General features: G+C 55.7%; 52 protein-coding genes (1 of these 52 running past the window's edge). 26 read left to right on the top strand and 26 right to left on the bottom strand.

Going from position 1 to position 57671, the window contains the following annotated elements; all coding sequences use genetic code 11:
- Positions 1–61: 61 nt before the first annotated feature.
- Positions 62–952, bottom strand: a complete 891-nt coding sequence (locus AC2FPW_RS00085; protein WP_480484611.1) for a LysR substrate-binding domain-containing protein — start codon at positions 950–952, stop codon at positions 62–64.
- 120 nt (positions 953–1072) lie between these two features.
- Here AC2FPW_RS00085 and AC2FPW_RS00090 point away from each other — a divergent pair, with 120 nt between their 5' ends.
- From AC2FPW_RS00090 to pbfA, 4 genes are all read left to right on the top strand, one after another.
- Positions 1073–2260 carry a 2-aminoethylphosphonate--pyruvate transaminase gene (locus AC2FPW_RS00090; protein WP_496812163.1) on the top strand — a complete coding sequence of 396 codons (1188 nt, stop codon included), beginning with the start codon at positions 1073–1075 and terminating at the stop codon, positions 2258–2260.
- 18 nt (positions 2261–2278) lie between these two features.
- Positions 2279–3523 (top strand): phosphonoacetate hydrolase, encoded by a 1245-nt coding sequence (gene phnA, locus AC2FPW_RS00095; protein WP_496812164.1) that lies wholly within the window; start codon positions 2279–2281, stop codon positions 3521–3523.
- 3 nt (positions 3524–3526) lie between these two features.
- Positions 3527–4990: a phosphonoacetaldehyde dehydrogenase gene (phnY, locus tag AC2FPW_RS00100; protein WP_480477695.1), complete on the top strand. Its 1464-nt coding sequence runs from the start codon at positions 3527–3529 to the stop codon at positions 4988–4990.
- Between the two features lie 106 nt (positions 4991–5096).
- On the top strand, positions 5097–6449 hold the full coding sequence (gene pbfA / locus AC2FPW_RS00105) for a (R)-1-hydroxy-2-aminoethylphosphonate ammonia-lyase (protein ID WP_496812165.1): 1353 nt from the start codon (positions 5097–5099) through the stop codon (positions 6447–6449).
- A gap of 709 nt (positions 6450–7158) precedes the next feature.
- Here pbfA and AC2FPW_RS00110 read toward each other — a convergent pair.
- The 11 genes from AC2FPW_RS00110 to AC2FPW_RS00160 form a co-directional block, all read right to left on the bottom strand.
- The gene (locus tag AC2FPW_RS00110) at positions 7159–9138 is read right to left on the bottom strand and encodes a bifunctional 2',3'-cyclic-nucleotide 2'-phosphodiesterase/3'-nucleotidase (protein ID WP_496812166.1); all 1980 of its coding nucleotides are present in this window, start codon (positions 9136–9138) and stop codon (positions 7159–7161) included.
- Between the two features lie 277 nt (positions 9139–9415).
- A complete protein-coding gene (locus AC2FPW_RS00115) occupies positions 9416–10519 on the bottom strand; it encodes a M24 family metallopeptidase (RefSeq protein ID WP_496812167.1) in 1104 nt (367 codons plus the stop codon).
- A gap of 173 nt (positions 10520–10692) precedes the next feature.
- Positions 10693–12543 carry an aminopeptidase P family protein gene (locus AC2FPW_RS00120; RefSeq protein ID WP_496812168.1) on the bottom strand — a complete coding sequence of 617 codons (1851 nt, stop codon included), beginning with the start codon at positions 12541–12543 and terminating at the stop codon, positions 10693–10695.
- Entirely contained in the window at positions 12482–13483 is a 1002-nt protein-coding gene (locus AC2FPW_RS00125; protein WP_496812169.1) for an ABC transporter ATP-binding protein, read from the bottom strand. The genes AC2FPW_RS00120 and AC2FPW_RS00125 overlap by 62 nt, the downstream gene beginning before the upstream one ends.
- Positions 13480–14475, bottom strand: a complete 996-nt coding sequence (locus AC2FPW_RS00130; protein WP_496812170.1) for an ABC transporter ATP-binding protein — start codon at positions 14473–14475, stop codon at positions 13480–13482. The genes AC2FPW_RS00125 and AC2FPW_RS00130 overlap by 4 nt, the downstream gene beginning before the upstream one ends.
- 10 nt (positions 14476–14485) lie before the next feature.
- Positions 14486–15244 carry an ABC transporter permease gene (locus AC2FPW_RS00135; RefSeq protein WP_496812171.1) on the bottom strand — a complete coding sequence of 253 codons (759 nt, stop codon included), beginning with the start codon at positions 15242–15244 and terminating at the stop codon, positions 14486–14488.
- A gap of 104 nt (positions 15245–15348) precedes the next feature.
- Positions 15349–16290, bottom strand: coding sequence for an ABC transporter permease (locus tag AC2FPW_RS00140; RefSeq protein ID WP_496812172.1), 942 nt, complete (start codon positions 16288–16290; stop codon positions 15349–15351).
- A 54-nt stretch (positions 16291–16344) separates the two neighbouring features.
- A complete protein-coding gene (locus tag AC2FPW_RS00145) occupies positions 16345–17931 on the bottom strand; it encodes an ABC transporter substrate-binding protein (protein ID WP_496812173.1) in 1587 nt (528 codons plus the stop codon).
- Between the two features lie 221 nt (positions 17932–18152).
- Positions 18153–18722: a helix-turn-helix domain-containing protein gene (locus tag AC2FPW_RS00150; RefSeq protein ID WP_480477671.1), complete on the bottom strand. Its 570-nt coding sequence runs from the start codon at positions 18720–18722 to the stop codon at positions 18153–18155.
- Positions 18723–19446: 724 nt separating this feature from the next.
- Positions 19447–20379 (bottom strand): phosphotransferase, encoded by a 933-nt coding sequence (locus tag AC2FPW_RS00155; RefSeq protein ID WP_496812174.1) that lies wholly within the window; start codon positions 20377–20379, stop codon positions 19447–19449.
- Between the two features lie 15 nt (positions 20380–20394).
- A complete protein-coding gene (locus AC2FPW_RS00160) occupies positions 20395–22818 on the bottom strand; it encodes a GcvT family protein (protein ID WP_496812175.1) in 2424 nt (807 codons plus the stop codon).
- A 146-nt stretch (positions 22819–22964) separates the two neighbouring features.
- Here AC2FPW_RS00160 and AC2FPW_RS00165 point away from each other — a divergent pair, with 146 nt between their 5' ends.
- On the top strand, positions 22965–23747 hold the full coding sequence (locus AC2FPW_RS00165; RefSeq protein WP_496812176.1) for a DeoR/GlpR family DNA-binding transcription regulator: 783 nt from the start codon (positions 22965–22967) through the stop codon (positions 23745–23747).
- Positions 23748–24209: 462 nt separating this feature from the next.
- On the opposite strand, the gene AC2FPW_RS00170 is transcribed toward AC2FPW_RS00165, so the two are convergent.
- The 7 genes from AC2FPW_RS00170 to pobA form a co-directional block, all read right to left on the bottom strand.
- Entirely contained in the window at positions 24210–25271 is a 1062-nt protein-coding gene (locus tag AC2FPW_RS00170) for a 3-carboxy-cis,cis-muconate cycloisomerase (protein WP_496812177.1), read from the bottom strand.
- 66 nt (positions 25272–25337) lie between these two features.
- Positions 25338–26159, bottom strand: coding sequence for a 3-oxoadipate:acetyl-CoA acetyltransferase (locus tag AC2FPW_RS00175; RefSeq protein ID WP_496812178.1), 822 nt, complete (start codon positions 26157–26159; stop codon positions 25338–25340).
- Between the two features lie 48 nt (positions 26160–26207).
- Positions 26208–26825 (bottom strand): protocatechuate 3,4-dioxygenase subunit alpha, encoded by a 618-nt coding sequence (gene pcaG / locus AC2FPW_RS00180; protein ID WP_480488799.1) that lies wholly within the window; start codon positions 26823–26825, stop codon positions 26208–26210.
- Positions 26826–26827: 2 nt separating this feature from the next.
- Positions 26828–27556 (bottom strand): protocatechuate 3,4-dioxygenase subunit beta, encoded by a 729-nt coding sequence (pcaH, locus tag AC2FPW_RS00185; protein WP_496812179.1) that lies wholly within the window; start codon positions 27554–27556, stop codon positions 26828–26830.
- Between the two features lie 52 nt (positions 27557–27608).
- Positions 27609–27986, bottom strand: a complete 378-nt coding sequence (gene pcaC, locus AC2FPW_RS00190; protein ID WP_496812180.1) for a 4-carboxymuconolactone decarboxylase — start codon at positions 27984–27986, stop codon at positions 27609–27611.
- Complete coding sequence (pcaD, locus tag AC2FPW_RS00195) at positions 27979–28767, bottom strand: 3-oxoadipate enol-lactonase (RefSeq protein WP_496812181.1); 789 nt, start codon at positions 28765–28767, stop codon at positions 27979–27981. The genes pcaC and pcaD overlap by 8 nt, the downstream gene beginning before the upstream one ends.
- On the bottom strand, positions 28767–29936 hold the full coding sequence (gene pobA / locus AC2FPW_RS00200) for a 4-hydroxybenzoate 3-monooxygenase (RefSeq protein WP_496812182.1): 1170 nt from the start codon (positions 29934–29936) through the stop codon (positions 28767–28769). The genes pcaD and pobA overlap by 1 nt, the downstream gene beginning before the upstream one ends.
- Before the next feature lie 97 nt (positions 29937–30033).
- Between pobA and pcaQ the strand changes: the two genes are divergently transcribed.
- From pcaQ to AC2FPW_RS00250, 10 genes are all read left to right on the top strand, one after another.
- Positions 30034–30975 (top strand): pca operon transcription factor PcaQ, encoded by a 942-nt coding sequence (pcaQ, locus tag AC2FPW_RS00205; protein ID WP_496812183.1) that lies wholly within the window; start codon positions 30034–30036, stop codon positions 30973–30975.
- 44 nt (positions 30976–31019) lie between these two features.
- Positions 31020–31727 carry a class II aldolase/adducin family protein gene (locus tag AC2FPW_RS00210; RefSeq protein ID WP_496812184.1) on the top strand — a complete coding sequence of 236 codons (708 nt, stop codon included), beginning with the start codon at positions 31020–31022 and terminating at the stop codon, positions 31725–31727.
- Between the two features lie 8 nt (positions 31728–31735).
- Positions 31736–31861 carry a hypothetical protein gene (locus AC2FPW_RS00215; RefSeq protein ID WP_496812185.1) on the top strand — a complete coding sequence of 42 codons (126 nt, stop codon included), beginning with the start codon at positions 31736–31738 and terminating at the stop codon, positions 31859–31861.
- 62 nt (positions 31862–31923) lie between these two features.
- Positions 31924–32949: a LacI family DNA-binding transcriptional regulator gene (locus AC2FPW_RS00220; RefSeq protein ID WP_480774344.1), complete on the top strand. Its 1026-nt coding sequence runs from the start codon at positions 31924–31926 to the stop codon at positions 32947–32949.
- Positions 32950–33042: 93 nt separating this feature from the next.
- Entirely contained in the window at positions 33043–34347 is a 1305-nt protein-coding gene (locus tag AC2FPW_RS00225; protein ID WP_496812186.1) for an ABC transporter substrate-binding protein, read from the top strand.
- A gap of 106 nt (positions 34348–34453) precedes the next feature.
- Complete coding sequence (locus tag AC2FPW_RS00230) at positions 34454–35320, top strand: carbohydrate ABC transporter permease (protein ID WP_496812187.1); 867 nt, start codon at positions 34454–34456, stop codon at positions 35318–35320.
- A gap of 12 nt (positions 35321–35332) precedes the next feature.
- Entirely contained in the window at positions 35333–36163 is an 831-nt protein-coding gene (locus AC2FPW_RS00235; protein ID WP_209506825.1) for a carbohydrate ABC transporter permease, read from the top strand.
- Positions 36164–36175: 12 nt separating this feature from the next.
- Positions 36176–37180, top strand: a complete 1005-nt coding sequence (locus tag AC2FPW_RS00240; protein ID WP_480588715.1) for an ABC transporter ATP-binding protein — start codon at positions 36176–36178, stop codon at positions 37178–37180.
- A complete protein-coding gene (locus AC2FPW_RS00245) occupies positions 37177–37950 on the top strand; it encodes an L-iditol 2-dehydrogenase (protein WP_496812188.1) in 774 nt (257 codons plus the stop codon). Before AC2FPW_RS00240 ends, AC2FPW_RS00245 begins: the two co-directional genes overlap by 4 nt.
- Positions 37950–39449, top strand: a complete 1500-nt coding sequence (locus AC2FPW_RS00250; RefSeq protein ID WP_496812189.1) for a mannitol dehydrogenase family protein — start codon at positions 37950–37952, stop codon at positions 39447–39449. Before AC2FPW_RS00245 ends, AC2FPW_RS00250 begins: the two co-directional genes overlap by 1 nt.
- 90 nt (positions 39450–39539) lie before the next feature.
- Here AC2FPW_RS00250 and AC2FPW_RS00255 read toward each other — a convergent pair whose 3' ends face one another.
- From AC2FPW_RS00255 to AC2FPW_RS00265, 3 genes are read right to left on the bottom strand one after another with little or no spacing between them, the layout of a single operon-like run.
- Positions 39540–40421, bottom strand: a complete 882-nt coding sequence (locus AC2FPW_RS00255) for a DMT family transporter (RefSeq protein ID WP_496812190.1) — start codon at positions 40419–40421, stop codon at positions 39540–39542.
- The gene (gene argE, locus AC2FPW_RS00260) at positions 40422–41579 is read right to left on the bottom strand and encodes an acetylornithine deacetylase (protein ID WP_496812191.1); all 1158 of its coding nucleotides are present in this window, start codon (positions 41577–41579) and stop codon (positions 40422–40424) included.
- 3 nt (positions 41580–41582) lie between these two features.
- Positions 41583–42794: a M24 family metallopeptidase gene (locus AC2FPW_RS00265; RefSeq protein WP_496812192.1), complete on the bottom strand. Its 1212-nt coding sequence runs from the start codon at positions 42792–42794 to the stop codon at positions 41583–41585.
- Positions 42795–43260: 466 nt separating this feature from the next.
- On the opposite strand from AC2FPW_RS00265, the gene AC2FPW_RS00270 reads away from it, so the two are divergent.
- The 7 genes from AC2FPW_RS00270 (at position 43261) to AC2FPW_RS00300 (ending at position 50530) form a co-directional block, all read left to right on the top strand.
- Entirely contained in the window at positions 43261–43635 is a 375-nt protein-coding gene (locus tag AC2FPW_RS00270; RefSeq protein ID WP_496812193.1) for a hypothetical protein, read from the top strand.
- A 304-nt stretch (positions 43636–43939) separates the two neighbouring features.
- Positions 43940–45523 (top strand): ABC transporter substrate-binding protein, encoded by a 1584-nt coding sequence (locus tag AC2FPW_RS00275; RefSeq protein WP_496812194.1) that lies wholly within the window; start codon positions 43940–43942, stop codon positions 45521–45523.
- A 68-nt stretch (positions 45524–45591) separates the two neighbouring features.
- Positions 45592–46686, top strand: coding sequence for a M24 family metallopeptidase (locus AC2FPW_RS00280; RefSeq protein ID WP_496812195.1), 1095 nt, complete (start codon positions 45592–45594; stop codon positions 46684–46686).
- A complete protein-coding gene (locus tag AC2FPW_RS00285; protein WP_496812196.1) occupies positions 46686–47693 on the top strand; it encodes an ABC transporter permease subunit in 1008 nt (335 codons plus the stop codon). Before AC2FPW_RS00280 ends, AC2FPW_RS00285 begins: the two co-directional genes overlap by 1 nt.
- A complete protein-coding gene (locus tag AC2FPW_RS00290) occupies positions 47693–48595 on the top strand; it encodes an ABC transporter permease subunit (RefSeq protein WP_496812197.1) in 903 nt (300 codons plus the stop codon). Before AC2FPW_RS00285 ends, AC2FPW_RS00290 begins: the two co-directional genes overlap by 1 nt.
- 4 nt (positions 48596–48599) lie before the next feature.
- Positions 48600–49577 (top strand): ABC transporter ATP-binding protein, encoded by a 978-nt coding sequence (locus tag AC2FPW_RS00295; RefSeq protein ID WP_496812198.1) that lies wholly within the window; start codon positions 48600–48602, stop codon positions 49575–49577.
- Positions 49574–50530 carry a dipeptide ABC transporter ATP-binding protein gene (locus tag AC2FPW_RS00300; RefSeq protein ID WP_496812199.1) on the top strand — a complete coding sequence of 319 codons (957 nt, stop codon included), beginning with the start codon at positions 49574–49576 and terminating at the stop codon, positions 50528–50530. Before AC2FPW_RS00295 ends, AC2FPW_RS00300 begins: the two co-directional genes overlap by 4 nt.
- Positions 50531–50603: 73 nt before the next feature.
- Here the strand turns inward: AC2FPW_RS00300 and AC2FPW_RS00305 are convergent, their stop codons facing one another.
- A complete protein-coding gene (locus AC2FPW_RS00305; RefSeq protein WP_480607278.1) occupies positions 50604–51374 on the bottom strand; it encodes a transporter substrate-binding domain-containing protein in 771 nt (256 codons plus the stop codon).
- 120 nt (positions 51375–51494) lie between these two features.
- On the opposite strand from AC2FPW_RS00305, the gene AC2FPW_RS00310 reads away from it, so the two are divergent.
- Genes AC2FPW_RS00310 through AC2FPW_RS00320 form a run of 3 tightly spaced genes read left to right on the top strand, consistent with a single transcriptional unit; the run spans position 51495 to position 53347 of the window.
- Positions 51495–52235, top strand: coding sequence for an amino acid ABC transporter ATP-binding protein (locus AC2FPW_RS00310; RefSeq protein WP_267365873.1), 741 nt, complete (start codon positions 51495–51497; stop codon positions 52233–52235).
- A gap of 9 nt (positions 52236–52244) precedes the next feature.
- Positions 52245–53000 carry an amino acid ABC transporter permease gene (locus tag AC2FPW_RS00315; protein WP_496812200.1) on the top strand — a complete coding sequence of 252 codons (756 nt, stop codon included), beginning with the start codon at positions 52245–52247 and terminating at the stop codon, positions 52998–53000.
- A gap of 11 nt (positions 53001–53011) precedes the next feature.
- A complete protein-coding gene (locus tag AC2FPW_RS00320; protein ID WP_496812201.1) occupies positions 53012–53347 on the top strand; it encodes a carboxymuconolactone decarboxylase family protein in 336 nt (111 codons plus the stop codon).
- Between the two features lie 31 nt (positions 53348–53378).
- On the opposite strand, the gene AC2FPW_RS00325 is transcribed toward AC2FPW_RS00320, so the two are convergent.
- Positions 53379–54311 carry a hydrogen peroxide-inducible genes activator gene (locus tag AC2FPW_RS00325; RefSeq protein ID WP_496812202.1) on the bottom strand — a complete coding sequence of 311 codons (933 nt, stop codon included), beginning with the start codon at positions 54309–54311 and terminating at the stop codon, positions 53379–53381.
- Between the two features lie 107 nt (positions 54312–54418).
- On the opposite strand from AC2FPW_RS00325, the gene katG reads away from it, so the two are divergent.
- The gene (gene katG / locus AC2FPW_RS00330; RefSeq protein WP_496812203.1) at positions 54419–56599 is read left to right on the top strand and encodes a catalase/peroxidase HPI; all 2181 of its coding nucleotides are present in this window, start codon (positions 54419–54421) and stop codon (positions 56597–56599) included.
- Between the two features lie 69 nt (positions 56600–56668).
- On the opposite strand, the gene AC2FPW_RS00335 is transcribed toward katG, so the two are convergent.
- Both AC2FPW_RS00335 and AC2FPW_RS00340 read right to left on the bottom strand, forming a co-directional pair.
- Entirely contained in the window at positions 56669–57511 is an 843-nt protein-coding gene (locus AC2FPW_RS00335) for a fumarylacetoacetate hydrolase family protein (RefSeq protein ID WP_480488846.1), read from the bottom strand.
- A gap of 18 nt (positions 57512–57529) precedes the next feature.
- On the bottom strand, positions 57530–57671 hold the end of the coding sequence (locus AC2FPW_RS00340) for an SDR family oxidoreductase (RefSeq protein ID WP_496812204.1). Its footprint extends 614 nt past the window's final position; 142 of the gene's 756 nt are visible here — the last part of the coding sequence; the start codon falls outside the window, past its right edge; the stop codon is at positions 57530–57532.

Here is a 57671-nt window from a genome sequence, read left to right on the forward strand (position 1 = left end):
GGCCCGCACACAGGCCTGGCGCAGCAGGTAATCCACAAAAAAAACTCAATATCCCCGCAGATCACATATCTGCGGGGGTTTCCTTCTCCTTATGCACCCGCTCCGCAAAATCCATAAACGCACGTATGATCTTGACGTCACGACGCTGGGAAAGGGAAATCATGCTCTCGCCCATTTGCAGATTTACGCCCTTCAACTTGATTTGCCGCAATCGATCATCGTGCCCATATTCCGCCTGAGAAACAAAACCGATACCTGCACCCGAGGCAACAAGTTCGCGAACGGCTTCTCGGCCTTCAGCAACAATCGCCGGGTTTAACCTGATACCTTGTTTCTCGGCGGCTTCTTCCAGTTTCTCGCGTGTTTTTGACCCGTGCTCTCTGAAAATCAGGGGCAACTCGGCCAGCTCTTCCAGGGTCAGGGTGGGTTTGGATGCCAAAAGCACACCCCGGGCAGCAAAGGCCACAATTTCAGTGGACCCCAAATTCAATACGTCCATGTCCTTGCCAGGAGACAGGCTGCCAACAACACCGATTTCCGCATTGTAAGACCGAAGCTCTTCCAGGATTTCTTCGGTGTTGCCGGATCGCACAGTGATCGTGATTTTCGGGTATTTCTTTTGGAACGAACCCAGAAAAGACGTCATGTGATGCGCTGAATCGGCAATAATCCTTAATTCACCATCGATCGCGGCTTTGGTTTCAGAGAGGTAATCCTCAATCTGATCTTCGATCTCGAAATATTGTTTTGTGAATCTGTAAAGCTGTTCGCCTTCGGGCGTCAGGTTCACGCGTTTTCGTTCACGCTGGAACAGCAGCAGGTCGTGATCCTGTTCCAGTTTTCGGACCTGCTCGGAAATCGCTGGCTGGGTCAGATACAAAGCCTCTGCCGCACGGGAAAATCCCCCATGTTTGGCCACGTAATGAAAGGCTTTCAACTGGCTGTGTCGCATGGCGGTTCCCTGTAGATGCGTTCATAGGCTGCGCTTATGATTAGATTGATAATTGCAATTTCACATATAGCAGGCGTTGCTGCAATTGTGTTCCTGAAAACGCTGTTCTGGAGCCTGGTAATGACGCCATCCAAACCAAAATTAGAGCAACCGCGCCTTGGTGAACCCTACCTTTTGACGCCCGGTCCTTTGACAACGTCCTACGCGGTCAAAGAGGCAATGTTACGTGACTGGGGTAGCTGGGACGATGATTTCCGCGCCATGACGCGCGAGGTGCGGTCTAGCCTGCTGAACCTGCTTGGCGAGGGTGCCGACGCGTTCGATTGCGTACCGATGCAAGGCAGCGGATCGTTTTCTGTCGAGGCGATGCTGGCATCCTTTATTCCGCGAGACGGAAAGGCGTTGGTATTGGCAAATGGTGCCTACGGGCAGCGTTCAGCACAAACGTTGCAGTACCTGGGTCGTGATCATGTTGTGTTGGACAAAGGCGATTACCTGCCGCCGAGGGGTGATGAGGTTGCGCGCATTCTCGCGGATGACCCGGACATCACGCATGTCGTCGCCATTCACTGCGAAACCAGCTCGGGCATCCTGAACCCGGTCGAAGAGATTTCGGAGGTCACATATGCCGCCGGGCGCAAGCTCTTGATTGACTCGATGTCCGCCTTTGGAGCGATTGAGCTCAAACCCACTGATATCCGTTACGAGGCCATGGTGTCTTCGGCGAACAAATGCATCGAGGGCGTTCCGGGTTTCGGGTTCATCGTGGCGCGCAAGACCGAGCTGGAAGCCGCAAAAGGCAACAGTCATTCGCTGTCTCTGGATGTGTATGCGCAGTGGGCGCATATGAACAAAACGGGACAGTGGCGGTTTACCCCGCCGACGCATGTGGTTGCGGCCTTCATCGAGGCACTTCGGGCGCACACTGCCGAAGGCGGTGTTGCAGGTCGCGGCGCCCGCTATACCCGCAACCGGGACGTCATGGTCGCGGGCATGCGGGAACTGGGTTTCGAAACACTGCTGGATAATCGTTGGTTGAGCCCGATCATCGTTACCTTCTTCTGCCCGGCTGATGAGAATTTCGTTTTCGATCAGTTCTACAACCGGATGAAGAAAAAAGGGTTCATTATCTACCCGGGCAAACTGACTGTCGTCGACAGTTTCCGCGTCGGTTGCATCGGCCAGATGGACGAAGATGTCATGCGTAAAGTTGTGATCGCTGCAAAAGAATCTCTGGAAGAAATGGGCGTGACAAGCGCTGCGCCTCCTCTCCGGGCACTGGAAGAACGCGCCAAGTTGGCCGCATAAAAATCAAGGAAAACACAGATGACCATTCAAACCCCTGTCAAAGCAAATGAGCGCGTCTACCCGACGCCCAAAGTGCCCGCAATTGCCATCTGCCTTGATGGATGTGAACCTGAATACCTCGACGTGGCGATTGCGAAAGGGCTGATGCCCAACCTCAAACGGATGCGGGAGGAAGGTACAGACCGTCTGGCGCATTCTGTTATTCCGTCGTTCACCAACCCCAACAATCTTTCGATTGCCACCGGGCGTCCGCCGATCGTGCATGGAATCTGCGGCAACTACCTTATCGATCCCGACACCGGTGAAGAGGTTATGATGAACGATGTCCGCTTCCTGCGCGCGCCGACCATCTTTTCGCAGTTCTATGATGCAGGTTTCCGCGTGGCGATGGTAACCGCCAAGGACAAGCTTCGCGCGCTGCTTGGTGCCGGGCTGAAGTTTGACGAGGGCAGGGCGGTTGCATTCTCTTCTGAGCGTTCGGGCGAAACAACGCTTGAGGAACATGGCATCGACAACGCCAGCAAGTGGCTGGGCATGGATGTGCCCGAGGTATACTCGGCCGAGCTGTCGGAATTCGTTTTTGCTGCAGGCGTCAAGCTGCTGAAAGAGTTCAAGCCCGACGTCATGTATTTGTCGACTACCGACTATATCCAGCACAAGTTTGCACCCGATCAAAAGGGCGCACTTGATTTCTACGCCATGTTCGACCGCTATCTGGGCGAGTTGGACGCATTGGGGGCCGCCATCGTGGTGACGGCTGATCATGGCATGAAGCCTAAGCACCTGGCAGATGGATCCCCTTCGGTCGTTTATGTGCAAGACCTGATGGACGAATGGCTGGGCAAGGATGCGGCACGAGTCATCCTTCCGATCACTGACCCCTATGTCGTGCATCATGGTGCACTGGGTTCGTTCGCGACCGCATATCTGCCGGATGGCGCGGATCAGAGCGACATCATTGCCAAACTCAAGGCGACCGACGGGATCACCCATGTGCTGACCAAGGCTCAGGCCATTGAACGGTTCGAATTGCCCGGTGACCGGATTGGCGACATTGTAATGGTTTCTGGCGAAAACATCTGCATCGGAACGTCCGAGCATCGCCACGATCTGGCAGCGCTCAAAGAGCCCCTGCGCAGCCATGGTGGTTTGACGGAACAAGAAGTTCCCTTCATCGTGAACCGTGTCATCGACCTGCCAAACCAACCCGTGCTGCGCAACTTTGATGCCTTTTTCTACGCAACTACAGCGGCGGCACAGTAAGCCATGAAAGACCAGACCATGTCGAAAATCGAAGTTCGTAACGAAGGAATGCGGATCGGTGGCGAAATCGTCTTTACCGATGAAACCATTCCTGTTCTTTACCCGTACACCAACGAGGTCGTGGGCCATGTTCCCGCTGGCACCGCAGAACACGCACGCAGGGCTTTCGAAATCGCGGCGAATTACAAACCTAAACTGACCCGGTACGAGCGCAGCCAGATTTTGCAGCGCGCAGGCGAGCTGATCGGCGAGAAACGCGATTACCTTGCAAAATGGCTGACGTTGGAGCTGGGCATCTGCCACCAGCATGCGATCTACGAAACCAAACGCGCACAGGATGTTTATCAGTTTGCGGCGGCTGAGGCGCTAAAGGACGATGGCGAGATCTTTTCCTGCGATCTGACCCACAATGGCAAAGCCCGCAAGATTTTCACCACCCGAGAGCCGGTGAAAGCAATCAGTGCGATCACTCCGTTCAATCACCCTTTGAATATGGTCAGCCACAAAATCGCGCCATCGATTGCGACCAACAATTGCATGGTTTGCAAACCTACCGAACTGACGCCGCTGACTGCGCTGACATTGGCCGACATACTTTATGAAGCAGGCCTGCCGCACGAGATGTTCCAGGTGGTGACCGGCTGGCCGGCTGACATTGGCGATGAGATGATCACCAATGAACATATCGACATCATCACCTTCACCGGGGGTGTGCCGGTGGGCAAGTTGATCGCTGAGAAAGGCGTCTACAAGCGGCAGGCGCTGGAACTTGGGGGTAACGATCCTCTGATCGTTCTGAATGACCTCAGCGATGCGGATTTGGACAAAGCCGCAACAATCGCAGTGGCGGGGGCTACCGGAAACTCCGGTCAGCGGTGTACGGCTGTCAAGCGCATCCTCGTGCAGGAAAGTGTGGCCGACAAGTTTGTGCCGCTGGTTCTGGAGAAGGCCAAGAAGATCAAATTCGGCGATCCGCAAGACCCCGAAACCGAGCTGGGGTGCGTGATCCACGACAAAGCCGCGGAGATATTCGAGAACCGCGTTCTGCAGGCTGAGAAAGAGGGTGCAGAAATCCTGTATCACCCGGGCCGTCAGGGCGCATTGCTGCCGCCTATCGTCGTCGACAAGGTTCCCCATGACAGCGAGCTGGTGATGGAAGAAACTTTCGGTCCTATCGTGCCGATCGTGCGCGTGCCAGACAACGACGAAGAGGTGATGGCGATATCGAATTCGACCGAGTTCGGCCTGTCTTCGGGGGTATGCACCAATGACCTGAACAGGGCCATCGCCTTTATCAACGGGTTGAATGTCGGCACCTGCAACATCTGGGAACAGCCGGGTTACCGCATTGAAATGTCACCCTTTGGCGGCATCAAGGACAGCGGAAACGGGGTGAAAGAGGGCGTTATCGAGGCGATGAAGTTCTTCACCAACGTCAAAACCTATTCGCTGCCCTGGCCCAACTAAACCTTGTGTCCTTTCCCCACAGACGGGAAGGACGCTTCAAATCCTCCCTGATACTGGCGGGCCTTTTGGGGCCCGCATCTTTTGATGACAGAAATGAGGAGCGGACATGCCACAGATTGTCCACACGGAAGGGGAATCAAACACATCCGAAGCGCGCAAGGCATGGTTGCGAAAGTCCATGGGGCCGAAGTCGGCACCTCTGCTCAAACGCGATGCGGATGTGTTCCTGCATCAATCTCTGTCATCACCCTGCGTCAGCACTATTGCAAAGGCCGAGGGGATCTGGATCGAGGATATGGAGGGTCGCCGGTACATGGATTTCCATGGCAACTCGGTGCACCACATAGGCTATGGGCACCCGCGTCTGATAGCCGCCATCAAAGCGCAACTTGATGATCTTCCTTTTGCACCCCGCCGCTTTACCAATGACCCGGCAGTGGATTTGGCAGAAAAACTGGCAGATATCGTGCCTGGCGATCTGGGGAAGATGCTCTTTACCACTGGCGGCTCTGACGCCAACGAGGTTGCCCTCAAAATCGCGCGTGCCGCGACCGGTCGGTTCAAAACAATCAGCTTCTGGGATGCCTTCCACGGTGCGGGCTTCGGCGCCGCAAGCGTCGGTGGCGAGGCGACGTTCCGCAGTCATATCGCGGGTCCCCTCTTGTCGGGCACTGAACATGTCGCGCCCTTCGCCTGCTACCGTTGCCCATACAATCACGCGGGACCGGAAACCTGCGGGTTGGCCTGCGCGAAAATGGTCGAATATGTTCTGGAGCGTGAAGGAGATGTGGCCGCAGTCATAGCCGAACCGATGCGCGCGGTGCCCTATGTACCACCGCCGGGGTTTTGGAAATCCGTGCGCGAGGCGTGCAATCGTCACGGCGCGCTTTTGATCATGGATGAGATCCCGACCGGCCTTGGCAAAACCGGCAGGATGTTCGCCTTTGAACATGACGAGATCATTCCCGACATTGTGACGCTTGGAAAAGCGCTTGGCGGTGGTATCCTGCCCATTGCCGCTTGTGTTGCCCGCAAACAATTGGATGTCTGCGGGGATTTTGCCATTGGTCATTACACACACGAAAAGAACCCGGTCACCGCGCGGGCCGCTTTGACAACACTTCAGATCATCGAAGATGAGGGGTTGGTTCATCGGTCGGCCACGCTGGGGGAGCACGCAATTGGTCGTCTGATGGACGAACTTCAGAACGTACCCACCGTCGGAGACATCCGGGGAAGGGGTTTGATGTTCGGGGTCGAAATCGTTGATGATCGCGTTGAAAAGATACCGGGCAATGCGCGTGCCGAACGGATTTACTACGCCTGTCTGGAGGCCGGTTTGAGCTATAAGATCAGTCAGGGATGCGTTCTGACACTGTCGCCGCCGCTGACCATCTCGCAATCGGATCTGGACCACGCAATCGACATTGTGATCGCTGCGATCAAGGCCGAGAGTTGACACGTCGGATCAGTCAAAACTCGGCAGTAAGTAAAAAGAGGCTAGCCGAGACAGCGACGAAGACCCCAAAGTGCGATGTAAGACAACGAGTCCGATGGCGCACGGCGTACAATAGAATTTGGATTTGGCCGATGGCGTTGTAATATCCAACTGCACTCAGGCTTCAAACGCTGACGAAAGTAACGGGAAAGACAAAATCTTCAATTCGGCCTCTGGTACAAATGAGACTGAACAAACTGACGGGATTACAGGAACTAAATATCAACAGAGCGGAGTCTTTCATGGTATCGAATGTCATTCAGAAACTGAAAGACCTGTTGTTGCTGTGCTTTACAGATCGCAGCCCGTCGTCTTTGCAAAAAACTGAGAAACAAGATGCCGTTCAGCAGGCGACTACTTTTTCCTGCCATAGGGTATTCAATCTCCCTTTGCCGCGAGATCTTTGAATACAGATTTCACCAACTTGCCCCTGCCTTCACCCATTCAGCTTCTTTGACAGAACTGGGAGCGCAGAAGCTCAGTTGGCGATCCAACGGTTCGCTAAGTTCTGTGACCTGCCGCCACGACGCTTGTCGGGAACGCGAATTGAAAATGTAGCATCTGCCTCTGCAGGGGCAGATGCCTTCGAGCTGTACGGGTGTTCAGCGCAAACCCGCCACCGAGTTACCAAGGTGGCGGGTCAGGTTATCGTTGCGACATTTCTTTCGGATCAGAGCTTAATGCGGAAGGCTGCGAAACCGTCAGCGCCTTCCCCGGCGTCCTCGATTGCCACACCTTTGACGTCGCCCATATAGTCGCGGGCTTTTGGACCCGTCTCGAACAACACCGTGGTGTCCTCCAACGGTGAAAACGACCAGTTGGCATCCGCTTTGGGATCGATTGTGCCCTGTTCGACAATGTAGCGAACAATGACGTCGCGGTTGGTGTCCGGTGCTTCGAACACGATCGTGTCGCCCATTGCGCCCGGGAACGCGCCACCACCGGATGCACGGTAATTGTTGGTGGCAATGATGAACTCCATGTCATCCGTAACAGGCGCGCCATTGAAGGCAAGGTTCACGATCCGTGCTGCGTCGGGGTTCACCTCTTCGCCCTTTGGTCCAAAGCGCGACGGTTGCGACAGGTCGATCTGATAGGTCACACCGTCCATCACGTCGAAATTGTACGACGGGAACTCGGGGTTCAGAAGGATCGCATCCTTGGACCCAGCTTCGACCTGATTGAACATACCGGCCGAGCGTTCCAGCCAGCCACGCACCTGCGCCCCGCTCACGCGAACAGCGCGGACCGTGTTTGGATAGAGGTACAGATCTGCCACGTTCTTGATGGCAACGTCCCCGACCGGGACATCGGTGTAATACTCTGGACCCCCTCGGCCACCAGCCTTGAACGGTGCTGCCGCAGACAGGATTGGCAGCCCTTCATGCTCGGTGCCTTTCAGCATGTCTTCGACATACCATTTCTGCGCGATCGAGACGATCTGCACGGACGGATCATCCGCGACCAACGCGAAATAGCTGTGCAGCGGGGCCGAGGTCTTGCCGACCGCGCGCCGAACATAGGCCAGCGTTTCGTCATGAGCTTTCGCAACCGATTCCAGAACCTTCTGATCATCTTCGACCAGAGCGGTGATCGATCGATCTTCGTTACGTTTGGATATCGGGCGCGCCTCGGAGGTTGTGGTAACGACGCGCCACTCATTGCCGTCCCGTTCCAAAAGCAGGTCCAGCAGGCCAAGATGCGACCCCCAGAAACCGCCCATGACGGCAGGTTTGCCCATCAGCGTGCCTTTTTCCACGTCGATCCCGGGGCGGTCAGCAAATGTCGGTGACGGGAAAACCAGGTGATTGTGGCCGGTGACCAGCGCGTCGATCCCGTCGACCCCTGCCAGAACCACCGATGCGTTTTCCATGCCGTCCTCATGATCGGCCCCCCCGATCCCCGAATGCGACAGGGCGATGATCAGGTCACATCCCTGTTCCTTCATCTCGGGTACATAGGCCTGAGCCGTCTCGACGATATCGCGGGCCTGAACATTGCCCTCCAGATGCCTGCGGTCCCAGTTCACGATTTGTGGCGGGGTAAAGCCGATGACACCGATCCTGATCGGATGTTTGGTGCCGTCGCCCATCTCGATTTCACGGTCGAGAATGGCATAGGCCTGAACAAGGGTCTTATCGTCACGCGGGTTCGCACCTTTTTCCTTGGCGACGTTGGCCAGAACAACAGGGAACTCGGCACCGGCCAAAGCCTTGTTCAGGAAATCCAGACCGTAGTTGAACTCGTGATTGCCCAGCGTCGCGGCATCATACCCGACCGTATTGAAGGCCGTGATGATGGGATGGCTGTCGCCGTCCTTCATGCCGCGCTCGTAAGCGATGTAGTCGCCCATCGGATTGCCTTGCAGAAAATCGCCGTTGTCCACCAAGATCGAGTTTGTCGCCTCAGATCGGATTTCGTTGATGATCGACGCTGTGCGGGACAGGCCCACCGTGTCGCGGGGTTTGTCCGCATAATAATCATAAGGGAACACATGGACATGGATGTCGGTGGTTTCCATGATGCGCAGATGCGCCTGATTATTGGCCGCCGCCACCGAAAACGGGTGCAGGGTAATTGCCGCCGCACCAGCGGTTGTCGTGGCAAGGAAGCGGCGTCGTGAAATTGAAGAACGGCTTGAGAAAGACATGGGTCACCTTTCAGGTTTGTGGTCAACGCGTCTTTTTGCCTGAAATTCGCAACATCCATATGAAACAGGTTGCCAGCGCTTTAGACGCGTCATGTGTAGGCGCAATGCCAAGTACAATAGCCCAACTTCCTGTACTTGATAAGACATGGCAGAAGGGGAACCCGTGCCCTGCGATTGCCAAGACAATGCCTCACAATCAGTGCTTTGCGACATATCCAACCCGCATCATGTTGGCAGCCATCCACTGACCGCCAACCGTGTGGATGGGACAGCCCGGTTATCGACGTCCCGCCCCCAGGACAATAAGCTCTTTCGGGAAACTGGTCAGTGATTGGCACCCGTCTTCTGTGACCAAGACGTCATCTTCAATACGGACACCGAAATTGCCCAGGTCATACAGACCCGGTTCGTTGGTCCAGACCATGCCTGCGCGCATTACCTGGTTGTTTCCGCGCATGATATATGGAGCCTCGTGCACATCCCGACCCAATCCGTGGCCTGTCTTGGTGCGGATGCGATTGGCGAAAGGGGACGCTTCAAGAACGCCGATGACTGCATCATCGATATCATGGGCCGTCACACCGGGGCGACACACGTTCAGACCCATCTGATTTGCTCGCAATACAGTTTCGTAGACGGCCTTGCCCTCATCTGAGACTTCGCCAACGAAAAAGGTTCGCGTGATATCCGCGACAAATCCATCCTTGCGCGCGCCAAAGTCAAAGAGCAGCGCATCGCCGGTTTGAATCCGATAATCCATACGCGCTTTCCCATGTGGTCGGGCCGAGTTGTCGGCAGCGACCACAATCGGTGTAAAGGCCAGTGAATCGGCACCTTCGGCAAACATTGCCTGGATCAAATCCTGTTCGATCTGTTTCTCGGTCTGACCTGCGTGTACCGTTCCGATAACCCGCTCAAGCGCACGTTCCGAGATGGTGATCGCAGCTTGCATGGAGGCCACATCCTTGCTGGACTTGATCAGTCGCAGGTTCGAGATTTGGTGTTCCGCATCAGTTATTTGTAACCCAGGCATAGCTTCGGTCAGCGCGTCAGAGACAAAAACACGCATGACCTGTCCTTCAACTGCAAGGGACGCGATGCTCAGGTGGTTCGCCAAAGCGGAGAAAGCCCCTTTGTAACCCGCCTCATCCCGCCAATCGAATACCGCTCCTTCGAACCTTAATTGATCCCACGAGCCAAGTTCCAGATTTGGAACAATGGCAGCGGGTTCTCCTGATGCGGGGATCACAACCACGATGGGGCGTTCGTTGGTCATGAAAGACTTGCCCATGGCTCGGTCGAAATTCGGACCCGGCACCAATGCCACGGCATCGACAGAGATTTCACGGGCCAACCGGCGATATTCTGATAAATCTGGCATCCTTACCAACCTTTATTGTGACCAAAACCACCCGCTTCGGCGATCTCGGCAGATCTTATTATTCTTACGCCACACGCGAACCGTCATTGGTTTGGTGTTCTGACAGTTGGAAACGTTGCCATTCGTTTCGCCGCACAGCAGTATGCAGCCCGGCCAATAGTTCGTTTCGTGTTTCAGATTGCAGTCGTCACTTTTGTCAGCCACCCCTTTGCAGGCTCACTCAATCGCGGTGAAAGCATCTGTCTGATTTGACGATGATATTGATTTAACCAGTGCCGTTCGGCCTGAGTCAGGTTTTCTACAATCAGCATGTCAGTCTGAATTGGCACAAAAGTCATATTGCGGAAGGCGAGGAAACCGTTGTCTTCTGTGACGACCTCAAAGACATTTTCTATGCGGATGCCGAAGCTGGCGGCCTTGTAAAACCCCGGTTCAATCGACATGACCATGCCCGGTTCCAGATCAATCGGGTTATAGGGTTTTCCTATTCTCTGCGGGTGTTCGTGCACTGACAGTCGATGGCCGATGCCGTGACCGGTCCCATGGTCATAGTCCAGCCCGAGATCCCACAACGGGCGACGACAGATCCCGTCGATATGGTGCCCTTGGGTACCAGGTGGGAACCGTAAGGTGGCCAAGGCATAGAAGGCCTTGAAGACTGCCGTGTATGCCTCATCATACCCTTCCGGTCGTGATCCAAAAGCGTAGCACCGGGTGGTGTCGGTTGTGCCAGTCTCGTATTGTCCGCCGCTGTCCATAAGATAGGTTTGATCCGGTCGGATAGGATCATTCCGATCCGCGGTTGCGCTATAGTGGCACATCGCCGCGTTCACGCCTGCTGCTGAGATCGCGTGAAAACTGTCATCAAGGAAACCTTGTTGTGCGCAGCGCAGCGCCCTCAGTTTTTGCTCTGCTTCACGCTCTATCAGGGGGTCACCACTTTCGGCGCGAACGGGAACAGTGTCTGCAAGCCAGGCCCCAAATTCTGCCCACGCAATTCCGTCGATGAAATGGCAGGTTCGAAGACCCTCCAGTTCAATCGTGTTTTTCAATGCCTTAGTCAGGGTAATCACACTGCGTTCAGAACCAAGCTTCGCTCCGGCTTCTTCAATGGTTTGCCTTACCGCGACAGGTGAGAAATCCGGATCAGCCAAAACAAACTGACCTGGCTGAAAGCTGGCCTTGAGCGTGGGTAAAAACTCAGCCTGAGGAACTATCTGAAGATTAGAAGGCAGTGCCCCCTCTACGAAATCATCCAGCTTTTTCGGATCGACAAACCAAACCAGCGCCCCATCGCGATGTGCGAGAAGAAACGAATTAACTACCGGATTATAGTTAACATCCGCCCCACGGATGTTCAGTAACCAGGCGATATTGTCAGGTTGTGTTTCGACGACAAAGTCGGCCTGTCGCTCAACCAGATAGTTTGCCAGACTAGTGCATTTTTCAGCACAGTTTTTCCCGGCAATTTGCGACGGTAAAACTGTCACACGACCGCAGGGTGGTGCTGGTTGATCTGTCCAAACCGCGTCGACTGGATTGACTTGTTGCGGCACCATCGTTGCGCCCCCTTCCTTGCAAGCTGCGTCAAACCGGTCAAACCACGACGGGGGTATGTGCATCGGGTCAAATCCGAGCCGCCAACCAATACGCATTTCTTTTCTCAGCCACTTTTCGGGCGTCTCGCCATGAAGGTGGTGATGAGAGAACAACGCGCCTTTGCACTCTTGCGCAGCCTGCAAGCTGTATCGACCATCGACAAAAAGAGCGACGATCTCGGGTGTTACAAAAGCAAGTCCGGCAGATCCGGTGAACCCGGTCAGATACGCCAGACGTTCGTCATGCGGTGCGACGTATTCACCTTGATGAGCATCAAATCGCGGTAATACAAAGGCATCCAGGTCCTGCACAATCAGTTGGTCACGGAACAGCGAAATTCTCTCGCTCGGACATAAGTGAAACCTATCCAGCATTTGCTTTGATCTCTTCCGCGTGGTGGCAGGCGACTTCTCCAAAACCCCCAAATTGTCTGAGTGCGGGAACGTCGCGCTGACACAGGCTTGTGGCAAAGCGACAGCGCACGTGGAACGGGCATCCGGGCGGTACGTTCATAGGTGATGGCAATTCACCTTCCAGTCGAATGACGTTCCCCTTGTCATCCGGATCAAGCGAAGGCGCGGCGCTGAGCAGAGCTTGGGAGTAAGGATGTGAGGGATCGGAGAACAAGGTTTCACTGTCGCCGATCTCCACAATCCGGCCCAGATAAATCACAGCCACCCGGTTCGACACGTGACGTACAAGTCGCAAGTCGTGTGCGACGAACAGAATTGTGAGGTTCAGTTTGTCCTGCAATTCAAGCAGAAGATTGACCACTTGTGCCTGTACTGAAACGTCCAGCGCGGAAACCAGTTCGTCGGCAATCAAAACTTCCGGCTCGACTGCCAGTGCGCGAGCGATCGCAATTCGTTGCCTCTGGCCCCCCGAAAACTCGTGCGGTAATTTGTTTGCGGCGTCCTGTGGCAGGCGTACCAGATCCAACAGTTCCATAACGCGCGAGGGGATTTCACTCTCGGGGCGCATCTTGTGAACACTAAGAGCCTCGGACAGAATCTGACCAGTCGTCATGCGGGGGTTCAGGGACGAATAAGGATCCTGAAACATCATTTGAACGCGACGATTATAATCGCGCTCGTTACGATATTTTGGGTCAAAGATATCATTTCCAGTGAAACGGATACTGCCGGTCTGAGGCTGGTGGAGCCTAACTATGCAACGTGCAAGTGTGGACTTACCGCAGCCGGACTCACCGACAACTCCCAGCGTTTCTCCTCGCTTGAGCTCGAGGCTAACACCGTTCAGCGCGTTGACAACCCGCCCGGGTCGCTGGCTGATCAGGTCAAGAACCGACCGTGACAAATGAAATTGAAGACCCACATCATTTATCTCCATGACCGTATCTGTCATGCGACGTCTCCCTGAGCTGCGGGCACATGATTGAAGCACGCCACATGACGGCCTTCGGATATCGCCGACAAAGGCGGACGCGCGTTCAGGCACGCGTCGATGGTGCTCTGACACCTTGGGGCAAAGGCGCATCCGACCGGCAACTTCTCAAGACTCGGAGGCGTGCCCGGCACCGAATAGAGTGGTGTACGCGGCGGCACATTCTGAGGGACAGACCGCATCAGCCCTACGGTATAAGGGTGGCGTGGTGCGTTCAAAACCTGACGCACAGCCCCCTGTTCAACCACCCGCCCGGCATACATGACCGCCAAGGATTCACAGGTCTGAGCGACCACACCTAAATCATGCGTGACAAGAACCACGCCCATTTGAAGCTCATCGGCCAAGGACAAGATCAGATCAAGAATCTGTGCCTGAATTGTTACGTCCAATGCGGTGGTTGGTTCATCGGCAAGCAACAGTTTCGGATTTGCTGCCAGAGCAATCGCGATCATAACGCGCTGCCGCATACCACCAGAAAACTGATGTGGGTATTCGTCCAAACGTGACGCAGCAGATGGAATCCCTACATGATCCAGCATCTCAACCGCCCGATCACGGCGCGCTGCGCGACTGAGGTCGGTATGCGCTTTCAACGTCTCGGTCAGCTGCATGCCAACCGTCAACAACGGGTTAAGCGATGTCATCGGCTCTTGAAAGATCATCGCAATTTCGCCACCGCGAATGCGCCTCAGTTTTCGTTCGGAAAGCGGAACAAGGTTTTGCCCCTGCCAATTCACAACTCCTGTGACTTCACCATAGCGCCGCGACAGTCCCAGAACCGAACGCAAAGTGACACTCTTGCCAGAACCGCTTTCACCGACCAATCCCAGCACTTCGCCACGTCGAACGGAAAAACTTACGTCTCGCACAGCTGGCAGAGGGGTCCCTTCCCTCCAGAAGGTTGTACTCAGGTTTTTGACTTCGAGGATAGGTTGCTGATTGCCTGTCATTGTCAACTCCTTACCCACGTGGCCTGAGCAGGTCTGCTAACCCATCGCCAATAAGGGAAAGTCCAAGACCTGTGATAACGATCGCGATCCCGGGCATCAGGCTCAACCACCAGGCCGTTGTGATAAAATTGCGTCCTTCCGCGATCAGGACACCCCATTCCGCCTGCGGTGGCTGTGCGCCAAGACCCAGATAACCCAGCGACGAACCCAGCAGAATTGCCAGTGCCATATCCGTCATCCAGTAAACGATAACCGGCGTGATCGCGTTCGGCAGAAGGTGGCGAAAGATAATGCGCCTGTCAGAGTATCCCATGACGATGCCAGCAGCAGCATAGTCGTTTCCCATCTGCGCGATGACCTCGGCCCGCATTAACCGGGCATAGTAGACCCAACCAACAACCGTTATCGCAATGTACATATTGACCAAACCAGGCCCAAGCACGGCGACGACCGCGATAACAAGAACCAGAATTGGGAACGTGATGATCGCGTCTACGACACGCCCGAAGATCATATCGGCAATTCCGCGGTAGTAGCCGACAAGCGCGCCAACCACGACGCCAATGATCAGGGCAAAGACTGTGGCAAGGACTGCCATCTGCATGTTTACCGAATAGGCTGAAATAACGCGGCTCAGACTGTCGCGCCCCAGCAGGTCGGTGCCGAAGGGATGGGCCCAGCTTGGTGGCTGGCGAACCGCGGTGTAATCAATGAAATTGGGATCATAGGGGGCGAAAGCATTTGGCATGATCGCAAGCAAAGTCGACATTCCAATGATGCAAAGGCCTATTATGAAACCCGGTTTTCGCAGCGCCGCTGGCATGCGCGTCCTTGGCGGCTCACCCGCCCCAACAGGAGAAGTGGCAGTGTTGGTCATGTCAATCGCATCCTCGGGTCCAACGAGCTTTGAAACAGGTCCGTAAGCAGGAATACGACCGAGACCAGAACCGCAAAGGTCAGCGTCAATCCCTGGATAAGCGGGTAGTCGCGCGCGAAAATCGCCTCAAGCATCAAACGTCCGACACCAGGCACGGCAAAAACTGTTTCGGTAACCAGTGTTCCGCTCATGAGGTTGCCGATGGACAGACCCAAAAGTGTAACGGTCGAAATCAGCGCGTTACGCAGCGCATGGCGTCCCAAAATCAGCCTGTCAGGCAAACCCTTGGCTCGGGCAAACTGAACGTATTCAGCATCCAGAACCTCGATGATGGCAGCACGCAGATTTCGCATGATGATCGCCGACGTATATAACGCCACCGCTACGGCAGGCAGGAACAGGTGATAAAGCCTGTCGCCAAAGGTGTCGCCGTAGCCGCCGACTGGAAACCACCTGAGCTGTGCGGCAAGAAAGGTCAGCAGAATCAGACCGATGTAAAACACAGGCATCGACAGCCCCACCTGGAAAACCGTGCGGATCACTGCGTCAGGCCACCGTCCGCGGTTCAGAGCTGCAACAAACGCCAGTGGTCCTGCAATCAACAAAGACATGAGGACAGCATAGATCGTCAGAAAAGCCGTGGTCGGAAGACGGTTGATGATGACTTCAGTTACCGGTGCGCGCATCAGGATTGACCGGCCCAAATCGCCTTGCAGCGTATTTGTCAGAAACAGCCAGAACTGTACCAAAAGCGGCTCGTTCAGTCCCAACCGTTCGCGGATAGCAGCAAGATCCGCATCCGATGCCCGATCTCCTGCGATGGCGATGGCCGGGTCCCCCGGCAGGAGACGAACCAGAACAAAGATAATGATCATCACGAGGATGAATGTGGGGATCATCAACAGCAAGCGTTTGAACGTGTATTGAAGGGTTGCCATCAAGGCCTCCGTCAAAAGAACCGCCGGCAGGTACTGCCGGCGGCATATAAGCGATCAGCGGCTGACGGTCGCCTGATCGAAGACGTTGTTTCCCAGTGGTGTCTGAACGTATCCGTCCACGCTGGTCGAAACGGCCACCGCAAAAGGCGTCTCATACATGAAAAGCAAGGGAGCAGCATCTGCATATATTTCCTGCATTTCAGCATACTGGGCCGCTCTTTTTTCGGCGTCGATTTCGGTTGCCGAAGCTTCAAACAGAGCGTTGAACTCCGCGTTTTCCCAACCAGTACCGACCGCATTGGCCGTAGGTGTATGACCCAACCAGCCCACGACCTGGCTGGGGTCGTTTACGTCGTTCACCCAGCCATAGGTGTGGATGTCAAACTCACCCGAGCGGTTTTTGGCGCCACGAGTCGGTCCATCCACCTGTTCGACTGACAGGTTTATCCCCAACGGAGCCCACATTTGCTGAAGAGCCGCAAATATTGTGCTGTCATCCGCAGAGCCAGCCAAAGTCGTAAAGGTGATTTCGGTTCCTGGCGCTACGCCGGCCTCGGCGATCAGAGCTTTCGCCTTGTCAAGGTCGTAGGCATACAACGGATCAAGATTTGCGGAAAGCTGGGTCGCCGCCGCCATCAAAGGCGACGTCATTGGCTTGCCGGCGCCTTGCAGCACAAGCCCGATCAGTGCCTCTTTGTTGGTGGCATAGTTGAGTGCCTGCCGAACCCGAACGTCTGACAACGGGTTAGGCGATCCGTCAGCACGGGTTTCACGCGTGTTGATCGGCGAATATATGATCCGTGTGGACGGATAGAGGTTCATGTTGATCGCTTGGTCTGCTTCAAGCTCCGGCACACGTGAAAAGGGAATGAACTCGGCGGCATCCACCTCACCGGCCTGAAGCTTCAGAATCCGAGTTGCGTCATCGGGTATGATCTCGAAATGCACACCGTCCAGGTAGGGCAGCGCTTTGCCGTCGGACCCTATGCGCCAGTAATTCTTGTTGGCACAGAACTCCATGGAAGTTCCCTGCTCAAATCCACACAGATAGAAAGGGCCGGACCCGACACCGGGGCCTTTGGCTGCAAAGATTGCGGCGGACTTTTCCTGGTCAGTGGAACCTTCGGCCGCCTCAAAGACGGCTTTGGAGACAATGCCGGTTGTGAAAGTGGCAAGCATAGAGAGGATTGTCGGGTCAGCCGCTTTCAGGCTGATCGAGATGACGTTTCCTTCCGCGCTTACATTGTCGATGGATCCGAGAAGCCCAGCCCATGGGCTCAGATCAGGATTGCGGGCGCGATCCAGCGAAAAGACAACGTCTTCTCCGGTCAAAGGTGTTCCATCCGAAAACGAGACGTCGCTGCGCAAGGTAAGCGATACAGACTGTCCATCGTCGGAGATACTGTATTCTTCGGCCAGTCCTGGGATGACAGAGTTCCCATCTTCACTGGGGCGCAAAAGCGTGTCGAAAAGGCTGCCAACCATCCAGATGTCAGGGTTTCGATCGGCATAAATAGGGTCAATCAGGTTTGATCCGTCATATCTGGCGAAATTCAGAATACCACCACGCTCTTGTGCAAACAAAGGTAGGGCCATTGCAGCGGCCACGACGGCAGTCGCTGCCATCAAATTACGTTTCATTGATGAGTTCCTCCCAAAGCGATTCTCCATCGCGTGAAAGTGGTATATATTAATTTCATTACTGCTAAACCTTTTTTTAGTAATACGTAAATTGCATATTGCGCCCACAGGAGCATTGATTGAGAATTTTAGGGCACGCCACGACGTTCGGGGCAGCACTTTCAAGTGCGGCCCCGCGATAGAATTTGGAGAACTTTCGGTGAGCTGTTCAGCCGGTGCGATTACTTGGACGTATTTTTGATCGGCGTCGTGTCCACCCACAATTCAACCGCTTCGGTATCTCCTAGAACGATCGAATAATGCGGCTTGGACGCGTCGTGATGTATCGTGTCACCGCTCGACATGATGTGGACTTCGTCACCCAGATGATATTCCAACTGACCCGAAATCAGATAACAAAAGGTCTCGCCTTCGTGACACATCTTCTCGGACATGTGACCCGCGGGGCGATGTACAATACAAGGATACAAAAGCGCGCCCGAAAACCCCGGACCCAACTTCTCATAGAACCGCCCGTTGACTCCCAAAGCATAGGTTTGACGTCGATCTTTGCGAACGTATTCGGTGTACTCCTCGGGAACGCTGACTAGCTGTTCAATGCTGGTCTTCAAAGATGCAGCAATTGCCATAAGCGAAGACAGGGACGGGGCACTGATGCCGCGTTCAACCTGCGATATGAACCCTGTCGTCAAATCAGCTTCATCCGCAACTTCGACAAGTGTTTTGCCAAGCGCTTTCCGGCGGCGTCGAATTGCTTTCCCCAGTTGAGACGGGTGATTTTTCTGATCCATCATTTCTTCTCTAGTGGTAGAGCTCGACAGCTCTCAGAGGCCTTGTTTCAGCAAATCCTGTACCAGTGTCCGAAGGGGACAGCGATTCGCTTACCTAGGCGAACTTCATAACCGGTACGGTTATCATTGGCTAAGTTTCTACTAAAAGCGTTTTTGACCCTGAAAAGCAAATTTGGTTCGGACCTTCGTGTCGCTACAAGTTTCTGAATGAGAGGCGTTGTCTTGGCGAACACGTGTGAGGAAGGTAACCAAATCAGCCTGCCGCTATGACAGACTCAGATCTGACAAGGGACCTTGTTGCGGTCGACTTTCTTCACCGCGTGCACAGAAGGAAATCAGTGATTTTGACGCCTTCATTCAAGAATGGATGTAGAAACGCCCGCGTACCTGTCGCGTTGATATACGTTTCGCCCAAGCGCCAGGAATTCTGCACTTAGCGTTCCTTCAAATGTGCCCCGTGCGAAGACCAACGGTGAATAATCGCAACCCGTGTGTTGAGGTCGCCAAATCAACTCTCGGACCGCATTCAGCTATGATATCTGTTCGATCACGACAGGAAACTGTGCCTCAGGTAGAACAGCACAGCATTTTAACCGCCGTTTTGGGGACGTCGCTGCCCCTCAAAGAGCCTATCGTGAAACCTGTTCGAATCCCATTTGTCCGAACCATTTTTCATTTCCACATGCCAGTCATTCATCAAGAGATTGCAACTTATCCATCTGCATTATTCGTTCGCAACTGCCTGAACATGGGCTCCGAAAGCAGGATTGAACATCAGTGCCTTGCACCTGTCGAAGCGACCCGTAGCATAGGCCCAGAAATCTTCGGCCGGGTTATCATCGGCATGTTGGATCAAGCCCCAGAGTGTCCACAGAAGATCGCACATCGCCTTGTAGATCACCATTCGCCCGAATTGAGCCGCTGTTGGTGCCGCGCCAAAATAGGACGTCAGCATCTCGATTTCCTGCTTCTCGGTCAGCCCGGCTTCGACTGATAAATCGCCGAGGTCCCAAAGGGCATCATTCATCCCGGAATATTCGAAATCCACGATCCACATACGGTCACCGTTGTCGAGAAAGTTCTCGCAAAGCGGATCGCAATGGCTGGGAACCAGCGCGCCCGGCTTGTCCTGCAGCAGCTGTTTGATCGGTGCCGCTTCGGCGACAATTTCAGTATAGCCTTCGGGCAGGGAAATATCCTTTGTTGCCAGGACTTTCAGATATTCATCGATCATCGAAAAAAGTTCGAACCGGAACTCGAAAGGGCGGGGTGACTCGTGTAGTTGCCGCAGGGCATGCCCGGCACGCGCGGCCGCTCCGGTGCGCGTTGCGAAAAGCTCGGGTGTCATGGTGACGATATCGTCAACGCAGTCACTGATCATCACACCGGTATCTGCATCCGCCCAAAGCACAGCGGGACCGATACCAGCTTCGGCTGCGACCTTGGCATTGTGAATCTCAACGCCACGATCGATATAATCCGCGGTGCCGTCTCCGGGGATGCGAACGATCATGGTGTGTCCGCAGGTTTCCACTCTGTAGACCAGGTTGGTCAACCCACCCAGCCGCTTGATTTCGCTGTTTTGTGCTGAGGTGTCTTCAAAGCCTTTCAGGTTGCGAAGTTCACTCAGGACACGGTCAGTGTTTCCGTCAGTCATTTTCTGCCCTCCCCCTCAGGCTTTTAGCCGTTCATTGGCCGGGTCGAACAGAGGCCCGTCCACCCGGCAGATTTGTTTGCGGTCACCGAACAGTTCGAGTTCGAATTCCGTCTGGTCCGTCATCGCCACCGGAAGATAGCCGTAGATGACCGTTTTCCCGACATGGTACCCATAACCACCGCTGCTGGCGCGCGAAACGGTTACGCCATTGTGCAGGATGGTTTCCCCCCCGGTCATCGGCAGTTTTTCTTCGGTCACGAAGGTACAGAGTATCTGTGCCGTGCCATTGGATTTCTGGTCCTCCAGCACATCGCGCCCTATGAAACTTTCCTTCGATTTCAGGTGGACGCGAGAGCCCAGGCCCGCTTCTACAGGTGTATAGTCCGGAGTGATGTCGGTGCTCCAATAAAGATACCCCTTTTCCAGGCGCAGCGAGTCAATGGCCCGGTAGCCGATATCGCGGATGCCATGGGCCTGCCCGACCTTCCAAAGCTGATCATAGACATGAAGTGCAAATTCGGTTGGGATGTGCAGTTCCCAGCCCAACTCGCCGGTATAGCCTATGCGCACCGCACGCACTCTTGCTGCTCCGACTGTAATGTCGCGCGCTGTTGCAAAGGGAAACGCAGCGTTTGAGATATCCTCTTCGGTTACCGCCTGCAGGACGTCGCGCGCTTTTGGTCCGCAGATGTTGATCACGGCCCGGGAAGAGGTAAACTCGATTAAATGTGCTGATCCGTCTTCCGGTAGATGACGTCGGATCCAGTCGGAATCGTGCACCCCGAATCCGGCACCGGTCACGATATAGAAATGGTCGCGCCCCAGGCGGGTGATGGTGACATCCGCCTCGACGCCGCCTTTGTCGTTACAAAGTTGGGTATAGATTACGCTGCCATCCGGCTTGTCCATGTTTGAGACCGCCAGGTGTTGCAACACATCCAACGCGCCAGAGCCGATCAGCTCGAACTTGGAAAAGCTCGACTGGTCGATCAGAACGACACTTTCGCGGGCAGCGCGGTGTTCTTCGGCCGCGAAGACATGCCAACCGGGATTGAGGAAATCGAGCTGATCCACTGGGGCGACCCCAGCTGGGGCAAACCACAAAGGCCGTTCCCACCCGTTCTTCGATCCATAAACCGCCCCGTGTTCTTTCAATCGGTTATATAGTGGAGACAAGCGCAAATTACGTGCGGTCTCGGCCTCCTGGCCCGGATAGCGCATCTTGTAGTGATGTGCGTAATGTTCGACGGCTCGGGGATACATAAAGGCCTTGGTCGCATGATGTGGGCTGAACCGCCGCACGTCCAATGGCCAAAGATCCAGGCTTGGGCGCCCGTTCAGAATCCATTCGGCGATCATTTCCCCCGCGCCCCCGCCAGCCGCAATGCCGTAGAGGAACCCGGTCGAAAGCATCAGGTTCTTGATCTCAGGGGCCCAGCCCATGACAAAATCACCATCGGCGGAATAGGGGATCGGTCCATTGATGATTTGCCGGATTCCGACCTGGTTCACGACAGGGGTGACGACACCGGCAAGTTCAGCCAGCGGCGCGAAACGGTCAAGATTGTCAGGCAGCAACTGGCGCACAAACTCTCCGGGAATACCCCGTTCTCCAAATGGCAATGTGTCGTCTTCGTAACCTCCGATGACCAGACGCCCGCCAGCATCGGGCTTGTAATAGACCAGACGCTCGGGGTCGCGCAGTGTGGGCAGGCCCTTGACCAATTCCGGCTCTGGCAATGGTTCTGTTACGACATATTGGTGCTCGACAGCGCAGGCTGGCACCACGACGCCCAGTTTTGCCGCCAGTTCACGGCTCCACATGCCCGAGGCCAGCACAACGGTTTCCGCCTCATAGTCGCCGTTGGTTGTTATCACTTTGGTTATGCGACCATTGCGGATTTCGAAATCCTCAACCTTCACCCCCTGCCTGATCTGTGCGCCGTGGTTACGCGCACCGGCTGCAATCGCCAGACACAGGCCAGCGGGGTCGACATGACCGTCCGAGGGAATAAAGGCGGCCCCCTCTAACCCGTCGGCATCGATATAGGGAAACAGGGCTTTCGCTTCGGCTGGTGAGATGATTTCCATCTCCAGGTCAAAACTGCGTGCCATCGTTGCCAAGCGTTTTGCCTCCAGCAACCGTTCCTTGGTTGCCGCCAGCCGCAAGCTGCCGACTTTCTTCCAGTCGAATTCCATACCGGTCTCGTCGGCCAGCCGGTCGTAGAGCGCGACTGACCGTTTCAGCATCCGGGTTGTATTGCGGGAAGATCGCAATTGCCCAACCAGCCCGGCGGCATGCCACGTTGCCCCCTCTGTCAGAGATGCCTTTTCCAGAAGGACGACATCCGTCTCACCTGCCTGGGCCAGATGATAAGCGATTGAGCATCCGATGATGCCGCCGCCAATAATAAGGTGTTTTGCAGAATGGGTTGTCATGGCCTCGCCCCTGTCGACAAATTGGGTGCCAGATCACCGTATCGGCCAATATAAATCAACAAAAATTAAACAAGAGTGTTGAAATCTGTTGATTTAAGGGTGTAGCTACAATTTATCCTGTTAAAGTCCAACATCCGAGTGACTGAATGTCAAAATACGAAAAGGACATCCTGAGCGCGGTTAACATGCATGGCCGAATCTCGGTCACGGACCTGGCGCAGAGGCTTAACGTTTCCGATCAGACAATTCGTCGAATTGTAAAGCCGTTGGTGGATGCGGGGCAAATCGACAAGGTTCACGGCGCGTTGATCAGCACCCAAAAGGTTCTGGATCCCCCTTTCATAGCGCGTATGACAACCAACCGCGCAGCGAAAGTCGCCATTGCCAAGTCAATATTGAACCTTGTGCCAGATAACGCGTCCATTGCTATCGATACGGGATCTACGTCAGGTTTTGTGGCCCAAGCCCTCAAGGCGCGCAGAGATCTTACCGTGGTGACGAATTCAGCGTTCATCGCAACAACTTTGGCCATGGGGAACGGCAACCGGGTCTTTATGGCAGGCACACAGCTTCGAAATCATGACGGGGCAGCGTTCGACCGCGCGGCCTTTGACGTTATTGCAAATATGTCGGTGGAGTACTCAATCCTGTCGGCGTCACGTGTGGATCCGAAACAGGGTTTTTTGGTGTTCGAACAATGCGAAGTCGATATTGCGGTCGCAATGAAGGCGATCAGCGAACGATGTTTCATGGCAGTGGACTCGACCAAGTTCCAGGCATCCGAACCCAAACCGGCCTTGCGTCTTCCGGCTCTTTCGGCAAGTGACTTCCTGATAACCGAGCGGAAGCCTGCGCCAAAATTTGAAGGCGTCATAGGTCGGGCAAAGACAGTAATCGCCGCAGATCAGTTTCAAGCTTTTGATGAGTGATTGGCCCTTGGGAGCGGACGTTTTTTCCTACTGTTTACCAAAAAGCTGTGTGGAGTGACGGGATTGCGTCGCTTGCATAACGCGTGGGCCGCATCAATATTGTCGGCGACATCTGACATACTCCGGTACTCCAAAATGGCAACTGTCCTGATATCCGCTTCAACGAAATTCCGATATGTTCCATCCAACGTAGGCTGACTTCCTTGGCCGTGAAATAGGCCAGCGACAGATCGTCAGGGCGATCCTCGGCCATCACCTTGATCAGGAACGCCGCCTGTTCTCGGTTCTTCGATGACTTCGATGACTATAGGTTGCCCGCACCGTCACTGATCCTTCGCTACTGAAGTGGCCCGTCGTTGTGATTGGAAAAACGGAGGAAACACGATGCGAAACAAGTGACAGAACCTGCGACGCCAAGTCAGCGTCGCGCCTGAGTAACGTCGGGCTCAGAGGCCCGTGCAGTCACTCAACCATGCCTATCCGTTCGATCTGCTGCACTAACGTACCACAGCTGATCAGAGCCTGCCCCGTTGTCAGGATCATCTGGGGCAGGATCATCCATTCCAGCGTCCAGGCAACGCCGGAACGTTCCTGCTCGTGCACCAGCGCCTGATGCATGCCCGACAGTTGGGTTGCGTTGAAACGAGCAAGTGCGACCAGCAGTTCCGCGCGGACCGGGTTGCGCTTGTGAGGCATCGCCGAAGAACCGCCGCCACCTGTCAGCGAAACCTCGTCCACCCCCTGCTGGGCCATGAGCGACACGTCCTGACCGATCTTTCCCAACGATCCGGTTATCAATGAAAGCCATGAGGCAAATTCTGCAAGATTGTCCCGGCGGGCATGCCAGTTTGCATCGCAGCTGGCCAGGCCAAGCCCACGGGCCACATGATCTGCGATTACCTGTCCGGATCCGTGCATCGCGGTGCGATCCCCAACGGCACCGCCAAGTTGCAGCACAAGCAATCTGGGCTGCAACTGGGTCAGGCGTTTCTGGTGATCGGCCAATGGCAACCGCCAGTTTCGCAGGCGCGTGGCAACTGAAATCTGCAATGCCGCCTGCATTCGGGTTCGCCCCATCATCACGTGTTCGCCATATGCCTGTTCCAACGCCACAAGCGCATCGATCAGGTCTGAAAGACGGGCCGAAAACACCTCCAGAATGTCCCTGATTGACAAAACCAGAGCGGTGTCGACAACATCCTGCGACGTCATCCCTTTATGCAGCGCGACGTGGCAATGTTCAGGCAATGCCGCTTTGAGCGACCGCACCAGCGCGGGCACCACCACGCCATCCGATGCCGTCCCGTCGCGCAGCGCCTGCATGTCGGGGCGGTGTTGTCGGATGAGTTTTGCCGCGGTTTCCGCCACCTCTTGTGGTACGGTGCCGACCGCCGCCAAAGCCTCTGAATATGCGGCCTCGACGGCCAGCATGTGTCTCAGCTGAGCCTCTGCACCCAGCAACTCTGAGGTCTGTGGGTCCTCAAACAACCCGCTGAGCCAGGGATGAGTGGAAAGCTGTTCCATCTTATGTGTGGCCTTTGAAATGAAGCGAGCGGATATCAATCGTCATGGCACCATTCCTCCCTGCGCTCAAAGAGCCAAAATCTCGCGGGCCTGTTGCCAGGTGGCGACCGGACGTTCGTGCTTTGCGCATAGCTCGGTCACGCGATTGACCAGCGCAGCGTTCGAAGGCGCTAGTGTATTCCGATCCAGCCGGACATTGTCTTCCAAACCTGTCCGCGTGTGTCCGCCCGCAGCAATGGCCCATTCATTTACCACAATCTGGTTTGGACCGATCCCGGCGGCACACCATTCGGCATCCGGTGCGCGATCCTGCATGGATTTTACGTAGAAGTCGAACACGGCCCTGTCGACCGGCATCGCGTTTTTGACACCCATGACAAATTGAACATACAGCTTGCCATACAGCTTGCCTTCCTTGTGCAATCTGATCGCTTGCAGGATGTGGGACAGGTCAAACGCCTCGATCTCGGGTGTAACTTTGTATTTTTGCATCTCGGCTGATAGCCAGTCCACCAGGTCGGGTGGATTTTCATAAACCCGGGTGGGAAAGTTGTTCGACCCAACAGACAGCGAAGCCATGTCAGGTGACAGGGGCAGCATTCCGCCCCTTGCCTGACCGGCGCCTGACCGCCCACCGGTAGAGAACTGGATAATCATTCCGGGGCAGTGTTTTTGCAAACCCTCTTTGAGGAGGGCGAATTTCTCGGGGTCGCTGCTGGGTGACTGATCATCGTTGCGAACATGGGCGTGGACAATGCTGGCCCCAGCCTCGAACGCCTCTTGCGTGCTTTCGACCTGTTCAGCAACCGAGATCGGCACCGCGGGGTTGTTCTTTTTGGTGGGCAGGGAACCAGTGATGGCCACGCAAATGATGCAGGGTTTGGTCATGGTGACTTCCTGAATTAAGTGCCGCCTTGGCAAGGCAGCACCAAGTAATCAGATATCAAAAAAGACGGTCTCATCTTCGCCTTGTATCTTGATATCGAAGCGATAGACAACTTGACCGTCCCGATTGGTGCGTTTGGCCAGCAGCGTTGCGCGGCGGCGTTCCCATTCGATGAGATTAAGGACCGGGTCCTTGCTGTTGGCCTCTTCCTCGTCCTCGAAATAGATACGCGTATTCAGGCCGACATTGATGCCCCGGGCAACAACCCAAAGGTTTATATGAGGTGCTTGCTGGCCCACGTTTCGCCCCGGTGTCGGACCGGGTTTGACAGTGTCGAACGCCCATTCGCCGGTTTCAAAGTTGGTAATGACGCGTCCCCAGCCGCGAAAGCCGTCTTCGACATCGCCGCCGCCCTCAGGATGGGCATAGACGCCCTTGGCATTTGCTTGCCAAGCTTCAAGCAGAACATCCTTGATGGGAGATCCTGCCCCATCCACGACCAGTCCTTCGACCCGAATACGCTCACCCTCAGCATTTGGTCCGGCTATGTCCCAGCCCAATTCCTGCCTGTAGATTTCAAATCCGGCAGCCCCGGGTGCCAGACCGATATGGACGTAAGGCCCGGCTGTTTGCGAGGGGGTTTCCTTCAGATAATTCAGCTGTTGCATCTTCAGTTCCCCTCCAAACGGTTTTCAAACAGGGTCGAGCGCCGACCGCGCAAGACCACGTCAAATTTATAGGCGATGGTATCCAGAGGGATCGTTGAATTCATATCGAGCCGCGAAATCAGGCGGCTGATCGCATCGGCGTCAGGAATAGTTTTCACGATCGGGCACCTGTCGATCAACGGGTCACCTTCGAAATAGCATTGTGTGATCAGGCGCTGTGCAAAACCTGTTCCGAATATCGACATGTGGATATGGGCGGGACGCCAGCTGTTCACCCAATTGCGCCAGGGGTAGGCACCGGGTTTCACGGTGCGGAAGAAATAATAACCGTTTTCATCTGTCAGGATGCGGCCGCAACCACCGAAATTGGGATCGATCGGTGCCAGATAGGTATCTTTCTTGTGTCGATAGCGCCCACCCGCATTCGCCTGCCAGATTTCCACCAACGTATTTGGCACCGGACGTCCGTTTTCATCCAGCACCCTGCCGTGCAGAATGATACGCTCGCCAATCGGGCTTTCACCGGGCTGCGCATAGTTCGAGATCAGGTCGTTATCCAGAGGATCAACATCGTTGTGGCCAAAAACCGGGCCGGTGACCTCACTGATCGAGTTTTGCAGCGAGATCAGCGAATATTGCGGTGAACGGGTCACGCTGGTCTTGTAGTCGGGTGTCAGCGCAGGTGGGTGCCACTCGCGGTCACGCTGGTAGAATTCACCTTGTTTCAACATTGTCGGATCACACTTCCTTTTTCTCTGACTGGGGTTTCTGCGCGTTTCCCATTCAGCCCTGTTCCATTTCATCATAGGTCTGTTTTGCCAGTTTGAGGGCCTGATTGGCGCGTGGCACGCCCGCGTAAATTGCGACGTGCTGAAACGCTTCAAGCACATCCTGCTTACTGGCGCCGGTACGGGCTGTGGCGCGGATGTGCATCGGGATTTCTTCGAAATTGCCCAACGCAGCCAGCAAAGCCAGCGTCAGCATGGATCTCTCACGGTCGCTGATCCCGTCCGAGGCCCAGACGGTGCCCCACGCGCCTTCGGTGATAAGCGTCTGAAATGGACCGTCCAAATCAGACTTGGCGTCTTCGGCGCGATTCACATGGGCATCGCCCAGAATTCTGCGCCGCACTCGCATACCGGACTCGTATTTGTCACTCATTGCGGTTCTCCATCAGGAAGGCGGACAAGTGTTCAGCATAGGTGGCGGGGGCTTCCACACATGGCAGGTGCCCGGTGTTGGGTATTTCGGCATAGCGCGCCCCGGGGATCATAGCACAGGTCTGCCGGACCAGTTCGGGCGGGCAAGCGCGGTCATCTGATCCGGCAATGGCCAGAACCGGCAATCGCAGCGCCCGGGTCATGGGTTCAAGATCAGCATCTGCAATCGCGTTGCAGCATCCCAGGTACCCAGAAACAGGTGTACGTACCAGCATGTTGCGCCAAAGCAGCACGTTATCGGTTGCCCTGAAACCCGCCGCAAACCAACGGTCCAGAATTGCGTCTGCCACAGGCTCGATGCCGGACGACCGGATCGCGCCCATCCGGTCATGCCACATCTGCGCCGTCCCCATTTTCGTGGCGGTGTTGGACAGAACAAGGGCGCGGATCTGGTCCGGTCTGCGCGAAGCCAGCGCCTGACCGATCATGCCGCCAATCGACAGGCCGACAAACACCGTGTCGCGAACCCCGATATGGTCAAGCAAAGCCTCGGCGTCATCCGCCAGCTCAGCCATGCTGTAAAGCGCCTGAGGGCATTCCGACAGGCCGTGACCACGCAGATCGAACCGGATCAGGCGCAGGCCCTTGGGCAGCAAGGGCACAACCTTGTCCCAAAGGCGCAGGTCAGTTCCCAGCGAGTTGGCAAACACCACAGGCGTGCCATCTGGATCGCCATCCTCACGCCAATGCAGGTGAATGTTATCCAGCGCCGCAATCTGCATCAGTAGGGCAGCCCGACGTAGTTTTGTGCAAACACAGATTGGGCCTCTTTGTTTTCGCGCAGGAAATCAATGTCAGCCTTCTGCATTTTCAGGTCAAAGCCGTTCTGTTCCGGAAAACGGTGCAACAGATTGGTCGTGGACCAGCTGAACCGCTCGGCCTTCCAGATCCGGGCCAGCGCTTTTTCGGAATAGCGGTCGATGCCTTCGCTGTCGCGGTCTTCATAGAATTGCAGCAGTGCGTTGTGCAGATAGTGGATGTCGCTTGCCGCCGTGTTAAGCCCCTTGGCCCCTGTGGGGGGCACGATATGCGCGGCATCCCCACACAGGAACAAACGGCCCCAGCGCATTGGTTCGGTCACGAAAGACCGCAGCGCCGCAATTGATTTTTCGACCGATGGCCCGGTAATCAGTGTCTCGGCATATTGCGCGGGGATCCTGCGTTTCAGCTCCTGCCAGAAGGCTTGATCAGTCCAGTCATCGGCACTGTCAGACAGCGAGCATTGAATGTAGTATCGGCTGAGGTTCTCATTGCGCATGGAACAAAGCGCAAAACCGCGTTCCGATCCGGCATATATCAGTTCGTTATGGACCGGGGGTGTTTCGGACAAAACGCCCAGCCAGCCAAACGGATAGACCTTTTCATATTCCCGGCGCACGGTCAGCGGGATGGTTTGACGCGACACCCCATGAAATCCGTCGCAACCGGCGACAAAATCGCAATCAATCCGGTGTCCGGTCTCATCTGCTTGATACGTCACATAGGGTGCATCACTGTCAGCCCCGTGAATCTGAACATCATCGGCGTTGAAAACGATCTTACCGCCCATTGCCTCGCGCGCATCATACAGGTCGCGGGTTACTTCAGTTTGTCCGTAAACAACCACATGACTGCCTGTCAGCTTTTTAAAGTTGATGCCGAATTCGATATCGCCATACGAGATCACTGTGCCGTCATGGACAAAGCATTCCTTGTCCATCCGCTCTGCCACACCGGCTTCGCGCATCAGTTCCACAAAACCGGTTTCCAGAATGCCAGCGCGAATGCGGCCCAGAACATATTCCCTGGTTTTGCGCTCTAACACGATGGTGTCTATGCCCTTGCGGTGCAACAACTGGCTGAGCAAAAGACCTGAGGGTCCACCGCCGATGATCGCGACCTGAACGCGCATGTTGGCTCTCCTGATTTCGCGTATCTAATAATTGAACGCCATATCTCGATATGTAAAATGAGTTCTGCTTGGACTTAGTTGCCGGAATTGGAAAGTAATGATAGATCGCCGCATCAAAGTTAGGCATATTCAATGTTTTATTGAGATATGTCGCGAGAAAAGCCTGAAAGTTGCGGCAGAGAAGCTGTTTCTCACGCAACCGGCGATATCCAAGACACTTAAGGAGCTTGAGGATATTCTGGGCACTGTGCTGTTGTCCCGTAACCGGTCCGGTGTTTCTCTGACGCGGCAGGGTGAAGTGTTTCTGCATTTCGCCGAAATGTCGCTGGCCGCTTTGCAGCAAGGTTTTTCTGGTGTGGAACAGATCGAGGCGCGGGGCAGGGCCAGCCTTCGGGTCGGGGTGCTGCCTTCGGTTGCGGCCCGTTTGATGCCAGCCGTTGCCGCCGAGTTTTCCGAACTTGCGGGCAATGCCCGACTGAGCGTTTTCGACGGTCCACATGGCCATTTGATGGAGCGTCTTCGTCTAGGAGATCTGGAGCTTGTTATCGGGCGTTTGGGTCGCCCTGAAACTATGCAGGGCATTTCCTTTACCCAGCTTTACGAGGAGAAGGTCGTCTTTGTCGTGCGCGCGGATCACCCGCTGCTGAAAGCCCCCGATCTCAGGCGGATTACCGAGTGGCTAGTGCTTTACCCGCCTGAAGGATCGGCAATTCGGCCCTTGGTGGATCGCCTCATGATCGCACATGGGATTGGTGAAATCGAAGATCGTCTGGAAACTGTCTCGGGTGCTTTCGGGCGGGTGTATACCCGGCAGACCGATGCGATCTGGATCATCTCGGCGGGGGTGGTCGCCAATGAAATCAGCGATGGCCACCTTGTGGCGCTGCCGTTTGATACGTCGATCACACGCGGGCCCGTTGGGCTGATGCGTCGGCCTGATCAGGTCCTGTCACCTCAGGCGCAGGTTTTCGGGTTGGCTTTGGACAATGCAATTGCAAGGTTGGGCTTGTCGCCTGATGGTGCGACCTCTGATAACTAAGGCTGGTCCATTCTGCCGGGGTGGCGCGAGGACAGGAGCACAAGATGGATGACAAGGAACACAGAATCCGTGAGGCGATTATCGAGAAATGCCTTTTTCTGAATTCCAGTGGTCTTAGCCAGGGCACATCCGGCAATATCTCGGCCCGATACGAGAACCGGATGCTGATCACACCTTCGGCGACGCCATATGACAAGCTGACCCCCGAGATGATCGTTTCAATGCCATTTGATGGAGACTATGGGACCTGGGATGGCCCGCTCAAACCTTCGACCGAATGGCGGTTTCACTTCGACATTCTAAAGACCCGCCCCGATATGGGCGCGGTGGTCCATGCACATCCGACCTATTGCACGGCGCTGGCGATTGCACACAAAGAAATCCCGGCAGCGCATTACATGGTCGCGGCCTTCGGCGGTCCCAATGTTCGCTGCGCACCCTATGCGCGCTTTGGCACGCCCGAGCTGTCGGAGCTGGCGATCGAAGCGCTGCAAGGTCGAACCGCCTGTCTGCTTGGAAATCATGGGTCCATTGCCATGGGAGAGGACCTGGACAAGGCCATATGGCGCGCAGTCGAGCTGGAAACCATTGCCCGTCAATATTACCTTTCCCTGACCCTCGGTCCGGTGATCCTGACCGATGAACAGATTTCCGAAACGCTATCCGGTTTCGCTTCTTACGGCGTTCAGGACGACTACAAGGACGTCGCAGCAGGCACTGCGCACGAGCAAAATGCGTCTGAACAGAAGTGAGCGCCAGGATGGCCGCGCTGGGGGTCGGTATATTGGGCTCAAGTCCAAAACGTCGCGACGTGATCAGGCGGTTTTCGCCTGTCGGCGTTGGTGTCACGCATCTGGCCATTCGCGCGGATACGGCTGCCTATTGATTTATTGTCGCGCGTAAAGAAAATGTAAGGTCATAGCAAAAGAGTTCCGCAAGCGGGTAGGTATGGTAAAAATAAGAAATATGGAGGAGTTCGCGGCCCTGAGCGGGATTTCTCGGCCAACGGTTTCCAAATATTTCCACGACCCGGAAAGCGTTCGTTCCTCTACGCGGGCGCGTATCGAAGAAGCATTGGAAAAGTTCGATTACCGTCCAAATATCTATGCGGTGAACCAGAACCGAAAGCTGACCAAGAATATCGGTATCGTTGTTCCCTATCTTGCCGATCCATTTTTCGCCGAGATGGCCAGATACCTTGAGCAGAGCTGTATTGCGGCCGGGTATCGTCCATCTCTTTTCAGCTCGCACGGTGAGCAGGAACTCGAGAACGAAATACTCGACAGCCTGCGGTCGCTCAAGCCGGCCGGAGTACTGTTTGCTCCTTTGGGGCGCGGGTCGGACCGAGCTCACATCGAGAAATTTTGCGCCGAGGTGCCAACAGTTCTGTTTGACAGCAACCTCGAAGGTTTGGGTGCAGCCTTTATAGGGTCGGACAATTTCAGTTTTGTTTCCCAAACCGTGGAATACATGACCCGGACGGGTGAACCTCCGTCTTTCTTTGAAATGCGCACGCCAGCAAACCCAAACGCCAACAAGCGACGCAAGGCATATATTGAGGTTATGGAACGTCTGGGGTTCGAGCCCCATGTCATAAAAATCGATGGTGAAGGCTGGGCGTTTGAAGAGATCGGGCATCAGGGTGCATTGAGAGTGTTGGAGAAAGGTGCTCTCAGGACGAATTCAGTTTTGTGCAGCAATGACCGTCTTGCGATCGGATTTCTGGCAGCCTGTTATGAGCAGGGGATTCGGGTTGGGCGAAAGGAAGATTGCTCACTCCGCGTCGCATCAAATGACGACCACCCCTTTGCAAAATTTACCTGCCCATCGCTGACAACAGCTGCGCATGATTATGACAACGTGGCTGGGCGCAGTGTGGATACCTTGTTTGAACTCATTGAAAGCGGAGGAAAATTTGACGATCGGACGGAAACTCTGTTTCCGGCACGGCTTGTCTTGAGAGAATCCGCGTGAACTAAAACTTAACGCGCGTAAAGTTATTATTGACGCCGCGACAATTTATAAACTAGGGTCTCTGTACAGCATCCAAGCTCAGGGAGGACAGGGATGTATTTGAAGAACGCACTTCGTGCGGCGACTGCGTTGACTTTCGTCGCTACGGCAGCAGCCCAAGCGGAAACCATCACGATCGCGACCGTCAACAATGGCGACATGATCCGGATGCAGGGCTACACAGACGATTTCTCTAAAGCGACCGGCATCGATGTCGAGTGGGTGACGCTTGAAGAAAACGTACTGCGTCAGCGCGTGACCACCGACATCACGACCAAGGGCGGTCAGTTCGATATCATGACCATCGGCATGTACGAAACTCCGATCTGGGGCGCGAACGGCTGGCTGGTACCGCTGGACGGTTTGTCCGATGAATATGATGTTGGTGATCTGCTACCTGCGATGGCAGGCGGGTTGAGCCATGATGGCACGCTTTACGCCGCGCCGTTTTATGGCGAAAGCTCGATGATCATGTACCGCACCGACCTGATGGAAAAGGCCGGTCTGGAAATGCCCGAAGCACCTACATGGCAATTCATCCGTGAAGCTGCGGCTGCCATGACCGATCGTGACAACGACATCAACGGCATCTGCCTGCGTGGCAAGGCAGGTTGGGGTGAAGGTGGTGCCTTTATCACCGTGACCGGCAATTCTTTCGGTGCGCGCTGGTTCGATGAAAACTGGAAGCCGCAGTTCGATCAGCCCGAGTGGAAAGAGGCGCTGTCGTTCTTCGTCGACATGATGAGTGAATCCGGCCCAGCTGGCTACGCCACTAACGGTTTCAACGAGAACCTGTCTTTGTTCCAGCAAGGCAAGTGCGGTATGTGGATTGACGCCACCGTCGCCGCATCTTTTGTGACAAATCCGGACGACTCAACCGTAGCTGACAAGGTTGGCTTCGCACTTGCACCAAATTCGGAAGGCGTCGACAAGCGCGCCAATTGGCTTTGGGCTTGGGCGCTGGCGATCCCGGCGGGAACTCAGCAAGAAGATGCAGCCAAGCAGTTCATCGAATGGGCAACCTCGAAAGACTACATCGAGCTGGTGGCTGAAAACGAAGGTTGGGCCAATGTGCCTCCGGGCGCGCGGACCTCGCTTTACGAGAATGACAACTATAAGGAAGTTCCATTCGCAAAAATGACTCTGGAATCGATCCTGATGGCTGACCCGCAGAATTGCTGTGTGCAGCCGACGCCCTATACCGGTGTACAGTTCGTGGCCATTCCGGAATTTGCAGGGATTGCCACACAGGTAAGTCAGGAATTCTCGGCCGTTTATGCCGGGCAGCAAACAGTGGATGAGGCGCTTGCCAAAGCGCAGGCCTTCACAGCAGAAGAGATGGAAGCCGCAGGGTACTGAGGCAACCTTCCCAGCGGGGGGCAGACCTTCTGTCCCCTGCTCCCACTTCCACAATTCGTGTTTTTCTCGCAGGCTGCCTTACGCCTGAACAGAGAGGTCTTGCACAATGGCAACTCAACATTCCAGATCAGTTGCACGCCTGATGATGGCACCCGCAGTGGTGCTGCTGCTTGGCTGGATGCTCGTGCCGCTGACGATGACCCTGTATTTTTCCTTCAAGAAATACCTTCCCTTGCGGGGCGGAGATCTCGGATGGGTGGGTTTCGACAACTATATCCGATTTGTTTCGTCCAGTTCGTTTTGGCCTGCGGTACAGGCAACGCTTGTCATTGTTATCGGCGTGTTGGCGATTACGGTCCTACTGGGCATCCTGCTCGCCATGCTTCTGGATCAACCGATGTGGGGCCAGGGGGTGGTGCGCATCCTCGTTATTGCACCATTCTTTGTTATGCCGACTGTGTCAGCTCTGGTCTGGAAAAACATGTTCATGGACCCGGTCAACGGGTTGCTGGCCCATCTGTGGCGCTTTTTCGGGGCTGAACCGGTCTCGTGGTTGTCCGAAGCTTCAATGACCTCGATTGTCATGATCGTGTCGTGGCAATGGTTGCCATTTGCGACACTGATCCTTTTGACCGCAATCCAGTCGCTGGATAGTGAGCAACTGGAAGCTGCTGAAATGGATGGCGCACCGCCGCTCAAGCGGTTCTACCACATCATTCTGCCGCACCTGAGCCGTGCAATCACAATCGTAATCCTGATCCAGACAATCTTTCTGCTTTCGATCTTTGCCGAGATTTTCGTCACCACCGGCGGGGCATTCGGCACCCGTACACTCACCTACCTGATCTTCCAGCGCGTGTTGGAAAGCCAGAATGTGGGTCTCGGATCAGCCGGAGGTGTCTATGCCATCATTCTCGCCAATATCGTTGCGGTCTTCCTGATGCGCATCGTCGGCAAGAACCTGGACGCGTGAGGAGGTAAAACCATGGCCCGCACCGTCACAATCCAACGCAAGTCGCTGAACACTGCCCTGGCCTGGGCCGTCGGTCTGCTGATCTTTTTCCCGATCCTCTGGACCATCCTGACCAGCTTCAAAACCGAAGCACAGGCCATCGCAAGCCCGCCACTGTTCCTGAACTTCGACTGGACGCTTGAGAACTATGCTGTCGTGCAGGAACGCTCGAACTACATGCGTTTCCTTTGGAACTCGGTCATCATCGCAGGCGGGTCAACCCTGTTGGGTGTGATCATTGCCGTACCGGCAGCATGGGCAATGGCGTTTGTTCCTTCGAAACGTACAAAGGACATTTTGCTTTGGATGCTCTCGACTAAGATGTTGCCGGCGGTCGGTGTCCTTTACCCGATCTACCTGCTGTTCATCCGTCTGGGGCTGCTTGATACACGAGGTGGACTGGTTGTCGTGTTGATGCTGATCAACTTGCCGATCATCGTCTGGATGCTCTACACCTACTTTCGCGAAATTCCGGGTGAAATCCTTGAAGCCGCGCGGATGGACGGGGCAACGCTGAAAGAGGAAATCCTGCACATCCTGACACCCATGGCTGTACCGGGCATCGCTTCGACTGTTTTGCTGAACTTCATTCTTGCCTGGAACGAGGCATTCTGGACCCTCAACCTGACAGCCGTTGACGCGGCCCCGCTGACCGCATTTATCGCCAGCTATTCCAGCCCCGAGGGCCTATTCTTTGCCAAGCTCAGCGCGGCTTCGACAATGGCCATTGCACCGATCCTGATCCTTGGCTGGTTTAGCCAGAAACAACTTGTCCGCGGCCTGACTTTTGGCGCTGTGAAATAAGGAAAACTTCTCATGGGACGTATTCAACTCAAGTCCGTGACCAAAAGCTTTGGCGACGTGCAGGTTATCCCGCCATTGGATCTGACCATCGAAGACGGAGAGTTCACGGTGTTCGTCGGGCCATCGGGTTGCGGTAAGTCCACTTTGCTGCGCCTGATTGCAGGGTTGGAGGACATCACCTCTGGCTCCATCGACATTGATGGGGCCGATGCAACAAACGTACCACCTGCAAAACGCGGTCTGGCGATGGTTTTCCAGTCTTATGCCTTATATCCGCACATGTCCGTTCGCAAGAACATCGCCTTTCCCTTGCGCATGGCGAAACTGGATCAGGCCGAAATAGACAAACGTGTGGAAGGGGCCGCGCAGGTTCTGAACCTGACCGACTATCTGGATCGCCGCCCCGGCCAGCTGTCCGGTGGCCAGCGCCAGCGTGTGGCCATCGGGCGTGCCATTGTCCGCGAACCCGCAGCGTTTCTGTTCGATGAGCCGCTGTCCAACCTGGACGCCGCGCTGCGCGTCGGCATGCGTTTGGAGATCAGCGAGTTGCACGAGCGGTTGGCGACAACCATGATCTATGTGACCCATGATCAGGTCGAAGCGATGACGATGGCCGACAAGATCGTCGTGCTTCAGGCTGGTGTGATCGAGCAGGTCGGAAGCCCGCTGGACCTATATCGAACGCCGAGAAACCTTTTTGTCGCCGGGTTCATCGGTTCGCCCAAGATGAACTTTATCGAAGGCGAAGAGGCTGCAAAACACGGCGCACATACAATCGGTATCCGCCCCGAACATATTGCTGTGTCCGAGAGCGAAGGAACCTGGAGCGGTGTCGTGGGCGTGTCCGAGCATCTTGGATCAGATACGTTTTTCCACATACATGAAACCGGTCTGGCGGAAACAATCACGGTGCGCGCGGACGGAGAGGTTGGATTTAGGCATGGCGACCGTATCTACCTGACGCCACGTGCCGACGTGCTTCATCGTTTTGACGCCCAAGGGCTGCGGATCGAATGAAGCGACTGGACGGAAAAACCGCGCTCATCACCGGGGCTGCGCGCGGAATCGGGCTGGCCTTTGCAAAAGCTTACGTCGCCGAAGGTGCGCGTGTGGCCATTGCCGACATTGATATCACGCGGGCGCAAGCCGCAGCCTCGGAAATAGGTGGCGCCGCAATGGCGGTCGAAATGAATGTCGCTGATCAGGACAGCATCGACAATGCTGTTGCGCGCACAGTGGATCAGTTCGGCCAGATTGACATTCTGATCAACAATGCCGCCGTTTTTTCAGCGGCACCCATCACCGAAATCGACCGCGCCGATTACCAACGCGTCTTCGATATCAATGTCTCGGGCACCCTGTTTACATTGCAGGCCGTTGCGCGACACATGATCGACGCCAATGTCAAAGGCCGGATCATCAATCTGGCCTCACAGGCTGGTCGGCGTGGCGAAGCTCTGGTCGCCGTTTACTGCGCCAGCAAGGCTGCCGTAATCTCTTTGACGCAGTCAGCGGGACTCAATCTGATCGCTCACGGGATAAATGTGAATGCGATCGCACCTGGTGTTGTGGATGGAGAACATTGGGATGGCGTCGATGCCTTCTTTGCGAAGTATGAAAATAAACAACCGGGACAGAAGAAGCGCGAAGTTGCATCAGCGGTACCGTTCGGCCGTATGGGACGTGCCGAGGATTTGACCGGGATGGCTGTGTTTCTGGCGTCTGATGAAGCGGAATACATCGTGGCCCAGACTTACAATGTCGATGGCGGAAACTGGATGAGCTGATGACCCCTTTGGCGGACATAACACCGGTAGAGTTGCGCCTTAACCACCTTGGGGCGCTTCCGGCAGATATCAAGAAACCCGGATACCGGCGAGAAGATTTGGCACCTGGGATTGTTCATATCGGACTTGGGAATTTTCACCGTGCGCATCAGGCGTGGTACATCCACAGGCTTATGCAAAAAGGGCTGGCCCTGGACTGGGCGATCATCGGGGCCGGAGTTCGGGCCTATGACGCGGACATGCGCGAAAAGCTGATCCGGCAGGACTGTCTGACAACTTTGATCGAGCTTGACCCGTCCGGTGTTTCTGCCGAAGTCATCGGCCCGTTGATCGACTATCTGCCCATTGAACCCGGAAATGCGCCTCTGATCAGGAAAATGTCCGATCCCGCCATTCGGATCGTGTCCCTTACCGTTACGGAAGGTGGCTATTTTCTGGATGCCAAGTCGGGTGTTTTCGACGTGGACCACGATGAAATTCGACACGACGTGCAAAACCCGCAACAGCCTCGCACGGTCTTTGGTGCCATAGTGGCAGCACTTGGCAATCGCCGTTCTGCCGGACATCTGCCCTTTACGGCATTAAGTTGTGACAACCTTCAGGGCAACGGTACCATCCTGCGCAATTGCGTTGTTGAACTGGCGCGCCTTACGGACCCTGATCTTGCGGATTGGATCGATCAGAACGGGGCGTTTCCGAATTCGATGGTGGATTGCATTGTTCCTGCCACCTCTGATCATGTCCGGTTGCAGGCCCGCGCCCTGGGAATTGAAGACAGCGTTCCGGTGTCACACGAGAATTTCCGCCAATGGGTGATTGAAGACGATTTCTGTGCCGAGCGGCCGATATTGGAGAATGTCGGCGTTACGATCACCAAAGACGTACACGCATATGAAACCCTGAAACTACGTATTCTGAACGGCGGGCACCAGATTCTGGCGAATGTGGGTGAGGTTCTGAACATCCCCACAATCGCGGACTGCATGAACGACCGGGAAATTTCGGCATTCTTCCTGAAAGTACAGACCGAAGAAATTCTTCCTCATGCCATTGCAGTTCCCGGGATGACACCGGAACAGTATCTGGATCTGGTCAAACGCAGGTTTTCGAACACGGCTATTCACGACACCACGCGGCGCGTGGCCTTTGATGGGTCTGCACGACACCCCGGATTCTTGCTCCCGTCGCTTCGCGATGCACTGGCCTCGGGTACGTCTGTCACCGGTCTGGCGCTGGTTGAAGCTTTCTGGTGCCGGATGTGCGCTGGTCTGCGTGAGGACGGATCAGAGATTGCGCCCAATGATCCCATCTGGTGCGATTTGCAGAGTGCGGCCCTTGCCGCCAGGGAACAGCCCGAAAAGTGGCTTGAAGCAGCAAACCTGTACGGAAGTACTGGCCGTGAAGCCCAGTTCGCAGAAGCCTTCACACGCTGGTTGCCACGAATCTGGCAGCACGGATGCCGGACGACGATCAAAAGCTATCTGAATGCGCTTTCCTGACGGTTGTGATCTCGGTTCAGGTGGTTTCCATTATTGAACTGGTCGCAGGCTTTGAATTTCCGGTTGTCCGATCGAAAACTGCCATAGGCGTCAATCTTTGGATTTCCGCACGATATATACGCCTGCGAGGCAGAGAACGAAACCAAAGGCGATGCGCCAGGTGACCGGCTCGCCCAGGATCATCCAGGCCAGTGCAATTGCCAAAGGTGTGACAAGGTAAAGCAATGTGGACACGCGGGTCGCGTCGCCGCGCTGAACAAGTGCGACATAGAGGCTGATCGAGATCAGGGAAATGGCGATGACCAGATACGCAAGGGAAAGGATCAGGTTTGGATGCCAGGTGACTTCCATCGTTTCGGTCGCCATTGCGATGGGAAGCAGCACGGCAAATCCGATCACATATTGAACAGCACCACCCAACACTGGGTCGCTGCGCCGCCCGTGACGTTTTTCCAGCAAAGTGGCGGCGGTCAGGCCGACCAATGCACTAACCGCAAGCAGCCCGGCGGAAAGAGGCACTGCGCTAGTCTTGTCAAAGACGCTGATTGCAACCCCCGCAAAACCCAGCGCCAGGCCAACCCACATCACGGGCCGTCCACGCGCTTCTCCGACCAACGGAGAGAAGGCGGCGACAAGTGCAGGTTGCAAGGCCATCACGATGGCAGTGGTGCCGGCACCCAACCCCTGTTTCATCGCCTGATAGGCCAGACCGAAGTAAACACATTGAATAAGAAACCCACTTGCCGCCATCGCGGCCCAGTGCGCCGGATCACGCGGCAGGGCAGGGCGGAACACCGCCAGCAGCGGCAGAAGACACAGAACAGCCAGACCATAACGGATCGCAAGCATGGTCATCGGTTCCACATAGGGCAGCCCCAGCTTGGCAAAGCTGTAGCCACCCGCCCAGAACAGCACGAACAGAACCGGTGCACCCAACCAGAATATGGATACCGCGCGGGCCGAGGTCATCATCTATTCCAGCTTCGAAGATAATCGCCCAAGCATATCAAGGCATTGGGCCATCTGGTCGACCGAGACGTATTCATCAGGTTTATGCGCCTGATCGATTGATCCGGGGCCGCAGACAACGACGCTCATCCCCAACTGCTGAAAAATCCCGGCTTCGGTGCCGAAGGGCACAACGTCGGCTCCGTTTGCCCCTGTCAGTTCCATCACAAGGTCACGCGCTTCGTTGTCGTCCATTGGCTCCAGCCCGTCGACCTCACCGATTACTTCGGTCTTGATACCGGCATCGGGATGAACAGTCTGCATTGCCGGGATCAGGGTTTGCGCGCAAAACCGGTGCAGTTCGTCTTTGACGTAATCCGCATCCGCCTTTTGCACTGGTCGCATCTCCCAATCGACCCGCGCTTTACCGGGGATCACATTATGGGCCACCCCGCCCACCAACGTACCGGTATTTATTGTTGTCCATGGCGGGTCGAACGGGCTGTTTGCCGGTGCTCGCCCTTGCAAATCAGCCTTCAGCGCCAGCAGTTTCGACACGTATTGCACCGCGTATTCTACAGCGTTAACGCCGCGCTCGGGGGCCGAGCCATGGCCTTCGAACCCGATAAAATGCGCTGTATATTCATGGCAACCTTTATGGCCTTCGATGATGCGCATCGAGGTGGGCTCGCCGATGATGACCACAGCGGGTTTTATCTCTTTTTCCCGCAGGGTCTTGGCCAAAGCCTGCGCACCAAAACAGCCGATTTCTTCATCATAGGTAAAGGCAAAATGCACCGGGCGCTGAAGGTCCAGCTTTGCGTAATACGGGGCCATGACGACTGCCGCCGCGATAAACCCTTTCATATCGCAGGTTCCGCGCCCAAACCACATGCCGTCCCGCTCCTCCATCACGAACGGGTCCGAGGACCAGTCCTGATCGGCGACAGGCACTACATCGGAATGGCCTGACAGAACGACACCACCGTCGCGCTTGGGGCCCAATGTGGCAAAAAGATTGGCTTTTGTGCCGGTTTCATCATGCCATATTTCAACCTCTGCACCGCAATCGCTCAACCGGTCCGCGAGGTGTTTGATCATGTCCAGATTGCTGTCTGACGAAACCGTGGGGAAGCTGATCAGTTCGCCCAGCAGGGTCTTGGCGTCTTCGAGGATGCTCAAGGCTTAGTCTTTCACAAAGAGCTTTCGCTCGATATTGCACAGGGCTTCGGCGGGGCCGTTTTCAGTGATAAGAATGGTTTCCGTGGTCTCAAGCCCCCAACTGTCCATCCACAGCGCAGGCATGAAATGGAAAACCATGCCCGGTTGCAGAATGGTCTCATCTTCGGCGCGGATCGACGCTGTCCGTTCGCCCCAATCTGGCGGATAGCTCAGGCCAATAGGGTATCCCATGCGCCCCTCCCGTTCGAGTCCGTGACGGGCAAGAACCTTATGAAAAGCGTTTGCAATGTCGCTGGTTCGATTGCCAGCCCGTGCAGCCTCTAAACCCGCCGCTATCCCTTCGATCTGCGCGCGTTCCGCGTCCCGCATTTCTGGCGGCGGAGTGCCAAGAAATACCGTGCGACAAAGCGGAGCGTGATAGCGCCGATAGCAGCCGGACAGTTCGAAAAATGTTGCTTCACCCTTCTTCATCGGTGCGCCATTCCATGTCAGGTGCGCGGCAGTGGCATCCAGCCCTGAGGGTGTCAAAGGGACAATGGCCGGGTAATCCCCCCAATCATCCTCAACCCCGGTAATCCCGGCATGAAAGATATCTGCGACAAGGTCGTTCTTGCGCACGCCCACCGCTGCACGATCAATGGCCGTTTGAATTACTTTTTCGGATATCCGGGCCGCCTTGCGAATAAAGACAATTTCTTCTTCCGACTTGATCAGACGCTGCCAGTTCACAAGTGCCGCCGCATCCACCAGCGTCGCTTCGGGCAATTCCTTGCCCAAAACCTCGTGTGCCTTTGCGGAATAGTAATAGTTCTCCATCTCGACGCCGATACAGGCCGCGTCCAGCCCAAGCGCGCTAATGTGGCCAGCCAGATCCTGCATGGGATGGCGTATGGTTGATTGAACGTAGTGGTCTGCATAGCCGCGAATGTTGTCCCTGGACATCCAGCATGTGCGCAACCCACCCAATGCATCCATCTGGCGTCCCCACCAAATCGGCTCACCTTCCATGCCGAGCAATACGCCCTGATGCACGTAAAAGGACCAACCATCATAGCCAGTCAGCCAAGCCTGGTTCGAAGGGTCGGTGACAAACAGTAGCTCTAGCCCCGCTTTTTCCATAGCGCTTCGGGTCTTGGCGATCCTGCGGTCATATTCCGCTTGGCTGAAGGGGGCGTGTTCAATCGGCATGGCATCCTCGGAGGCTGGATATGACATGTACTTGAGCGCAATCTTTCCAATTTGTACACAAATGAACTTGTAAGCGATACCTGAACCGAAACCCCTATTAGAAGTTATTGGGTTATCTAATGAGGAGATCATGGTACGCGTACAGGGTATTCGCCCTCAGCATCGAAGGACGCAGTAGAATAGAGCGCTGGAAACACGCGAAGGTCCCTGTTCGGCGGTTAGTGCGTTTCCGAAACCGCGCCAAAAGTCATGAGCCACCGAGGGTCATGAGAAATTTCTTCAGACCTCATCTGATCGCGGTTTTCGCGGACCAATCGACTATTTGTGCGGTTTTATGCTGCGCCTGAGCGAGGATCGGCGTTTCTCCGCTGGATATGATTGCAAGACGGCAACGGTGGCACCTGATCTCGCGCGCGGCATGGTGCAGGGGGTCGGTGTCTTGGGGCACAGTGAAGGCTCGCTGCCAAACCCCAGATGTCCAAGGACTCAATCAATGCTACACACTGCGCCCACCTGTCGAGAGGCGGCCCCTTGTTTCGATGCATGTCGATCCAGCGCGCTCGACACCAACGGCATTCTCAATTCAACGCGTGTCGCGTCCCCTGTGGTGAACGAGGCAGAGTGTCAGAGCCTGCGCAACTCGACCGGTCAGAGGAAAGCGCGCAATCTTTGGGGAATGGTTGCGTGGGGTTTGTTGGTGATAGTCCAAATCGCTGCGTACGCCGCCATGTTCTATGGCGTGTTGGTTATGCATATCTCGCTGCTTCCCTACGTATTTCTGGTTGCACTGACAGTCTTATTCTGGCTGGGCTACGATTGCATTCGCGATATGCGCAAGGATACTTCATCAGCTAACGGTCAAAGTTAGATATCCATTCTTACCTGAATGACTTCGGGTCAATGACAGTCGATATCTGTGGCCAAACTGCCGGGCCCAGTGGAATGTAAGTGTTGCCCCTCGTGATTTCCGTGGGGCAGGGCGCTTTCAGGTTCAAGACACACCCTGGCAACAGGCATCTTTCACGAAAGTCAGTGACAGAGCCGGTTGACAACAGGTTTTGTATTTTGGATACATTTGTCAGGGATATCGCAACGAACTGTATTGTCACTGAACGCTCTGACGACAAAGAGCCCTGCGATTGTCTTGCCAAGTCTATTTCTGGGAGAAAATCATGAAACTCAATCTTCTGGCCGCAACCACGGCAATAGCCCTGTCGGGTGCCGTGGCACAGGCAAATACCCTGGTGTATTGTTCCGAAGGTTCACCCGAGGGGTTTGACCCTGCACTGTTTACCGCAGGAACTACCTTTGATGCCTCGTCGCATCCTATTTACAACCGGTTGCTTGAATTCGAAACCGGTACAACCAATGTGATCCCCGGTCTGGCTGAAAGTGTCGAGGCCAGTGATGATGGCCTGGAATACACGTTCAAGCTGCGCCAGGGTGTCAAATTCCATTCGAATGACGAATTCACCCCGACCCGCGACTTCAACGCTGATGACGTAATCTTTTCCTTCATGCGCCAAAAGGACGAGAACCACCCCTATAACCAAGTGTCTGGCGGCACGTGGGAATACTTCCAGGGTATGGGGATGCCGGATCTGGTCTCTTCTATCGAAAAGATTGATGACTACACGGTGAAGTTCACCCTGTCCAAGCCAGAGGCACCCTTTGTTGCGAACATGGCGATGGATTTTGCATCGATCATGTCAGCCGAATATGGCGATGCTATGATGGCTGCCGGAACGCCTGAAAAACTGAATACTGCACCCATCGGGACCGGGCCTTTCTCGTTCGTGGCCTACCAGAAAGACGCGGTGATCCGCTATGCGGCCAATGGCGATTATTGGAAAGAACCGGCGCAGGTCGAAAACCTGATCTTTGCCATTACGCCGGACGCGTCTGTTCGTTACCAGAAGCTGAAAGCTGGCGAATGCCATGTGATGCCTTACCCGAACCCGGCTGACATTCAGGCGATGAAGGATGATGCAGACATCAACATGATGGAGCAGGAAGGGCTGAACGTCGGGTATCTGGCTTACAACACCACGATGGCGCCGTTCGACAACCCCAAGGTTCGCAAAGCGTTGAACATGGCGATCGACAAGCAGGCGATCATCGACGTGGTTTTCCAGGGCTCGGGCCAGGCTGCCAAGAACCCGATCCCGCCAACCATGTGGGGCTATAACGACGCTATTGTGGACGATGCCTATGATCCCGAAGCGGCCAAGGCCATGCTTGATGCCGAAGGTGTCTCGGACTTGTCGATGAAGATCTGGGCGATGCCTGTTCAGCGCCCCTATAACCCCAATGCCCGCCGCATGGCCGAGCTGATCCAGGCTGATTTTGCCAAGGTTGGTGTGGGCGTCGAAATCGTCTCATACGAGTGGGGCGAATACCTGTCACGCTCGAAAGAACTGAACCGCGACGGTGCTGTTCTGCTGGGTTGGACCGGTGATAACGGCGATCCGGACAACTTCCTGGCCGTTCTGCTGGGCTGTGACGGGGTCGAAGCATCGAACCGTGCACAATGGTGCCACCAGCCGTTCGAGGATCTGATCCTGAAAGCCAAGCAAAGCACCGATCAGGCAGAGCGGACCAAGCTGTATGAAGACGCACAGGTCGTGTTCAAAGAGCAGGCCCCATGGGCAACCATTGCTCACTCGGTTGTATTCATGCCGATGAGCAACAAGGTGCAAGGCTACAAAGTGCACCCGCTGGGCGGCCACATCTTCTATGGTGTGAGCGTCGAGTAAGCCACCACTCACTCACCGGAGCTGCCTGTTTGGCAGCTCCGGCTTTTTTATTGAGGAGGTCGGCCTGAATGCCGGATCTGTCCGAATATCGTCAACTGGCACGGGACCTGTCAGTCGACGCAGTAGCTCTTGTGCCTGGCCCGAACTTCGCCCGCGCTTTGGGGAAAGCTTTCATGAGCCACGAGCGGCCCTTCGTGGTTATTGTCCCGGCTGAGGGACAGGCCGCAGCGATTGTGCCCAATCTGGAACTGGCGTCATGGGATCTTGTAGGGTTCGATGGCGCTGTTTTCGATTGGCGCGATCAGACCGGTTATGACGATGCGTTTACTGCTTTGGCCGCACATATGCCGATCCGCTCTCTTGCGGTGGAAGGTCAGGTGATGCGGGTTTTTGTCTCTGCGGCTTTTACACGTGCTATGCCGGACTTGCGGATCGTTGACGGTGAACGCGAAATCTCGGGCCTGCGCATTATCAAAACCGATGAAGACATTGCTGCGATGCAGGCGGCCATCGATATCTCGGAACGTGCTCTGGGTCGTGTGATTGCAGATGTGCGCGTCGGTCAGACTGAAAAACAGGTCGAGCAGGCCCTGATACAGGCGCTGTTTGCAGAAGGAGCCGAGTCTCTGGCGTTTTCGCCCATCGTGGCGGCTGCCGACAATTCTGCACGGCCGCATGGGAAAGCACGCAGCGACTACCAGATTAGGGCAGGCGACGCGTTACTGTTCGATTTCGGCGCCTGCAAAGATGGTTTTGCTGCTGACATCACGCGAACCTTCTTTGTTCAAGACGTGTCGGACGAGGGTAGGGAAGTCTACGATACCGTTCTGCGCGCCAACAAAGCCGGGTTCGAAGCTTGCCGCCCGGGTGCAACGGCCCATGACATCGACGATGCGGTCATCAGCGTGCTCGAGGCCTCGCCATTTGCGGATCGTATACGTACCAAAACGGGCCACGGGCTTGGCCGGGATGTGCACGAGGCACCTTATATCATGCGCGGAAACCACCAGAAAATTCTGCCGGGCATGGTCTGGACGAATGAACCAGGTCTCTACGCGCTCGAAAGTTTTGGCGTTCGCATCGAAGATGACGTGCTTGTCACTGCGGATGGTTGCCGGTCGCTGACCCATTTCCCCAAAGAGCTTACAGTCATAGGTCGCTGATGTTTGGTTACTTACTCACCCGCATTGGCCTGTTCGTCCCGACTTTTCTGGGCGTGACGTTGATCTCATTCATGTTCATCAGGGTGCTGCCGGGTGATCCGATCATCGTCATGGCCGGCGAGCGTGGCATGACTGAAGAACGCTATCAGGAAATGGTAGAAAAGCTGGGTTTCGACAAACCGGTGTTGCAGCAATACTGGGAATACCTTGCCGGGGTATTGCAGGGCGATCTTGGCGAAAGCTTTGTCACCAAAAAACCGGTCTGGGAGGAGTTCTTTTCGCTGTTCCCCGCGACAATGGAACTTTCGCTCTGCGCCATGATCTTCGCCATCGCGTTGGGTCTGCCTGCCGGAGTGATTGCGGCGGTGAACCGGGGGAAGTTTTTTGACAGGGCACTGATGTCTTCGGCATTGGTCGGATACTCGATGCCCATCTTCTGGTGGGCGCTGCTGCTGATTATCGTGTTCTCGGGCAATCTTGGCTGGACACCGGTGTCCGGCCGGATCGACCTGCTTTATTACTTTCCAAGTGTCACCGGTTTTATGCTGATCGACAGTCTTTTGTCCGGTCAGGAAGGGGCGTTCGGATCCGCCGTTCGTCATTTGATCCTTCCGACGATTGTGCTGGGCACTGTCCCGCTGGCCGTGATTGCGCGACAGACCCGGTCGGCGATGCTGGAGGTTCTGGGTGAGGATTATATCCGCACCGCGCGTGCCAAAGGGCTGTCGCCGACGCGGATCAACGGATTGCATGCGTTGCGCAACGCGTTGATCCCTGTTGTCACAGTTATTGGATTGTCGGTCGGTTCGTTGTTGGCGGGGGCAATTCTCACCGAAACCATCTTCAGTTGGCCGGGCATCGGCAAGTGGATGGTCGACAGTATTTTCCGCAGGGATTACCCGGTAGTGCAAGGGGGCTTGTTGATGATCGCGGTGATCGTGATGCTGGTAAACCTGCTGGTCGATGTCCTGTACGGCATCATCAACCCCAAAATCCGGAGACGATGATGACCGAGTTTTCTTCGACCCAGCCAATAGCCGAAAATCGTCCCAGCGCACTGCGAGAGTTCTGGTACTATTTCAGCGAAAATAGGGGTGCCGTGATTGGGTTGTGGGTCTTTGCAGGATTTGTGTTCTGTGCGGCCTTTGCCCCATTTCTGGCCCCCTATGATCCGACCGAACAGTTCCGGGACCATATCCTGCAACCCCCTGCCTGGCAGGAAGGTGGAAGCTGGGCCTTCCCGTTGGGTACCGATCCATTGGGCAGGGATATGCTGTCGCGGCTGATCATGGGGTCACGCTATTCCTTCTTTGTGGGGATCGTTGTGGTCTGTGTTGCCGTGACGGGCGGCGTAATGGTCGGACTTCTGTCGGGGTTTGCACCCAAATGGGTTGATACATTGATCATGCGGGTGATGGACATCGTCCTGGCTTTCCCGTCTCTGCTGCTTGCCCTTGTTCTGGTCGCTATTCTGGGCCCATCACTGACCAACGCGATGATCGCCATCGCCATCGTGTTCCAGCCGCATTACGTGCGCCTGACCCGCGCGTCGGTTCTGGCGGAACGGCAGAAAGACTATGTGACCTCGGCCCGTGTGGCCGGTGCTGGCAAGTCGCGGCTGATGTTCATCACGGTATTGCCCAATTGCCTGGCACCGATCATCGTGCAGGCGGCCCTGTCTTTTTCGACTGCCATTCTGGACGCGGCGGCCCTTGGGTTTCTGGGCATGGGCGCGCAGCCCCCCACGCCGGAATGGGGCACCATGCTGGCTGAAGCGCGCGAGTTCATCCTGCGCGCATGGTGGGTTGTAACCTTCCCCGGTCTCGCAATCCTGGTCACCGTACTTGCCATCAACCTGATGGGCGACGGGTTGCGCGATGCGCTGGACCCGAAACTGAAGCGGAGCTGATCGCATGAGCCTTTTGCAGATCCGTAATCTGACTGTCGAGTTTGCCACATCTTCGGGCAGTTTTCGCGCCGTGGACGGTGTCGATCTGTCGGTCGACAAAGGCGAGTTGCTGGCCATCGTTGGCGAAAGCGGTTCGGGCAAGTCCGTGTCGATGCTGGCACTGATGGGCCTGCTGCCCTGGACCGCCACGATCACCGCCGATGAGATGAGCTTTGAGGGCCGTGACCTGTCCGGTATCTCGGCCCGCGAACGGCGCAAGATCATTGGCAAGGACATGGCGATGATCTTTCAGGAACCGATGTCCTCGCTGAACCCCTGTTTTACTGTCGGGTTCCAGATCAAAGAGGCATTGCGCATCCACCTTGGCCTGAACCGAAAGGAGCGTCACGAGCGTGCGGTCGAATTGTTCGATCAGGTTGGCATTCCTGCGCCTGAAAGCCGCCTTAATACCTTTCCGCATCAGATGTCAGGGGGCATGAACCAACGGGTTGTGATCGCGATGGCCATTGCCTGCAATCCCAAACTGCTGATCGCGGATGAACCGACCACCGCGCTGGACGTGACCATTCAGGCGCAGATTCTGGATCTGTTGATCCGGTTGCGTGATGAGCATGACATGGGCCTTGTTCTGATCACCCATGACATGGGTGTCGTTGCGGAAACCGCCGAGCGGGTTCAGGTGCAATATGCCGGGCAAAAGGTTGAAGAACAGCCTGTCAGGGATTTGTTCCGAACCCCCCGCCATCCCTATACCACGGCCCTGCTAAGTGCTTTGCCGGAGCGGGCGACGTCCAAGATTCTGCCGACGATTCCGGGTGTTGTCCCGGGGCAATTCGACCGTCCAAAAGGATGCCTTTTCAGCCCACGGTGCCGCTTTGCCGATGCGACCTGCGCCCAAACCCCGCCGACCCCTCATGCCGAGGCATTTGGCAAGGCGCGCTGTCACCATGTTGAAAAGATTGCCGCCGGAGAGCTGATATGACCACACCTATCGTTCAGGCCAACGACCTGGCCCGGTTTTATACGGTCAAAGGTGGGTTGCTGTCCAAACCCGCAACCGTAAAGGCACTGTCGGGGGTGGATTTCGACCTGCTGCCGGGAAAAACACTGGCCATTGTCGGAGAGTCAGGCTGTGGCAAGTCTACGCTGGCCAGACTGATTACAATGATCGAAGAACCTACCTCGGGCAGCCTGACGATCAACGGGGTCGATATTACCCCTTCGCAATGGAGCAAGATGCGAGAGACGGTACAGATCGTCTTTCAAGACCCCTATAGCTCGTTGAATCCGCGTCAGCGCATCGGGCAGATCCTGCAGGAACCGCTGATTATCAACCGGCCACAGATGACAGCCGCCGATCGCGAAAAGCACGCTCGCAAGATGATCGAGATGGTGGGTCTGCGCCCGGAACATTATGACCGCTATCCGCATATGTTCTCGGGTGGGCAGCGCCAGCGGATCGCCATTGCGCGAGCGCTTATGCTGGATCCCAAGGTGCTGGTTCTGGATGAACCTGTCTCGGCGCTGGATGTTTCGATTCAATCGCAGATCCTGAACCTGCTGGTCGATCTTCAGGAACGGCTGAACCTGGCCTACCTGTTCATTTCACATGACTTGTCGGTTGTCCGGCATTTCGCCGATGACGTGATTGTCATGTATTTGGGGCGCGCGGTTGAAAAAGGCCCGAAAGAGCAGCTGTTCGCGGCACCCCGACATCCGTACTCCAAGGCGTTGCTGTCCACGACGCCCCGTGCCGACCCGGATGCCCGGAAAGAGCGGATCAAGCTGGAAGGCGAATTGCCGTCACCGATGAATATCCCGAAAGGGTGCGCTTTTGCGCAACGATGCTGGCTTGCGACGGACCAGTGCAGGCAAACATTGCCTGAATTGGATGACGAAACCCATCAGGTCGCGTGTCTGCATCCTCTTTTCTGAAGAACCAGATGGCAGACGAAAACGCCCGGGCCATAGGACCGGGCGTCAGGAAGTCCGCACGTCCTTGAAGGCGTCAGAGCCCCCATTTCTCGCGGTTTGCTTCAAAGAAGCCTTCCGCTTTTTTCACTTCGATCCAGTTGTTCACATAGTTGATCCAGATCTGATCGCCTTGTGGCAGGATCATCGCAATCGGCGAAGGTGACCGGGGACCGGCGTTTTTCACGCGGATAACAGGAAACTTCTCCTCAAGGGTCGAGCCCTCGATGTTCGACGTTATGAATACATCAGCACGACCGGCGATTACTTCCTGATACCCGCGGGCTGGGGCCTCTACCACCTTGATCTCGGCGTTTGGGAACCATTCGCGGACCCGTTTTTCGAATGTGGTGCCCAAAGTCGTCGCGACTTTCACACCGGTCTGGTTGATCGAGTCATACCCGTCGAATTTGTCAGCCTTGTCCTTGGTGGTGTAGGGAAAAAGTTCGACCGAAATATAGCTGTCCGAAAAACCCGCAACTTTCATGCGCGGTGGCGAAATCGATGCCGACCCGGTCAGGTGGTACTTGCCCGCGACCACACCATTCACCAGTGTTTTCCAGTCGGTGGGGACAAATTCGACCTCAACTCCAAGATCGGCGGCCAATGCATTCATGATGTCGATGTCGTATCCTTTGTAGCTGTTGGTTGCCGGGTCGCGCAGTGTCATCGGGTTCCAGTCACCTGTGGTACCAACCTTGAGAACGCCGGAATCCAGCACCTCGTTCAGCGCAGATTGCGCCTGTGCGGAACCGGACAATACAAGCCCCAACACGGCAACCGCCGCGGCTTTCCAAAAAACGCTCATAGGTATCTCCCGTTGGTGGCGTTACGACCTTGTGATTGCAATCCTCATTGATTTCAGTCCAAAGGGAAAGATAACCTCAAGAAAATATTACTATGGGGCAAAACGGGGGCAGTTCAGCTTATGGCAGGCGCCGCAATCGAACTTGTGGGCGTGAATAAGTGGTATGACACATTTCACGTTCTCAAGGACATCAACCTGACGGTCAGCAGCGGCGAAAAGGTGGTGATTTGCGGGCCTTCGGGGTCAGGCAAATCCACGGTCGTTCGGTGTATCAACCGGTTGGAAAAACACCAGAAAGGTATCATTCGGATAGATGGGGTTGAGCTGTCGGATGACGCCAAGTCTACGGCAACCATACGGTCCGATGTCGGAATGGTGTTCCAGCAATTCAATCTGTTTCCGCATTTGACCGTTTTGGAAAACCTGACTTTGGGTCCGATCAAAGCGCGCGGCCTGAGCCGGAAGGACGCAGAGGAAAAAGCGCGCCATTATCTGGATCGGGTACATATCCCCGATCAGGCGGACAAAAAGCCAATGCAGTTGTCTGGTGGCCAGCAACAACGCGTGGCCATCGCGCGATCCTTATGCATGGAACCGCGTGTGCTGCTGTTCGACGAACCGACCTCGGCCCTTGATCCCGAAATGATCTCGGAAGTGCTGGAGGTTATGGTTGAACTGGCAAATGAGGGCATGACCATGGTGGTTGTGACCCACGAAATGGGATTTGCCCGCAAAGTTGCCGACAAGATGATCTTCATGGATGCCGGTGAGATTGTCGAAGAAGGCAAGCCGGAGCATTTCTTTACCAACCCTCAGTCTGACCGCTGTCGCAAATTCCTGTCTCAGATACTGCAGCACTGAGAGGGGCAGATGAAAAAACTTCTACTAATCGTACCTTTGCTGCTGGCAGGCTGTTCTTCATCCCAGACCTGGGGTTGGTATGTGATCGACCCGACTACAGCATCGGGGTGGATCAATGTGAAATTCCTGATCTCGGGGATGGGTGCAACGATTCAGATTTCACTGATCGCCGCCGTGCTGTCGATCGTCATCGGATTGCTGGTGGCCCTGCCGGGATTGTCCGAAAAACGTGGCTGGCGGCTGGTCAACCGTGTCTACGTTGAATTCATTCGGGCCATTCCCTTGCTGCCGATGCTGTTTTGGGTCTTTTACGGCTTGCCCATCGTGTTCAAGTCGATGGGCATGAACGTACCAATTGACCCGTTCTGGGGTGCAATAATCACTCTGGCGATTTCCGACAGCGCCTTCACTGCGGAAATTTACCGCGCAGGCATTCAATCCATCGCGCGCGGTCAAAGCGAAGCGGCGCAGACCATCGGGCTGAACTATGTGCAGACCATGCGCTACGTGATCCTGCCGCAGGCAATCCGGCGCATTCTGCCGCCCTTGGCAAACCAGTTCATCTACATCGTCAAGATGAGTGCATTCGCCAGCGTCATCGGGATGCAGGAACTGACCCGCCGCGCGAATGAGCTGGTGGTTACCGAATACCGCCCGTTGGAAATCTATACCCTGTTGATCTTTGAATACCTGATCCTGGTTCTGATCATCAGTACGGGTGTGCGCTGGCTGGAGCGTCGCATGGGCGCGGACGAGCGCGGATAAGGAGAATGGATATGGACTGGAAAGCTTTCATGGCCGAGACCGAGGCCAATATCGGAACTTTTTCGCAGGAAGTGCCCGAAACCGTGCGCGGCTTTGGCATCATGGGCAAGGCCGCCAAGACCAATGGCGCACTAAGTGAGAAAACCAAGGAATTCGTGGCCCTTGGCATCGCCATTGCGACCCGCTGCGACAGTTGCATAGGGTTTCACGTGCGTTCCCTTGTCCGGCTGGGTGCAACCCGAGACGAGATGTGCGAGGCCTTGGCGATGGCGACCTATATGGGCGGCGGGCCGTCTTATGCTTACAGCGCCAAAGCTTTGAAGGCTTATGATGTGTTTTCCGGGTAATTGCTGCGCAAATCACCAAAGCGGATTGTGATCAGCCGTTTGGTTCCGGGTCAGCGTACCCTAGACCTCCCGCGTTTTCCTCGGCGGTTTTGCGAATAATTGCACCGATTTTCAGGAGGTTTTCACCTAGCGGGTTAGTCTTTCGCCAGATCAGGCCGATGGTCCGGGTTGGTGGAGTGTCCTGAAAGCGGGCGATGGACACGTCCGCAGACCGTGTTTCCAGCCCCACCGCCATTTCCGGTATCAGTGTCACACCGATGCCGGCCCCGACCATCTGCACCAGTGTGGACAGAGAACTGCCCTCCATAATGTGCTGCGGTTCGATGTTGCGGATCGAACAGAAGGAAAGTGCCTGATCCCTGAAACAATGCCCTTCTTCCAGCAACAGCAGCCGCATCGTTCTGAGCTGTGACGAACTTGGCATTGGCAACCCAGCGTCCCGCGCCGGGCGAACCAGCAGAAAGTCTTCGTTGAACAACGAAAATTCCCGAAGGCTGGGTTCCGATACCGGCAAAGCGACAACAGCAAAATCCAGCCTGGAGTCCAATATTTCGCCGATCAGGGTTTGGGTGATGGTCTCTTTGGGCTCGATCGTCAGCTGTGGGAATCGTTGCGACAGTGCCTTGATGATTGATGGCAGCAAGTAAGGCGCGACCGTGGGGATGACCCCGATTCTGATGCGACCCGACAAGGGACCGGCGGAAGATTGCACAAGATTCCCCAAATCCTCGACTCGCGTCAGGATTTCGCGGCCATGTTTTAGGACATCTTCGCCAAGCGCGGTCAGGCGTGTCTCGCGCGCTGCGCGTTCGACCAAGGGGCCACCCATGATGGCCTCCAGCTCTTTGATTTGTATGGAAAGCGCGGGCTGCGATATCGCGCTGGCCGCCGCCGCCTTTCCAAAGTGGCCGTGGGTGGCAAGTGCTTCGAAGTAGCGCAGGTGTTTAAGTGTGAGTAACTTCATAGGAAAAACTAATCGCAACGATAGTAATTACAAATTTCCAATTATCGAAACCGTAAGGTACGAGTCAAGACATCTGAACCCCTCGGTAAATACTCAGGAGATTTACAATGGACGGTAATCCCCACAATCACCAATCCGGCGGCTGCCCAGTCTTGCATGGCGGCAACACGGGTACGGGCAACTCTGTCACCAAATGGTGGCCGGATGCGCTGAACCTGGACATTCTGAGCCAGCATGACTCGCGCACCAACCCGATGGACACGGATTACAACCACCGCGAAGCCGTCAAAGGGCTGGATTTCGGCGCTGTCCGCGCCGATGTCGAAGCGTTGCTGACCGACAGTCAGGACTGGTGGCCTGCCGATTGGGGCCATTATGGCGGTCTGATGATCCGACTGGCGTGGCACTCTGCCGGGTCGTACCGCTTGGGGGATGGTCGCGGCGGCGCTGGTTCGGGCAACATCCGGTTCGCGCCGCTGAACTCATGGCCGGACAATGCAAGCCTGGATAAAGCCCGCCGTCTGCTGTGGCCGGTGAAAAAGAAATACGGCAATGCGCTGTCCTGGGCAGACCTGATTGTTCTGTCAGGGACGGTGGCCTATGAATCCATGGGTCTGAAGACCTTTGGCTTTGGCTTTGGTCGCGAAGACATCTGGGGCCCCGAAAAAGATGTTTACTGGGGTTCTGAAAATCAGTGGCTGGCACCGTCCGAGAACCGTTATGGCGATTTGGAAACCCCCGGCACGCTGGAAAACCCTCTGGGTGCGGTGCATATGGGCCTGATTTATGTGAACCCCGAAGGCGTGAACGGTAACCCGGACCCGGCGAAAACAGCGCTGCACATCCGTGAAACCTTTGCCCGCATGGCAATGAACGACGAAGAGACGGCGGCGCTGACCTGTGGTGGTCACACAGTCGGCAAAGCGCATGGCGCGATGGCGGGCGAACATATCGGCGCCGAACCCGAAGCCTGCCCGGTCTCCGGTCAGGGTCTGGGATGGGACAACCCCGATCAGAACGGCAAGGCAACCAACGCATTCACGTCTGGTATCGAGGGTGCGTGGACGAAAAACCCGACCAAATTCGACATGGGCTTTTTCGATTACCTGTTCGGATATGAGTGGGAATTGGGAAAATCGCCCGCGGGTGCCAACCAGTGGCAGCCTGTCGACATGCCGGAAGATGAAAAGCCGGTCGACCCGACCGATCCTTCTATTCGCCGTATGCCGATGATGACCGATGCGGACATGGCAATGAAGATCGATCCGACATACAACGCGATCTGTCAGAAGTTCATGGCCGACCCGGATTACTTTGCTGACACCTTTGCCCGCGCGTGGTTCAAGCTGACCCACCGCGACATGGGGCCACGTGTCAACTACTATGGCCCTGACGTCCCGTCAGAAGAGCTGATCTGGCAGGACCCGATTCCTGCCGGTTCGACCGGGTATGATGTCGATGCCGTCAAAGCAAAGATCGCCGACAGTGGTCTAACCGCGGTCGAGATGATCACCACCGCGTGGGACAGTGCCCGTACCTTCCGTGGCTCGGACAAACGCGGCGGAGCAAATGGTGCGCGTATCCGTCTGGCACCGCAGAAAGACTGGGCAGGGAACGAGCCCGAGCGTCTGGCAAAAGTGCTGGGCGTGCTGGAGCCGATTGCTGCGGAAACCGGAGCCTCGATCGCCGACGTGATCGTTCTGGCGGGTAACGTCGGTCTGGAACAGTCGATCAAAGCCGCAGGCTTTGACGTGACGGTTCCGTTCTCGGCTGGTCGCGGCGACGCAACGGATGAGCAGACCGATGCCGACAGCTTCTCGGTGCTGGAGCCGTTGGCGGACGGGTTCAGAAACTGGCAGCTGAAGGAATACGCGGTATCACCCGAGGCGATGATGCTGGACCGCGCGCAACTGCTGGGTCTGACCGCTGCGGAAATGACGGTTTTGGTGGGTGGCCTGCGTGTGCTGGGCGCCAATCATGGCGGCTCGGCGCATGGGGTCTTCACGGATCGCGTGGGTCAGTTGACCACCGACTTCTTCGTCAACCTGACGGATATGTCGCTCAGCTGGCACCCGGTTGACGGCGGCACATATGAGCTGCGTGACCGTGCCTCGGGTGAGGTCAGGTTCACCGCAACCAGCGCGGATCTGGTCTTCGGCTCGAACTCGATCCTGCGTGGCTACGCCGAGGTCTATGCCCAGGACGATAATGCCCAGAAGTTCGTGCGGGACTTCGTGGCGGCCTGGACAAAGGTCATGACCAACGACCGGTTCGATCTGGTAGCCTAAGTCAAAAATTATCAGGCGAGGGAAACCTCGCCTGATAATGTGTTCGGGCAGACATCTGATAGTGCCCGATTATCCCGCGATCACATTCTGTTTTTGAACACCCAGGCCTTCGATGCCCAATTCCATCGTGTCGCCGGGTTTCAGATAGACTTGCGGGTTTTGCCCCATGCCCACACCTGGCGGAGTTCCGGTCGAGATCACATCACCCGGTTGCAGGGACATGAATTGTGACAGGTGTGAGATCACAGTTGCCACCCCGAAATGCATCGTCCGGGTCGAGCCATCCTGATAACGGTGGCCGTTGACCTCAAGATACATCGGCAGGTTCTGAGGGTCTGCAACCTCGTCCCGCGTTACCAGCCATGGACCGATGGGGCCGAATGTGTCTGCCGATTTGCCCTTGACCCACTGCCCCGAGCGGTGAAGCTGAAAATCACGTTCCGACAGGTCATTGACCACACAATAGCCCGCGACGTGATCCATCGCTTCGGCCTCGGAGATGTATTTCGCTTCCTTGCCGATCACCACGCCCAATTCGACCTCCCAGTCGGTCTTGACGGACCCGCGCGGGATTTCCACCGTATCGTTTGGCCCGATAATGGCCGATGTCGCCTTGAAAAAGATCACAGGTTCCTGCGGCAACTCCATACCGCTTTCTGCCGCGTGGTCGGCATAGTTCAGGCCGATGCAAATGAACTTGCCCACTTGGCCGACACACGCCCCTAAACGGGTGTTGCCTTCAACCATCGGCAAATCCTGTGGATCCAGCGCGCGCAACCGCGCCAAACCTTCGTCGCTGAGTACATCGCCCGAAATATCGTCGATGACGCCTGACAGGTCGCGAATTGTGCCATCGTCGTGCAGCAACCCGGGCTTTTCTGCACCCAAGGCGCCAAACCGCAGTAGTTTCATATTGTGATCCCTTTCAGATTAAATCGCCCATCCGCCATCAATGGCAAAGGGCTGACCTGTGGTAAATGCGCTGCTGTCACTCGCAAGGTAGAGCGCCAGTTCGGCAATCTCGTCGGCAGTCCCAATGCGCCCCATCGGCTGGCGGGCGATGAAATCCGTC

It is taken from the genome of Ruegeria sp. SATB027, from assembly GCF_059613825.1.

What these genes read in the sequence shown, in the direction of transcription:
- AC2FPW_RS00090 (WP_496812163.1), top strand. Translation starts at nt 1,073, where the DNA reads ATGACGCCATCCAAACCAAAATTAGAGCAACCGCGCCTTGGTGAACCC.
- pcaC (WP_496812180.1), bottom strand. Translation starts at nt 27,986, where the DNA reads ATGAGTGACAAATACGAGTCCGGTATGCGAGTGCGGCGCAGAATTCTG.
- AC2FPW_RS00220 (WP_480774344.1), top strand. Translation starts at nt 31,924, where the DNA reads ATGGTAAAAATAAGAAATATGGAGGAGTTCGCGGCCCTGAGCGGGATT.
- AC2FPW_RS00315 (WP_496812200.1), top strand. Translation starts at nt 52,245, where the DNA reads ATGAAAAAACTTCTACTAATCGTACCTTTGCTGCTGGCAGGCTGTTCT.
- AC2FPW_RS00295 (WP_496812198.1), top strand. Translation starts at nt 48,600, where the DNA reads ATGAGCCTTTTGCAGATCCGTAATCTGACTGTCGAGTTTGCCACATCT.
- AC2FPW_RS00335 (WP_480488846.1), bottom strand. Translation starts at nt 57,511, where the DNA reads ATGAAACTACTGCGGTTTGGCGCCTTGGGTGCAGAAAAGCCCGGGTTG.
- AC2FPW_RS00255 (WP_496812190.1), bottom strand. Translation starts at nt 40,421, where the DNA reads ATGATGACCTCGGCCCGCGCGGTATCCATATTCTGGTTGGGTGCACCG.
- katG (WP_496812203.1), top strand. Translation starts at nt 54,419, where the DNA reads ATGGACGGTAATCCCCACAATCACCAATCCGGCGGCTGCCCAGTCTTG.
- AC2FPW_RS00275 (WP_496812194.1), top strand. Translation starts at nt 43,940, where the DNA reads ATGAAACTCAATCTTCTGGCCGCAACCACGGCAATAGCCCTGTCGGGT.
- AC2FPW_RS00155 (WP_496812174.1), bottom strand. Translation starts at nt 20,379, where the DNA reads ATGACTGACGGAAACACTGACCGTGTCCTGAGTGAACTTCGCAACCTG.
- AC2FPW_RS00305 (WP_480607278.1), bottom strand. Translation starts at nt 51,374, where the DNA reads ATGAGCGTTTTTTGGAAAGCCGCGGCGGTTGCCGTGTTGGGGCTTGTA.
- AC2FPW_RS00135 (WP_496812171.1), bottom strand. Translation starts at nt 15,244, where the DNA reads ATGTCGACTTTGCTTGCGATCATGCCAAATGCTTTCGCCCCCTATGAT.
- AC2FPW_RS00115 (WP_496812167.1), bottom strand. Translation starts at nt 10,519, where the DNA reads ATGCCAGATTTATCAGAATATCGCCGGTTGGCCCGTGAAATCTCTGTC.
- AC2FPW_RS00145 (WP_496812173.1), bottom strand. Translation starts at nt 17,931, where the DNA reads ATGAAACGTAATTTGATGGCAGCGACTGCCGTCGTGGCCGCTGCAATG.
- pcaG (WP_480488799.1), bottom strand. Translation starts at nt 26,825, where the DNA reads ATGCAACAGCTGAATTATCTGAAGGAAACCCCCTCGCAAACAGCCGGG.
- AC2FPW_RS00250 (WP_496812189.1), top strand. Translation starts at nt 37,950, where the DNA reads ATGACCCCTTTGGCGGACATAACACCGGTAGAGTTGCGCCTTAACCAC.
- AC2FPW_RS00125 (WP_496812169.1), bottom strand. Translation starts at nt 13,483, where the DNA reads ATGACAGATACGGTCATGGAGATAAATGATGTGGGTCTTCAATTTCAT.
- phnY (WP_480477695.1), top strand. Translation starts at nt 3,527, where the DNA reads ATGAAAGACCAGACCATGTCGAAAATCGAAGTTCGTAACGAAGGAATG.
- pcaH (WP_496812179.1), bottom strand. Translation starts at nt 27,556, where the DNA reads ATGTTGAAACAAGGTGAATTCTACCAGCGTGACCGCGAGTGGCACCCA.
- AC2FPW_RS00150 (WP_480477671.1), bottom strand. Translation starts at nt 18,722, where the DNA reads ATGGATCAGAAAAATCACCCGTCTCAACTGGGGAAAGCAATTCGACGC.
- AC2FPW_RS00165 (WP_496812176.1), top strand. Translation starts at nt 22,965, where the DNA reads ATGTCAAAATACGAAAAGGACATCCTGAGCGCGGTTAACATGCATGGC.
- AC2FPW_RS00265 (WP_496812192.1), bottom strand. Translation starts at nt 42,794, where the DNA reads ATGTCATATCCAGCCTCCGAGGATGCCATGCCGATTGAACACGCCCCC.
- AC2FPW_RS00280 (WP_496812195.1), top strand. Translation starts at nt 45,592, where the DNA reads ATGCCGGATCTGTCCGAATATCGTCAACTGGCACGGGACCTGTCAGTC.
- AC2FPW_RS00210 (WP_496812184.1), top strand. Translation starts at nt 31,020, where the DNA reads ATGGATGACAAGGAACACAGAATCCGTGAGGCGATTATCGAGAAATGC.
- AC2FPW_RS00320 (WP_496812201.1), top strand. Translation starts at nt 53,012, where the DNA reads ATGGACTGGAAAGCTTTCATGGCCGAGACCGAGGCCAATATCGGAACT.
- AC2FPW_RS00245 (WP_496812188.1), top strand. Translation starts at nt 37,177, where the DNA reads ATGAAGCGACTGGACGGAAAAACCGCGCTCATCACCGGGGCTGCGCGC.
- phnA (WP_496812164.1), top strand. Translation starts at nt 2,279, where the DNA reads ATGACCATTCAAACCCCTGTCAAAGCAAATGAGCGCGTCTACCCGACG.
- pobA (WP_496812182.1), bottom strand. Translation starts at nt 29,936, where the DNA reads ATGCGCGTTCAGGTCGCGATCATCGGCGGTGGACCCTCAGGTCTTTTG.
- AC2FPW_RS00270 (WP_496812193.1), top strand. Translation starts at nt 43,261, where the DNA reads ATGCTACACACTGCGCCCACCTGTCGAGAGGCGGCCCCTTGTTTCGAT.
- AC2FPW_RS00230 (WP_496812187.1), top strand. Translation starts at nt 34,454, where the DNA reads ATGGCAACTCAACATTCCAGATCAGTTGCACGCCTGATGATGGCACCC.
- AC2FPW_RS00290 (WP_496812197.1), top strand. Translation starts at nt 47,693, where the DNA reads ATGACCGAGTTTTCTTCGACCCAGCCAATAGCCGAAAATCGTCCCAGC.
- pbfA (WP_496812165.1), top strand. Translation starts at nt 5,097, where the DNA reads ATGCCACAGATTGTCCACACGGAAGGGGAATCAAACACATCCGAAGCG.
- AC2FPW_RS00235 (WP_209506825.1), top strand. Translation starts at nt 35,333, where the DNA reads ATGGCCCGCACCGTCACAATCCAACGCAAGTCGCTGAACACTGCCCTG.
- pcaQ (WP_496812183.1), top strand. Translation starts at nt 30,034, where the DNA reads ATGATAGATCGCCGCATCAAAGTTAGGCATATTCAATGTTTTATTGAG.
- AC2FPW_RS00215 (WP_496812185.1), top strand. Translation starts at nt 31,736, where the DNA reads ATGGCCGCGCTGGGGGTCGGTATATTGGGCTCAAGTCCAAAACGTCGC.
- AC2FPW_RS00325 (WP_496812202.1), bottom strand. Translation starts at nt 54,311, where the DNA reads ATGAAGTTACTCACACTTAAACACCTGCGCTACTTCGAAGCACTTGCC.
- AC2FPW_RS00285 (WP_496812196.1), top strand. Translation starts at nt 46,686, where the DNA reads ATGTTTGGTTACTTACTCACCCGCATTGGCCTGTTCGTCCCGACTTTT.
- AC2FPW_RS00240 (WP_480588715.1), top strand. Translation starts at nt 36,176, where the DNA reads ATGGGACGTATTCAACTCAAGTCCGTGACCAAAAGCTTTGGCGACGTG.
- pcaD (WP_496812181.1), bottom strand. Translation starts at nt 28,767, where the DNA reads ATGCAGATTGCGGCGCTGGATAACATTCACCTGCATTGGCGTGAGGAT.
- AC2FPW_RS00160 (WP_496812175.1), bottom strand. Translation starts at nt 22,818, where the DNA reads ATGACAACCCATTCTGCAAAACACCTTATTATTGGCGGCGGCATCATC.
- AC2FPW_RS00175 (WP_496812178.1), bottom strand. Translation starts at nt 26,159, where the DNA reads ATGACCAAACCCTGCATCATTTGCGTGGCCATCACTGGTTCCCTGCCC.
- AC2FPW_RS00110 (WP_496812166.1), bottom strand. Translation starts at nt 9,138, where the DNA reads ATGTCTTTCTCAAGCCGTTCTTCAATTTCACGACGCCGCTTCCTTGCC.
- AC2FPW_RS00225 (WP_496812186.1), top strand. Translation starts at nt 33,043, where the DNA reads ATGTATTTGAAGAACGCACTTCGTGCGGCGACTGCGTTGACTTTCGTC.
- AC2FPW_RS00140 (WP_496812172.1), bottom strand. Translation starts at nt 16,290, where the DNA reads ATGGCAACCCTTCAATACACGTTCAAACGCTTGCTGTTGATGATCCCC.
- AC2FPW_RS00310 (WP_267365873.1), top strand. Translation starts at nt 51,495, where the DNA reads ATGGCAGGCGCCGCAATCGAACTTGTGGGCGTGAATAAGTGGTATGAC.
- AC2FPW_RS00085 (WP_480484611.1), bottom strand. Translation starts at nt 952, where the DNA reads ATGCGACACAGCCAGTTGAAAGCCTTTCATTACGTGGCCAAACATGGG.
- AC2FPW_RS00170 (WP_496812177.1), bottom strand. Translation starts at nt 25,271, where the DNA reads ATGGAACAGCTTTCCACTCATCCCTGGCTCAGCGGGTTGTTTGAGGAC.
- AC2FPW_RS00130 (WP_496812170.1), bottom strand. Translation starts at nt 14,475, where the DNA reads ATGACAGGCAATCAGCAACCTATCCTCGAAGTCAAAAACCTGAGTACA.
- AC2FPW_RS00300 (WP_496812199.1), top strand. Translation starts at nt 49,574, where the DNA reads ATGACCACACCTATCGTTCAGGCCAACGACCTGGCCCGGTTTTATACG.